The 57,671-nt window shown below is 57.0% G+C and carries 44 protein-coding genes and 1 pseudogene (2 of these 45 cut by a window edge); 22 read left to right on the plus strand and 23 right to left on the minus strand.

Annotated elements, in window-relative coordinates; translation table 11 throughout:
* The 4 genes from HY308_00895 to smc all read right to left on the minus strand — a co-directional run.
* Positions 1-2,028, minus strand: partial view of an ABC transporter ATP-binding protein gene (locus HY308_00895; protein MBI3896834.1) — the 5' portion only. It extends 204 nt beyond the left edge of the window; only the first 2,028 of its 2,232 coding nucleotides appear in the window; the start codon lies at positions 2,026-2,028; the stop codon falls past the left edge of the window.
* A 42-nt stretch (positions 2,029-2,070) separates the two neighbouring features.
* Entirely contained in the window at positions 2,071-4,086 is a 2,016-nt protein-coding gene (gene ligA / locus HY308_00900; GenBank protein MBI3896835.1) for an NAD-dependent DNA ligase LigA, read from the minus strand.
* 97 nt (positions 4,087-4,183) lie between these two features.
* Entirely contained in the window at positions 4,184-5,392 is a 1,209-nt protein-coding gene (locus HY308_00905) for a cell division protein ZipA C-terminal FtsZ-binding domain-containing protein (protein ID MBI3896836.1), read from the minus strand.
* A 322-nt stretch (positions 5,393-5,714) separates the two neighbouring features.
* Positions 5,715-9,224 carry a chromosome segregation protein SMC gene (gene smc / locus HY308_00910; protein ID MBI3896837.1) on the minus strand — a complete coding sequence of 1,170 codons (3,510 nt, stop codon included), beginning with the start codon at positions 9,222-9,224 and terminating at the stop codon, positions 5,715-5,717.
* Between the two features lie 83 nt (positions 9,225-9,307).
* Here smc and queF point away from each other — a divergent pair, with 83 nt between their 5' ends.
* Positions 9,308-11,335 carry an NADPH-dependent 7-cyano-7-deazaguanine reductase QueF gene (gene queF, locus HY308_00915; protein ID MBI3896838.1) on the plus strand — a complete coding sequence of 676 codons (2,028 nt, stop codon included), beginning with the start codon at positions 9,308-9,310 and terminating at the stop codon, positions 11,333-11,335.
* Positions 11,336-11,453: 118 nt separating this feature from the next.
* On the opposite strand, the gene HY308_00920 is transcribed toward queF, so the two are convergent.
* Entirely contained in the window at positions 11,454-12,074 is a 621-nt protein-coding gene (locus HY308_00920; protein MBI3896839.1) for a rhomboid family intramembrane serine protease, read from the minus strand.
* Positions 12,075-12,268: 194 nt separating this feature from the next.
* Complete coding sequence (locus HY308_00925; GenBank protein MBI3896840.1) at positions 12,269-12,751, minus strand: RNA pyrophosphohydrolase; 483 nt, start codon at positions 12,749-12,751, stop codon at positions 12,269-12,271.
* A gap of 94 nt (positions 12,752-12,845) precedes the next feature.
* On the opposite strand from HY308_00925, the gene HY308_00930 reads away from it, so the two are divergent.
* The 4 genes from HY308_00930 to HY308_00945 all read left to right on the plus strand — a co-directional run bounded on the left by HY308_00930 (position 12,846) and on the right by HY308_00945 (position 17,063).
* Positions 12,846-13,499, plus strand: coding sequence for an HAD family hydrolase (locus HY308_00930; GenBank protein MBI3896841.1), 654 nt, complete (start codon positions 12,846-12,848; stop codon positions 13,497-13,499).
* Positions 13,500-13,666: 167 nt separating this feature from the next.
* On the plus strand, positions 13,667-16,078 hold the full coding sequence (locus HY308_00935; GenBank protein ID MBI3896842.1) for an EAL domain-containing protein: 2,412 nt from the start codon (positions 13,667-13,669) through the stop codon (positions 16,076-16,078).
* A gap of 202 nt (positions 16,079-16,280) precedes the next feature.
* Complete coding sequence (locus tag HY308_00940; protein ID MBI3896843.1) at positions 16,281-16,475, plus strand: hypothetical protein; 195 nt, start codon at positions 16,281-16,283, stop codon at positions 16,473-16,475.
* Positions 16,476-16,601: 126 nt separating this feature from the next.
* Positions 16,602-17,063 carry a DUF1857 family protein gene (locus HY308_00945; GenBank protein MBI3896844.1) on the plus strand — a complete coding sequence of 154 codons (462 nt, stop codon included), beginning with the start codon at positions 16,602-16,604 and terminating at the stop codon, positions 17,061-17,063.
* Here the strand turns inward: HY308_00945 and HY308_00950 are convergent.
* Positions 17,060-17,251 (minus strand): DUF1289 domain-containing protein, encoded by a 192-nt coding sequence (locus HY308_00950; GenBank protein ID MBI3896845.1) that lies wholly within the window; start codon positions 17,249-17,251, stop codon positions 17,060-17,062. The genes HY308_00945 and HY308_00950 overlap by 4 nt on opposite strands.
* Before the next feature lie 51 nt (positions 17,252-17,302).
* Between HY308_00950 and HY308_00955 the strand changes: the two genes are divergently transcribed.
* Positions 17,303-18,637, plus strand: coding sequence for an aspartate aminotransferase family protein (locus HY308_00955; protein ID MBI3896846.1), 1,335 nt, complete (start codon positions 17,303-17,305; stop codon positions 18,635-18,637).
* Between the two features lie 239 nt (positions 18,638-18,876).
* Here HY308_00955 and HY308_00960 read toward each other — a convergent pair whose 3' ends face one another.
* Entirely contained in the window at positions 18,877-19,746 is an 870-nt protein-coding gene (locus HY308_00960; GenBank protein MBI3896847.1) for a pirin family protein, read from the minus strand.
* Positions 19,747-19,850: 104 nt separating this feature from the next.
* Positions 19,851-20,477, minus strand: coding sequence for an FMN-dependent NADH-azoreductase (locus tag HY308_00965; protein ID MBI3896848.1), 627 nt, complete (start codon positions 20,475-20,477; stop codon positions 19,851-19,853).
* A gap of 110 nt (positions 20,478-20,587) precedes the next feature.
* Between HY308_00965 and HY308_00970 the strand changes: the two genes are divergently transcribed.
* The 4 genes from HY308_00970 (at position 20,588) to HY308_00985 (ending at position 23,532) form a co-directional block, all read left to right on the plus strand.
* Entirely contained in the window at positions 20,588-21,505 is a 918-nt protein-coding gene (locus HY308_00970) for a LysR family transcriptional regulator (GenBank protein MBI3896849.1), read from the plus strand.
* Between the two features lie 203 nt (positions 21,506-21,708).
* Complete coding sequence (locus HY308_00975; protein ID MBI3896850.1) at positions 21,709-22,683, plus strand: DUF4935 domain-containing protein; 975 nt, start codon at positions 21,709-21,711, stop codon at positions 22,681-22,683.
* 2 nt (positions 22,684-22,685) lie between these two features.
* On the plus strand, positions 22,686-23,111 hold the full coding sequence (locus tag HY308_00980; GenBank protein MBI3896851.1) for a hypothetical protein: 426 nt from the start codon (positions 22,686-22,688) through the stop codon (positions 23,109-23,111).
* 154 nt (positions 23,112-23,265) lie between these two features.
* Positions 23,266-23,532 (plus strand): transposase, encoded by a 267-nt coding sequence (locus HY308_00985; GenBank protein ID MBI3896852.1) that lies wholly within the window; start codon positions 23,266-23,268, stop codon positions 23,530-23,532.
* Between the two features lie 18 nt (positions 23,533-23,550).
* Here the strand turns inward: HY308_00985 and HY308_00990 are convergent.
* Together HY308_00990 and HY308_00995 are read right to left on the minus strand one after the other, a co-directional pair.
* Positions 23,551-24,109 (minus strand): annotated as a pseudogene (locus HY308_00990) (transposase).
* 217 nt (positions 24,110-24,326) lie between these two features.
* Entirely contained in the window at positions 24,327-25,166 is an 840-nt protein-coding gene (locus HY308_00995; protein ID MBI3896853.1) for an aldo/keto reductase, read from the minus strand.
* A gap of 306 nt (positions 25,167-25,472) precedes the next feature.
* On the opposite strand from HY308_00995, the gene HY308_01000 reads away from it, so the two are divergent.
* A complete protein-coding gene (locus tag HY308_01000; GenBank protein MBI3896854.1) occupies positions 25,473-26,234 on the plus strand; it encodes a hypothetical protein in 762 nt (253 codons plus the stop codon).
* Between the two features lie 19 nt (positions 26,235-26,253).
* On the plus strand, positions 26,254-26,643 hold the full coding sequence (locus HY308_01005; protein MBI3896855.1) for a hypothetical protein: 390 nt from the start codon (positions 26,254-26,256) through the stop codon (positions 26,641-26,643).
* Positions 26,644-27,764: 1,121 nt separating this feature from the next.
* On the opposite strand, the gene HY308_01010 is transcribed toward HY308_01005, so the two are convergent.
* Positions 27,765-29,540, minus strand: coding sequence for a hypothetical protein (locus tag HY308_01010; GenBank protein ID MBI3896856.1), 1,776 nt, complete (start codon positions 29,538-29,540; stop codon positions 27,765-27,767).
* Positions 29,541-30,327: 787 nt separating this feature from the next.
* Here HY308_01010 and HY308_01015 point away from each other — a divergent pair.
* On the plus strand, positions 30,328-31,479 hold the full coding sequence (locus HY308_01015; protein MBI3896857.1) for a hypothetical protein: 1,152 nt from the start codon (positions 30,328-30,330) through the stop codon (positions 31,477-31,479).
* Positions 31,480-31,602: 123 nt separating this feature from the next.
* On the opposite strand, the gene HY308_01020 is transcribed toward HY308_01015, so the two are convergent.
* Positions 31,603-31,890: a putative addiction module antidote protein gene (locus HY308_01020; protein ID MBI3896858.1), complete on the minus strand. Its 288-nt coding sequence runs from the start codon at positions 31,888-31,890 to the stop codon at positions 31,603-31,605.
* Positions 31,891-31,975: 85 nt separating this feature from the next.
* Complete coding sequence (locus HY308_01025; protein MBI3896859.1) at positions 31,976-32,926, minus strand: LysR family transcriptional regulator; 951 nt, start codon at positions 32,924-32,926, stop codon at positions 31,976-31,978.
* Between the two features lie 114 nt (positions 32,927-33,040).
* On the opposite strand from HY308_01025, the gene HY308_01030 reads away from it, so the two are divergent.
* From HY308_01030 to ygiD, 3 genes are all read left to right on the plus strand, one after another.
* Complete coding sequence (locus tag HY308_01030; protein ID MBI3896860.1) at positions 33,041-33,919, plus strand: SDR family oxidoreductase; 879 nt, start codon at positions 33,041-33,043, stop codon at positions 33,917-33,919.
* Positions 33,920-33,964: 45 nt separating this feature from the next.
* The gene (locus HY308_01035; GenBank protein MBI3896861.1) at positions 33,965-34,366 is read left to right on the plus strand and encodes a DoxX family protein; all 402 of its coding nucleotides are present in this window, start codon (positions 33,965-33,967) and stop codon (positions 34,364-34,366) included.
* Between the two features lie 215 nt (positions 34,367-34,581).
* Entirely contained in the window at positions 34,582-35,352 is a 771-nt protein-coding gene (gene ygiD / locus HY308_01040; protein ID MBI3896862.1) for a 4,5-DOPA dioxygenase extradiol, read from the plus strand.
* On the opposite strand, the gene HY308_01045 is transcribed toward ygiD, so the two are convergent.
* Positions 35,349-35,645, minus strand: coding sequence for a hypothetical protein (locus HY308_01045; GenBank protein MBI3896863.1), 297 nt, complete (start codon positions 35,643-35,645; stop codon positions 35,349-35,351). The two genes, ygiD and HY308_01045, sit on opposite strands and share 4 nt — an antisense overlap.
* A gap of 252 nt (positions 35,646-35,897) precedes the next feature.
* On the opposite strand from HY308_01045, the gene HY308_01050 reads away from it, so the two are divergent.
* Positions 35,898-37,502, plus strand: coding sequence for an NAD(P)/FAD-dependent oxidoreductase (locus HY308_01050; GenBank protein MBI3896864.1), 1,605 nt, complete (start codon positions 35,898-35,900; stop codon positions 37,500-37,502).
* Positions 37,503-37,620: 118 nt separating this feature from the next.
* On the opposite strand, the gene HY308_01055 is transcribed toward HY308_01050, so the two are convergent.
* The 3 genes from HY308_01055 to HY308_01065 all read right to left on the minus strand — a co-directional run bounded on the left by HY308_01055 (position 37,621) and on the right by HY308_01065 (position 39,417).
* Complete coding sequence (locus tag HY308_01055; protein MBI3896865.1) at positions 37,621-38,103, minus strand: DUF456 domain-containing protein; 483 nt, start codon at positions 38,101-38,103, stop codon at positions 37,621-37,623.
* A 61-nt stretch (positions 38,104-38,164) separates the two neighbouring features.
* Positions 38,165-38,524: a VTT domain-containing protein gene (locus HY308_01060; GenBank protein ID MBI3896866.1), complete on the minus strand. Its 360-nt coding sequence runs from the start codon at positions 38,522-38,524 to the stop codon at positions 38,165-38,167.
* A gap of 128 nt (positions 38,525-38,652) precedes the next feature.
* Positions 38,653-39,417, minus strand: coding sequence for a phytanoyl-CoA dioxygenase family protein (locus HY308_01065; GenBank protein MBI3896867.1), 765 nt, complete (start codon positions 39,415-39,417; stop codon positions 38,653-38,655).
* Between the two features lie 90 nt (positions 39,418-39,507).
* On the opposite strand from HY308_01065, the gene HY308_01070 reads away from it, so the two are divergent.
* From HY308_01070 to HY308_01080, 3 genes are all read left to right on the plus strand, one after another.
* Positions 39,508-41,130 (plus strand): cyclic peptide export ABC transporter, encoded by a 1,623-nt coding sequence (locus HY308_01070; GenBank protein MBI3896868.1) that lies wholly within the window; start codon positions 39,508-39,510, stop codon positions 41,128-41,130.
* A complete protein-coding gene (locus HY308_01075; GenBank protein ID MBI3896869.1) occupies positions 41,127-41,726 on the plus strand; it encodes a 5-formyltetrahydrofolate cyclo-ligase in 600 nt (199 codons plus the stop codon). Before HY308_01070 ends, HY308_01075 begins: the two co-directional genes overlap by 4 nt.
* A 156-nt stretch (positions 41,727-41,882) precedes the next feature.
* Positions 41,883-42,440 carry a cob(I)yrinic acid a,c-diamide adenosyltransferase gene (locus tag HY308_01080; protein ID MBI3896870.1) on the plus strand — a complete coding sequence of 186 codons (558 nt, stop codon included), beginning with the start codon at positions 41,883-41,885 and terminating at the stop codon, positions 42,438-42,440.
* 15 nt (positions 42,441-42,455) lie between these two features.
* On the opposite strand, the gene ampE is transcribed toward HY308_01080, so the two are convergent.
* From ampE to HY308_01095, 3 genes are all read right to left on the minus strand, one after another.
* Positions 42,456-43,388: a regulatory signaling modulator protein AmpE gene (ampE, locus tag HY308_01085; GenBank protein ID MBI3896871.1), complete on the minus strand. Its 933-nt coding sequence runs from the start codon at positions 43,386-43,388 to the stop codon at positions 42,456-42,458.
* 81 nt (positions 43,389-43,469) lie between these two features.
* On the minus strand, positions 43,470-44,021 hold the full coding sequence (ampD, locus tag HY308_01090; protein ID MBI3896872.1) for a 1,6-anhydro-N-acetylmuramyl-L-alanine amidase AmpD: 552 nt from the start codon (positions 44,019-44,021) through the stop codon (positions 43,470-43,472).
* An 87-nt stretch (positions 44,022-44,108) separates the two neighbouring features.
* Positions 44,109-44,573 carry a YbaK/EbsC family protein gene (locus HY308_01095; GenBank protein ID MBI3896873.1) on the minus strand — a complete coding sequence of 155 codons (465 nt, stop codon included), beginning with the start codon at positions 44,571-44,573 and terminating at the stop codon, positions 44,109-44,111.
* Between the two features lie 588 nt (positions 44,574-45,161).
* On the opposite strand from HY308_01095, the gene HY308_01100 reads away from it, so the two are divergent.
* Complete coding sequence (locus HY308_01100; protein ID MBI3896874.1) at positions 45,162-45,452, plus strand: hypothetical protein; 291 nt, start codon at positions 45,162-45,164, stop codon at positions 45,450-45,452.
* A gap of 32 nt (positions 45,453-45,484) precedes the next feature.
* On the opposite strand, the gene HY308_01105 is transcribed toward HY308_01100, so the two are convergent.
* Complete coding sequence (locus HY308_01105; GenBank protein MBI3896875.1) at positions 45,485-45,745, minus strand: DUF2934 domain-containing protein; 261 nt, start codon at positions 45,743-45,745, stop codon at positions 45,485-45,487.
* Positions 45,746-46,240: 495 nt separating this feature from the next.
* Between HY308_01105 and HY308_01110 the strand changes: the two genes are divergently transcribed.
* A complete protein-coding gene (locus tag HY308_01110) occupies positions 46,241-47,497 on the plus strand; it encodes a TolC family outer membrane protein (GenBank protein MBI3896876.1) in 1,257 nt (418 codons plus the stop codon).
* 166 nt (positions 47,498-47,663) lie between these two features.
* On the opposite strand, the gene HY308_01115 is transcribed toward HY308_01110, so the two are convergent.
* On the minus strand, positions 47,664-57,671 hold the 3' portion of the coding sequence (locus HY308_01115; protein ID MBI3896877.1) for a putative Ig domain-containing protein. Its footprint extends 258 nt past the window's final position; the window shows 10,008 of its 10,266 coding nt (coding positions 259-10,266); the start codon falls outside the window, past its right edge; it ends in the stop codon at positions 47,664-47,666.

Here is a 57,671-nt window from a genome sequence, read left to right on the forward strand (position 1 = left end):
ATGGGCAATGACAATCGATGTCCGATTACGCAACAACCGCGCTAGCGCTGCTTGAATACGGCGCTCAGAGCGGGAATCGAGCGCCGATGTTGCTTCGTCAAGAATCAATATTTTTGGATCTTTGAGAAAGGCGCGGGCAATCGCTAACCGCTGCTTCTGACCGCCGGACAGCACCGCACCACGTTCGCCGATCTCGGTCGACAACCCTTCCGGCAGGCACTGCACGAATTCCAGCGCATTAGCGGCTTCGAGCGCAGCGACGATCTCATCGAGCCTGGCATCGGGTTTGGCCAACAACAAATTCTCCTGCACCGTGCCGGAGAACAAAATCGTTTCTTGATTGACAATACCGATGTGCCGGCGCAGCGAATCGAGCTGCAACTCGCGCAGGTCGACACCGTCGAGCAGGATGCGGCCAGCGAGCGGATCGTAGAACCGCGGCACCAGATTCGCCAACGTCGACTTGCCGGCGCCACTCGGGCCGACGAAGGCAACGGTCTGGCCCGGCGCAATCGTCAAGCTAATGTCCTGCAAAATATGCGAGTCGGTGTCGTAGCCGAACTGCACCGCGTCAAAATCGATGCGCCCGCGGCACTCGGTGACACGCGTTGCGCTCGGCCGCTCAACCACATGCGGCTGGGTGTCGAAGTATTCGAATATCCGATCGATTGCCGCCAACGCATTGCTCAGTACCACGCTCAAGTCGGACAACCGCTGCAGCGGGTAATAAAACATACCGAGGTAAAGCAGGAACTGCGTCAGTGCACCAACCGTCAACTGGTTAGCGAGGATCTGGTGTACGCCATACCAAACCACCAGCACCGGCGCGGTGTGCACGACGAAGCCGACCGCGACTTCGTTTAAGGCGGTAAAACGCGCCGAGTACAGCACCTTGCTCAGTAACTTGTTGGCATGGGTCGCGAACAGCTGTGTCTCGGCCGATTCGCGCGCAAAACCTTTGACGATAGCGACCCCGGCAACCTTCTCGTGCAGCTCGCCGGACAACATTTCCAGCCGCTGCTGGACTTCCTGCGTCGATCGGCGAATACGTGGACCCATGGCACGTAGCGAAAAGAAGTAGATCGGCATCAACACCAGCGACACCAGCGTCATCATCGGATGGATCGTTAACAAAATGCCGACCAGCGCCAGCAACAGCGCCACATCCATCCAGACGTTGGTAAGTGCCGAGCCGACGAAGTTTTGCGCCAGGCTGATGTCGTTTACCACGCGCGAGACGATGGCACCGGTCTGATGGCGCGTGAAAAATGCGTGCGACAACCGTTGTACGTGACTGAATAGCGCCACGCGCAGGTCGCGCACCATGCGGTGGCCGGCAATGGCGGCGAATACGCTGCGATAGTACGTCGATACCATCCATAGCGCGTTGACCGACAACACGCTGCCGACGAGGTACAGAATCTTGCGCTCGCGGACGGCATCGTCGAGCGCACTATTGAGCACCACATCATCGAGCAGGATCTTGAGCATCCACGGGAACGCCAGCGGCATCAAAAATTTGAGCAGACCGGCAACGGTCGCGGCGGCAACGTACCGCCAATACGGCTTGGCAAACGCTAAGAAGCGCCATACCGGCGCGCGGCCTTTACTGTCGGCGCGATAACGGTTCATCACCGAATCGCCGAAGCCGCTTTTCACATCGAGGATGCGATGCGCGCTGATATCGACTTCCGGATAACGCGAACGTGACTGCAACCGCGCCACGTCGTCCGAACGCAGACCGGGAGGTAGTTTGCGCTCAGGGATCGGCGATGCCGCCAACATGTCGTCGTCGACGTCCAGTACGAGCGCGACGTACGCATCCGGCGCGGAGCCGGCGGCACGGTGTAACGCGTTCAGCAGCAGCTGCGCGTCTTCCCAGCGATCGAAAACATAATGACGACCATCGGTACGGATTAGGCCATCGTTTAAAAGTTTGGGAATTTCGGTGCTACGACGCAGGTGATAAACAATCATGGAGTGCGAAACCTCGTGGCCACCGACGACCCAGCGCGCAGCCAGCGGCAAACGATCGCCACCGACTTTCTCGTGCGAGAAATTTGTGCGCGACTACTCGTCGATGAGCTGCAAAAACTCAGGCTCTTCGAGTATCGGCACCCCCAAACCCCGGGCCTTGTCGGCTTTCGATCCGGGATCGACGCCGACGACAACGTAGCTGGTTTTTTTGGAAACACTATCGGTAACTTTAGCACCTAGCGCTTGCAGCCTCTTTTTGGCCTGGTCGCGCGACATGGCAGCTAACGTACCGGTCAGAACCACCGTTTTTCCGGCCAATTTGCCCTCGGTCGGCAGCCGGCGCTGTACTTGCGGCCAGCGCACACCGGCAGCGAGCAACTGCTCGATAACGCGGCGGTTGTGCGACTCTTGGAAGAAGGCGTGGATGTCTTCGGCCATGCTGGCGCCGATGTTCGGCACCGCGTCGATATCCTCGACGCCGGCGGCAAGCAGCGCATCGAGCGAGCCGAAGTAATCGGCCAATTGCTGGGCGGTGGTTTCGCCCACCTGCGGAACGCCGAGGCCGTATAAGAAGCGCGCGAACGTCGTTTGCTTGCTGCGCTCGATGTGATCGAGCAGATTCTGCGCCGATTTCTCGCCCATACGCTCCAGCGCCACGAGGTCGGCCTTCTGCAAGCGATAGAGATCGGCCACATTATGGATCAACTCCTTTTGTACCAGCTGCTCCACCAACTTATCGCCCAATCCTTCGACATCCATGGCCGAGCGCGCGGCAAAGTGCAGGATCGCGCCGGTGCGCTGCGCCGAGCAAACGAGCCCACCCATGCACCGATGCGCCGCCGCTTCCGCCTCGCGCAACACGTCCGAGCCGCACACCGGGCACTGGGTCGGCATATGCCACTCGCGCGCATCCGGCGGACGCTTGTCCAGCACGACACCGACCACTTCCGGAATCACATCGCCAGCACGCCGGACGATGACGGTATCGCCGATACGCACGTCCTTGCGTCGCAACTCGTCTTCGTTGTGCAACGTCGCGTGCGTCACTGTAACCCCGCTTACCTGTACGGGATTTAACACCGCCACGGGCGTGATGACCCCCGTACGTCCGACAGAGGGCAGGATATCTTCGACGGTCGTGTTCTCTTCCTGCGCCGGTAGTTTGTGCGCGAGTGCCCAGCGCGGGGCACGTGCGGTGAAACCCAATTGTAGGCGCGCGGCGAGGTCATCGACCTTATAAACGACGCCGTCGATCTCGAACGGCAATTGCTGCCGCTGCTCCAATAACTCGCGGTAATAAGCGCGACAACCTTCAGTGCCGTGAACGACGCGGAAAAATTTGCTGACGCGGAAACCCCATGCCTGTAGCCGCTCGACCACGTCGGCATAGCGCCGCCCGATCGGTGCCGATACGTCGCCGAGGCCCCACGGGAAAAAACTGAGCGGACGGGTCGCCGTAATGCGCGGATCAAGCTGGCGCAAACTACCGGCCGCGGAGTTGCGTGGATTAGCGAAAATCTTATCGCCCCGCGCCAGTTGTTCGCGGTTCAACCGCTCGAAGTCGGCTTTGGGGATGACGACTTCGCCGCGTACTTCGAGCACCTCCGGCCAATCGTCGCCCTGCAATTTGAGCGGTACCGCTTTGATGGTGCGCACGTTAGCGCTGACGTCTTCACCGGTCTCGCCGTCGCCGCGCGTACCGGCCTGCACCAACGCGCCGCGCACATAACGCAGACTCACGGAGACGCCGTCGAACTTCGGCTCGGCGGTGTAAGTGACCTCGCTATCGGTCTCGAGACCCTTGCGCACGCGCGTGTCCCACTCGCGCAGATCGTCGTCGGTGAAAGCGTTGTCCATCGACGTCATCGGCAGCGTGTGGCGCACCGCCGCAAATGCGGCCAACGGCTGCGCGCCGACCCGCTGGGTCGGCGATTCTGGCATAATTAGGTCGGGGTGCTGCTGCTCGAGCGTCTGCAGTTCACGCAATAACCGGTCGTACTCAGCATCCGCGATCGTCGGTTGATCGAGTACGTAATAGCGATAGTTAGCCAGGTCGATCTGCTGGCGTAGATCGGCGATGCGCGTAGCGGCGGAGTCCTTGGCGGTCATGTTGTCGCTTCAAAAAAACGTAGGGTGGGCGGCGCTTTCCCGCCCACGCGTTTTTTAATCCGCGTGGGCGAAAAAACACCGCCCACCCTACATTGTTCTAGAGATCGGTGGCGAACAAACGCAGCGCCGCTTCGCTACCGGGAGCGATGCCGAAGGCGCGCATCTTGACGTCGATGCCGTGGATCTGCGCGCGGATGGCGGTAATGCCCTTATCGGTCAGCGGGCGCCGGTCTTGATCCAACAACTGGCCATCGAGAAAACGCGCCACCGACCTGGCGGTATCGACCATATGATCGAACGCCTCGGTCGGCTCGGCGACGCTGGGAACGCTCATGAACAGCGTCAGGCCCGGCGTCCGGAAACTGTCCCACATTTCCGGATCGAAGTTACCCGGCTTGTACAGGTTCGATAGACAATAGAGCAGCCGGCCGTTGTCGCGCTTATAAAAGATATTCTTAGCCTCGAGCGTCATGCCCTCGTGCTCCATCGCCGCCAACAGCGCCCGCCCTTTGAACGGCGTATGCGCCTCGGTGACGACGTTTACGCCGGCAATGACGTCATGCTCATCGCAAAACGCCGTCAACTCGCGGCCCCGTTCGATCGCCTGCTCAAACGTAATCGAAAATTTGGACGGCCGGTGTAACGCATCGGCAAGTTTGAGACCCACCTGTGCGAACGTATTGAGCTCGGTCTCACCGATCGGCCCGCGGGCATCGACCAACTGGATCGCGAGCTTAAGGTCGCTGTACTGCGTTACGTCGGAATCGTACTGCAAGGTCGACCAGAAATTAGTTTGATAGCGCTGACCGTAGAGCTGCCGTGGGTAGTCAAGCTTGTACTCGTTCTGCTTGTAAACCGACAACGCCGCCCGCCGGCGTACCGGTCCCGGACCCGGCAAATGAACCACAAAATCGATTGCCTCGATCGGCGACATTTGGCGCTCACCGGGGCGCACCGCTTCCGGCCCGGTGCCCGGCGGATCGAAGCCCGGGTTCAGATTGAGCGGCTGGTTCGCCACCTCTTCGATATCAGCCAACGCATCGCTGACCGGATCGATATCCGAGTCTGCCGGCAGATCGGCCGGTACCGTTGCTTCCGCCTTGAGAAAACGCGGATCGGCGATCGGCGACGGCGTATCGACCTGCACAACCGGCTCGCGCCGATTGAGTAGGCCGCCGGCACCGTTCGATGAGAAATGCAAACGCCGGAAAGAGCGCGTCAATCGATCACGATCGAGCGCCGATACGGCGATGATGGCAATGATAACGATGCCGATGACTAGCAGAGCGATCTGCAGATTCATCATGACAATGTCACGCGGATGCTGGGTGAAAACGGCGCGCGCTCGGACGGCTTCTTAAGCACGCAGAAAGATTCTCTAAATTCGGGCGGAAGGTCGTCTGAAAGCGCGTGCACGGCTCGCGGTCGTCTTTTATTGAGTTCGATTGGGTGTTCTGGTCGCAGGGCTGGCGTCAAGTTTTCTGCTCTAGCGCTAGGCTGCTGAATGTTAACGCGTCTCGTTAAAAAACGCGACGCACACCTTCACCGATGATCGGGGTAAAGACCGGCTAGGTCATACCCCGCACCTGATCGCAGCACCCTCTTCCTAGAAAGAGGGCGACTGCCAATTACGCCTGCGCCGCCATCTTCATAGCCTCTTCGACATCGACCGCCACCAACCGCGACACGCCCGGCTCGGACATGGTGACACCCAACAGGATGTCGGCCATCTCCATGCTGATCTTGTTGTGGGTGATGTACAGCAACTGTGTGCGCTCGGACATCGTTTTCAATGTTTCGGCGTAGCGCTGCACGTTGGCGTCGTCGAGCGGCGCATCGACCTCGTCCATCAAACAGAACGGTGCCGGATTGAGCTCGAAGATCGAGAACAGCAACGCCACCGCCGTCAACGCCTTTTCACCGCCGGACAGCAGATGAATCGTGCTGTTGCGCTTGCCCGGCGGGCGCGCCATTACCGACACGCCGGTCTCGAGCAAGTTGTTGTCGGTCAGCTCGAGGTAAGCGCTGCCGCCGCCGAACAAACGCGGGAAGAACAATTGGAAATTCTCGTTGACCTTGTCGAAGGTCTCGCGGAAACGCGTGCGGGTCTCGGCGTCCATCTTCTTCATGGCCTCGTCGAGCGTCGCCAACGCCTGCTGTAAATCGTCCGCCTGCTTGTCGAGATAGCCCTTACGCTGCGACAGCTCTTCGAACTCTTCGATCGCAACGAGGTTAATAGGACCTAGTCGTTCGATACGGTTCGCCAGCTGATCTAAACGTTCTTGCCAGTCCGGCTCATTCGCTTCCGCCGGCATCTCGGTCAACACTTGCGCCAGCTCGGCACCGGCCTCGCGTACCTGCTCGGCATGGGTATCGCGTCGCACGACCAACTCTTGACGCGTCACGCGCTCGCTCTCCAGACCTGAGCGAATCTCCTGCACCTGCTTCTCCGCCTGACCCCGCTGATGTTCTTGCTCACGCAACGCCGCATCGATCTCGCCGGTAATGCGGCGTGCGTCGTTCAGGCGCTGCTCGATTTCCAGCCGCTTCGTCAGCTGCAGATTCAATTCCTGACGCAGCTCTTCATCCGGATCGCGATTGTCGGCCAGCAACTCGGCCAACTCTTCGCGCCGCGCCGTCAAACTGCTTAGCTGCGCTTCGAGTCGAACGATACTGGCACGCGTCGACTCGAACGCCGTCTGTAAGGTGCGCTGCTCGATCTCGCTGTGATGCGCGCGGTCGCGCGCTTCGGTCTCGGCGCGGCGGCCGGCGGCCAACTGGTCTTGCACCACTTGCCGGCGCGCCTGCAGTTCGGCGCGACGCGCCTCGTGCGTGCTGCTGTCGGCTTCGGCCTGGCGTAGCAATTCGGTTGCGGCAGCAACGTCGGCCTGATCGCGCGTTAACTGCACATCGAGCTCTTGTTGCTCACGCGCGAGCTTGGCACCGCGGCCTTCCAACTGCGTCAGCCGTTCTTGCTCGAGGCCGAGACGTTCGCGGCCCTTGGCGCGCAGGCGTTGCTGTTCGTTGAGCTCGCGTGTCAGCTGCTGGCGCCGCTGTTCGAGCTCGGACAGCTCGGTGCGCGCCTGCGTCAAACTGGCCGTCAGCGTGTCGATCTCGGTACCACGCTCGGCGCAACCGCGCTCGATGGTTTCGATCTCGCGCTCACGCGCGAGCCAACCACGCTCGTTACCGGCGGCATGCGCCAAGCTCAACCAATTGCGCCCGACCCATTCGCCGGTCGGTGTGATGAACGATTCGTGTGCCGCCAGCGACTCGCGCCGGCTCAACGCATCGTTCAGATGGGTCGCGGTGTAAACGCCGGCCAACAACGGGGCGAGATCGATATCGGAGCGGACCTGCTCGAGCAATGCGCCGCTGCGGATACTATCGTTAGCACGCGGCGCCGCGAGATCGAGCACGGTGAGATGGGCCGGCTTGAGATCCGCCAGGCCGCTGGTGACATCCGGCAAACGTTCGGCGCAGACCGCCGCTAAACGCGCACCGAGCACGCGCTCGACCGCGGTTTCCCAGCCCGACTCGACATGCAAGCGACTGCCCAATCGCGGCGCCTGTTCAAGGCCGCGCTGGCGCAACCAATCGTTGATGCCGGCATCGTGCCGCGCCTCAGCGGCCGCCTGCAGCTCGCGCAAACTCGCCAGGCGCGCCTGCGCCGACTGCTGTTCGCCGCGGCGTGCAGTTACGGTGCGATTGAGCTCATCACCGCGATTGCGGGTCTCTTGGACGCGACCGGTGTTTTCGTTGAGCGATTGTTCAAGCGTGGCGCAGGTTTCATCAAGCGCGCGCGCTTCATCGCGCACGGCGTCGAGGCCGGCGGCCTTCAATTCGTTTTCGACGGCTTGCGCTTCATCGGCCAAGCGCGTGCGGCGTTCGGTCAAGCGCGTGACTTGCGATTCGAGTTGGCGAATGCGCGCACTTTGAATATCGCGCGTCTTGGCCGGCTCGGCGGCGGCAGTGTTAAACGCCTCCCACTCTTCCTGCCACGCCTGTACCGCCGCTTCGGCGTCGCGCAACGCCACGGTCGCGGCATCACGCTCGGCGGCGTAGTTACCGATTTGCGGACCGATCTCGTCCAGCTTTTGCGTGAGCTCGGTCAGTCGTGCCCGATCGGCGTTCAAATGCGCTTCGGCCTCAGCCCAAGCACGATTCAACTGATCTTGCTCGCGCTTCAACGCTTCGCGTGTTTCACGCGCGTGCTCGATCGCTTGCTCCAACCGCGACACCTCGTTGCCGACCGAGTAGTACTCGGCCTGCACCGCGTTCTGCGCGTCGAGCGCTTCGGTATGTTCCGACCGACGTTGCTCGATGCCGGCCTCGATCTCGCGCTGCGCTGCCAATGCCGCTTCGAGCGCGGTCTCGTGCTCACGGATGATGCTGTCTTGCGCGTTCAGTTTTTCGTCGAGCTCGCGGTAACGCAGCGCCAACAATTGCGCGCGCACCGTGCGCTCTTCTTGTTTCAATTCTTTGTACTTGGCGGCGGCTTTCGATTGCTTGTTCAGCTTGCCGAGCTGGCTGTCGAGCTCTTTGCGAATGTCGTCGACGCGCGCCAGGTTTTCGAGCGTATGCTTGATGCGGATCTCGGTTTCGCGCCGGCGCTCTTTATAACGCGAGATACCGGCGGCCTCTTCAATAAAGCCGCGCAGGTCTTCCGGCTTGGCTTCGATGATGCGCGTGACCATGCCTTGCTCGATGATCGAGTAAGCGCGCGGTCCAAGGCCGGTGCCGAGAAATAGATCGGTAATGTCTTTACGGCGGCAGCGCGTCTTATTCAAGAAATAATCCGACTGGCCATCGCGGCCAGCCTCGCGGCGAATCGCGATCTCGGCATAGTTCGAGTATTCGCCGCCGGCACGGCCCGCGGTATTATCGAATATCAGCTCGACGACCGCTTTACCGACGGGCTTGCGCGCGTTCGAGCCGTTAAAGATGACGTCCGCCATCGAGTCGCCGCGCAGATGCTTGGCCGATGATTCGCCCATGACCCAGCGGACGGCGTCGATAATGTTCGACTTGCCGCAACCGTTGGGACCAACGACACCAATAAGACTGCCGTTAATGGGAACTGTGGTGGGATCAACGAAGGATTTAAAGCCGGCGAGCCGGATAGTCTTAAGTCGCATGAAGGATAGCGCCTGCCTGCCTCTTTAATAGTGTTACAATTCTAACGAAGGACAACGCAGTTTCCCACGCCTATTCCGCAACGATGACCACCAGCCCAACTAGAACTTTAGAAACGTTTCCGAACCCGCAACCGGACCGCGATTATATCATCGAGATCCGTACACCCGAATTCACCTGTCTGTGTCCGAAGACCGGCCAGCCGGACTTCGCAACACTTTACCTCGAATACGTGCCCGACCAGCTATGCGTTGAGCTGAAATCGTACAAGCTCTACATCTGGTCGTTCCGTAACGAGGGCCACTTCCACGAGAAAGTCACCAACGCGATCCTGAGCGACTTGGTGGCGGCCACCCAGCCGCGCTACATGCGCCTGCGCGCCGAGTTCAACGTACGCGGCGGTGTGTACACGACCGTTACCGCCGAGCATCGGCAGCCCGGCTTCCGCCAGCCGCCGGCAATGCCGGACGACCTTCCCCGGACCGAGCAGGACGCTACCCAGGTAGCCGTTGTCACCGTTGCGCCCGTCGCCGCCGCACCGATGCCGGTAACGCCAGCGGCGCCGGAACCGGTCCTGCGCGCCACGGCCGATACACGCAAACCGTTCATGCCGCTCAATCTCGAAGTGTCCGAAGTCTCGTTTCCGGAGGCAACCGCAGCTGCCCCCGATAACTCGCCGACCTCGCCTTCGGATCGCTTGCGCATGCTGGCGCGACGCCGACCGAATTCTCCGCCGGCTGAACCGACGGTCGCGGTAACACCGCCATCCGCGAAACCGACGGCTCCCCCGGTTCCACCGAAGCCGGTCGCGCGGCCGGAACCGCCGCGCGATATCTATATAGGTATCGATCTCGGCACCAGCGGCTGCCGCGCCGTGGCGCTGAACGCTAAGCAACGGGTACTGGCCCGTACCGAAGCGACGCTGCCGGCGGCGCTGCGCCAGGGAAAACAAGTCACGCAAGATCCGAATGATTGGTGGAAAGCGGTCAGCGGCTGTCTCAAAGAATTGGTCGGTCAGGTCGACGCGAAACGCGTACACCGGATCGCCGTCGCCGGCAGCACCGGCACGATACTGTTCACCGACAAGAATGGTCAGCCGCAATCGCCCGGACTGATGGCGAACGATCGCCGCGCCGAAGACGAGGCTGAGCGTATTGCCGCTATCGCCGACGATACGTCGGCGGCTTTTGGCACCAGTGGCAGCCTGGCGAAGCTCTTATGGTTACAAGCTACCAAAGTGCACGCCCGCGCCGCGCATGTGTTGCACGCGGCCGACTGGATCAGTAACCGCCTCACCGGCAGTTACGGCCATAGCGATTACCACAATTGCCTAACACTGGGTTACGACCCACAAAAGCTAGCGTGGCCGAAGTGGCTCGACGAGCTGGATGTCAACCGGGCGCTATTGCCGAAGGTCCATGCGCCCGGCGAAACCATTGGCCGCATCAGCGCTGACACCGCCAAGGCGTTAGGCCTGCTCACCGATACCGAAGTGACTGCTGGCACGACCGACACGGTCGCCGCCTTTCTGGCAACCGGCGTATTCGAACCGGGCCACGGCGTCACTATCCTCGGCAATAATTTGACGCTGCAGATGATTTCGCCGAAGCCGATTTTCGCCAACCGCTATGGCGTCTATAGCCATCGCCTCGGACAGCGCTGGCTCACGGGCGGCACATCTAACAGCGGCGGCGCGATACTGTTGCAGTACTTCACGGTCGAGCATCTACGGGAAATGGCGACATTGCTCGAACCCGAGCACCCGACCGACCTCAATTATTACCCACTCCCTGCAACCGGCGAGCGCTTCCCGGTAAACGACCCGCGTTTGGAACCACGCCTGGAACCCCTGCCCGGCGATAGCACCGTCTTCCTACAAGGCTTACTCGAAGGCATCGCCCGCATCGAAAGCCAAGGTTATGCACGCCTGGCCGAGCTCGGCGCACCCAAGCTCAAAGCACTTTGGACTATCGGCGGCGGCAGCCAAAATTCGGCGTGGACACGGCTACGCGAACATATCGTCGGCGTTAAGCCGAAGTCGGCACGGTTTCAACATACGGCTTGCGGAGCGGCGCTGCTGGCGGCGGGCGTGGTGCAGGAAACTTTTGTTTGAGCGCAACCCTGGATATTGATTCTGACTCTCGCTCGTCATCGGCGGAGAAAATTTTGTTCACCCCGCCGTCGTTACGCTCTATTCCAACTCCACGGCATCGGTCTTCCGATCCGGCGACTCACGTGGGTCGCAACGCCGATGGACGTTTTCCCCGTTCGAGATAACCCCAAGCCACACCGATCACAAGACCGGCGGTATGCGCCCAATTAGCGATCGGACCCAGCAAACCGGTCCAACAAAGCACAAACCAACCCAGCATCATAACGACGGTTTGTTGATGCAGCCTATAACCGAAGCGCGGGTTGTATTTCCCCTGCATCCAGATATAACCGAGAAGCCCGTACACGACCCCTGACATGCCGCCGAAGTAAGGCGATCCGGTACACAAGTATTGGACGAGATTGGAGGCAATCCCAACGACCAATACAAATCCGCCGAAATACAACGGCCCGCGCTTTCCTTCAATGAGATTACCCAGATCCCACAACCACATCATGTTGAACACTAGATGCAGAATACCGAAGTGAATGAAGATCGGCGTGATCAACCGCCAAATTTCTCCCGATAAGATTTCCGATCCTGTGCCATCAACACCGGCAATGAACAGCGGTTGCAAAACATTCGCCGACGAGCCCAAGTTCGACATCAGCGAAACGATAACGCTGATGGCAATGAGAGCCACCGTGAAGGAGAAATAAAATTTTAAATTTCGTCGGGAAGTCGGTGATACTTTAATCATGTTTTACGCGTCGAATTAATTAATTTTTGCGTGACCGTAACAATCGGTACGCCAATGAATGAATACAGATATCGCAACCCCACCACCACAGGCACACTGACGACAATGCTCGTGACAAACATATCGGCGACGATATGGTAGTTCTGGTAGCGCATAAGCGCTACGTAAAACAGCAACGATCCGATCCATAAGCACTACGCGATCTTCAGTAACGGCTCGAGCTCCGCCAGCGCACGCCGATACACGTCGCGCTTGAAATCGATGATGTGATCGAGCGTGCTCCAATAGTCGACCCAGCACCAACTGTCGAATTCCGGTTTCTCGATCCCTCGGTCCAGGCAGACGTCGTTTTCCGACGCAACAAACCGCAGCAAGAACCAGATCTGCTTCTGGCCACGGAACGGACGATGCTGGCAGGTACGGCGCAAATAATCGTCGGGAATGTCGTAATACAACCAATCGCGCGTGCGGCCGAGCAGCGCGACGTGCTCTTCGCCGAGGCCGACTTCTTCATACAGTTCGCGGTACAACGCCTGTTCCGCGGTCTCGTGCGATTTGATCCCACCCTGGGGAAACTGCCAGCCATCGCGCCCGCGACGGCGTGCCCAGAATACTTGACTGGCCACGTTGCAAAGGATAATACCGACATTGGGTCGGTAACCTTGTTCGTCTATCATTGTTAGCTCATCAACAGCGCTTTTCGATACTTATAATAGCTGTGCCTGTTTTACGCTACCCTTTTCCTAACAACACTACATATTCATTACCATCGTGACTCTCGCACTCTTTGATCTCGACCACACATTGCTCGCCGGCGATAGTGACTACGCCTGGGGCGAATTCTTAATCGAACGCGGATTGGTCGACGGTGCTACCTTCCGGCCGGCGAACGACCGCTATTACAAACAATACGAAGCCGGCACACTCGACATTTACGAATTTCTGGCATTTTCATTGGCGTCGCTAGCACGGCACGACCGCGCGACGCTCGATCGATTGCATGCCGAATTCATGCAGAGTCACATCCTGCCGATGATCGCGCCAGGCGCAAAGGCGTTGCTCGAAAAACATCGCACACGCGGCGACACGCTGGTCATCATCACGGCCACCAATAGCTTCGTGACCGGGCCCATCGCCCGGGTCCTCGGCGTTACGCACCTGATCGCTACCGAACCGGAGCAACGCGACGGCCGCTACACCGGCGGCGTCGCCGGCACACCGTGCTACCGCGAGGGCAAGGTCGAGCGGCTGCACGCATGGCTCAAGGTGCATCCCGGCGAGCTGAATGGCAGCCATGGCTACAGCGATTCGCACAACGATTTGCCGTTACTGCAAACGGTAACGCACCCAGTGGCGGTCGACCCCGATCCGATTTTGCGCAAAACCGCCGAGGCGCGCGGTTGGCCGATCATCAGCCTGCGCTAGTACAACGGTAAGTCACTGGCGGACGCCGGCAGCGCCGCCAGTGATAGAGGAACCATCACAATCCGATAGACGGACCAAATCGACCTATCGTCTGGCCCAGCGCCGACGACCTCGGCTATACTGCCTGCCTCGTTAACGCCGCGGCCTTCGCCAAATTACTCCTAACGATGGCAGCATTCCTCAACCACACCCGAACGCAGCGGCTCAGCAATCTCGGCAATATGATTAGTCGGCTGCGACTACCCGGCAGCTTGCAGGCTCGACTCACCGCCGCTTTCTCCGGCCTGATTCTGTTGACCGCCGTACTGGTAACCATCGCTCTCGCTAAGTACACCGCCCACGTACAACTCGAAGCACAAGAAAATTTCGGCCACCGCCTGATCCAAACTCTGGCACCGGTGGTGCAAGGCATGATCGCCACCGACAAAGTGTTCGGACTGGACGGCTACGTCAGCCATATTGCCGACGATCCGGCGATTGCGGCGATTCGCATCACCGACGCCTCCGGAACTCGGCTTTACGAATATGTCCATGACACCGAGCCGGCTGCTTGGTATACGCGCCTACTGACGCCGGAGGCGACAACTCCGCGCCGACTGTCGACGACGCTCCAAAGCGCCAGCGGCGCCAAGCACGTCGAGTTCACGCTCGCCGTCGCCCCGCTCAACGCGGCCGTCCACCATCTCATTGTTCAAGGCGCAGCGGTAACGGCAACGCTGCTGCTGCTTACCTTCATCATTGCCTATACCCTGCTCGCCCGCTTTACCGCGCCGCTGAAACCGCTGACCGAATGGGCCCGCGAATTTTCGCGCGGCAATTGGAAGCCTGGCATCAAGCTGATGCCATCGAGTAGCCGCGAAATTCAAGAGCTCAATCAGGCATTCACCGACGGTTCGGCGGCGATGCGCCACTACATCAACAGCCTGTCGGAAGCGCGCGAGTTGCTCGAACACAGCGAAACGCAACTACGCAAACTAATCGACGGCATGCACGAGATCCTGTTCGAGATCGACTCGGACGGGCAGGTGGTGTTTCTCAATCCAGCGTGGGAACGGTTGACTGGCCATAAGATCGACGAAACGATCGGTAAGACGTTCAGCGATTTCCTGCTCGACGAAGACGCCGTGCGCGATTTCGCGCCGCAACATTTGGCCGAATTGCACGAAAAAGGCCGCGAGGTGCCGTTTCGTACGGCCTCCGGCAAAAAGCTCTGGGTCAGCGTCGATGCCGACGCGCAAATCGACAGTGGCGGCGTTTTTACCGGCGTTATCGGTACGCTCGGCGATATTACCAAGAGCGTCGAGCTCAATCGGTTGCTGAGCCGGTACCAAGACGAGCTCTATCACATGTCGGTCACCGACCCGTTAACCGGGCTCTACAACCGGCGCCACTTCGATACCCAGCTCGAAGTCATCCTGTCGGATCATCTCACTAAGAGCCGGTCAGTGTGTCTGCTGCTGATCGACCTCGATGGTTTCAAATTCATCAACGACACATACGGCCATCCGTTTGGCGACGAGGTATTGCGCACAACGGCGCAACTCTTGAAGCAACAGGTACGGCGCAATGACTATATTGCTCGCCTAGCCGGCGACGAATTCGCCATGGTGCTGAAGAACACCAACCTCGAGAACGCCACCAAGATTGCGCAGAAGCTGCACCAACAAATCAGCCTGACGCGCGTGCCGCTGCCGGTCGGCAGCATGCAACTACAGTCGTCGCTCGGCGTGGCCGAGGCGCCGACCCATGGGCGCAACGCGCAAGAGCTGGTGAGCGCGGCCGACGTCGCGCTGTACCACAGCAAACGCCGCGGCCGTAATCGCATCGAGGTGCTGTCGCCCGACGTCAGCCAGGCGATGATGTCGATCTTCAGCCAGGGCTTTCAGCTGCGCACCGCGCTCGAGGAAGGCAACATTCATCCGGCGTTCCAGCCGATCTGCGACATGCAAACCGGCTTACCAATGGCGTACGAAGTACTGGCGCGTATGCGCGTCAACGGTACCATCATCCAAGCGAAAGACTTCATTGCCGTCGCCGAGGAGCTTGGGCTGACGCGTGATGTCGACCTGCACATCATCCGCACCGCCCTCGCCATCACACCTGCCGAACAAGCGCTGTTTCTGAACGTCGATCTGTCGTCCTTCAACGATCGCGGCTACGTCAAGGAATTGGGCTCGATTCTCAAACCCAGCTGTGAGGCAGGACGCGCCATTACCATCGAAATCACCGAGCGTGAGTCGATCCCCATCAGCGATACCCTGCGGCAAGACATCCAAGAGCTACGCGCGCTCGGCTGCAAGCTGGCGCTCGACGACTTCGGCAGCGGCTACTCCACCTATAACTTCCTCAACCAGTTCCGTCCGGATTATTTGAAAATCGAGGGGTCGTTCGTGCGTGGCATGGTCGACAACGAATCCGACCGAAAAATCGTCACTCACATCCACACGCTGGCGCAATCATTCGGTATGCAAACTATCGCCGAGAGCGTCGAAAACGAGGCTACTCACCAAGCACTGCGCAAAATTGGCATCGGCAACGCCCAAGGCCTGCTTTTTGGCCTTCCGCAGCTGGGCTCATAGCAAATTAGCGCGCAAGGCACGTGCCCCGTGCGGTCGCTAAAACCCCGAGAAACTGCGCTCCCTTAAGCCTTTTTCTGGTCTCAGGTGATTGCAATATTTCTTCAGTTTAAGAACAATACGGGCTCATTGAGTAGAAATATGCTCAATAAGGTAGATGTACCACTCCCCTGTCGTTACCTAGCTATAAGGAAAACGTAAAGTCATGAAAAAGTATGCCATTCTGCTTGCGGCGCTTGCCGCGGTGGCGGCCGTCGGCGCCTGCCAGAAGAAAGACCAGGCTCCGGCCACCACCGAAGCCCCGGCTGCTGCTCCTGCCGCCCCGGCTGCTGAAGCTGCTCCGGCCGCTCCCGCTGCCCCGGCTGCTCCGGAAACCGGTAGCACCACCACCACCCAGTAGTAAGCATTTAGATTGTCGCAGTATCAACCGGCCTGTCGCCTGGCGATGGGCCGGTTTTTTTATGAGTACCGAAAAAGTCTTTAACTTTCTCGGTCTGAATTTAGGGTGTAGTAAACCGAGCGTGTAATGAACTTCAGCCACTTAATTCAGATCAACGATCCGTCGAAGCCGGAGATCCCGCCGCTATCGCGCGAGCAACTTTGGAACGGACTGGTGGCACGCGCTGAGAAGCCGAAGTATTTCGTGTTTGGACTGGATGAGTGTCAGATTCTCGAACGCGGGCCGACGACGCTGACGCGCCAACTTCGTTTCGGCAACGTGTTGGTTCGCGATCGCGTGACCTTCGAACCGCAAACGCAAGTGCAGTACGAGATTGAGTCGTCCAAAGATATGCCAGGCGGCCGCTTGTTGATGCGCATCGAGGAACCACAGCCGGAACAGTTTTTTCTGCGCTTCGATTACCAGCTCGATGTCGCCCACGCCATCGACGTGGATTACTACAACGAGTTTCGTAAATCGGCCTATGTCGAGGCCGACATCGACACCGTGCGGGCGATCCGCGAGCTCGCCGCCGAAGGTTTGCTTTAAGTCGACGGCGGTATTTTTTGCCGATTAGGCAGTTGTTGCAGCACCGTTTGCTTTTGCTCGGCGGAATACGTCGACCAGCCGGCGATCTTCGCCAAGGTGCGCCGGCAACCGCTACACAACTGCGTTGTGGGAGCGAGCTGGCAAACGCCGGTGCACGGCGCGAGTTCGGTTCTAGACTTATCATTCAATTCGACTATGGCCCACGATATTGCCGTTCGCCGACACCGAGGAGTTTAACCATGCCGACGTCGCTCAATCTTGACGCTCTATGGATGCCGTTCACCGCTAACCGTGCATTCAAAGCGGAGCCGCGACTATTGATCTCGGCCAAAGGCATGTATTACCAAAGCGCCGACGGCCGCAAAATTTTGGACGGCTCCGCCGGCTTGTGGTGCGTCGTCGCCGGTCATTCGCATCCACACATCGTCGCCGCGGTGCAGCAGCAAGTTGCCGAATTGGATTTTGCGCCGAGCTTCAACGTCGGTCACCCAAAAGCGTTCGAAGCCGCGGAACGATTGGTAGCGCTCGCACCGAAGGGTCTCAACCGTGTGTTCTACACCAACTCCGGCTCGGAAGCGGTCGATACCGCGCTCAAGATTGTTCTCGCTTATCACCACATCAGTGGTCGATCTGGCCGTACTCGGTTAATCGGTCGCGAGCGCGCTTATCACGGCGTCGGCTTCGGCGGACTCTCGGTCGGCGGCATGGCCGGCAATCGTAAACACTTCGGTTCACTGTTGCCCGGCGTCGACCATTTGCGCCACCCGCTCGACATCAAGCGCAACGCCTTCTCGCGCGGGTTGCCGGAACATGGGGCCGAACTCGCCGGCGAGTTGGAAACGCGATTGTTGGCGCTCCACGACCCGAGCACGGTAGCCGCGGTTATCGTCGAACCGCTGCAAGGATCGACCGGCGTCATTCTTCCGCCAAAGGGTTACTTGCAGGAACTACGCCGCATCTGCGACAAGCACGGCATCTTGCTGATCTTCGATGAAGTCATCACCGGTTTCGGCCGACTCGGCAAGAACTTCGCCGCCGATTATTTCGGCATCACACCAGACATCATCACCTGCGCCAAAGCATTGACCAATGGCACCGTGCCGCTCGGCGCAGTGATTGTGCGCCAAGAAATTTATGACGCGTTTACAAGCGCTGCGGCCGATGGCCAGATCGACTTCTATCATGGCTATACCTACACCGGCCATCCACTGGCCTGCGCCGCGTCGATCGCAACGTTAGATGTATTGCAACAAGACGGTTTGATCGAACGTGCTGCTTCTCTCAGTGACTACTGGCAAGACGCGGTACACAGCCTGCGTGGATTGCCGCACGTGAAAGACATCCGCAATCTCGGCATGCTCGCTGGCATCGAACTCGAACCGTTGCCGGGCAAACCGGGCGCACGAGTGCAGGAAGTGTTTCTCCGCTGCTTCTGGGAACAGAATCTTTGGATCCGCACCACCGGCGATATCATCGCCCTGTCGCCACCATTGATCATCGAAAAGTCAGAGATCGATCGCTTGATCGACGGTATCGCCAACGTTTTGAAAGCGACTAAGGATTTGGGTTCGTAGTCTCCCGAGCCTCGTCTGCCACTCCCCTCTCCCCTTGCGGGAGAGGGGCCGGGGAAGAGGGGTGATCATATAAATCATCGACTCCGAAAATTCCCCCTCTCCCTTGTTCTATTCCCGCCGGGGTGCGCGAAAATCGTGCGCACCCGTTCGACGGCGCGAACACACGTTAAGTGTGTTCGCGAAAACCCCGTCTCACCTCCCGCAAGGGGAGAAGGAGACGCATTAATTAACGTCGAGAACTAAGACGTCTCCACCGCCCGCACAAACGCACCACTCTGATAGTCCTGAATCGCCTGCTCAATCTCCTCACGCGTGTTCATCACGAACGGCCCGTACTGCACGATCGGTTCGCCCAGCGGCCGCGCCGCCAGCAGAATGAAACGCGCATCGGTGATCGCGCTGATCTCGATCTGATCACCACCCGATAACAACCCAGCGTTCTGCGCCGCGAGTCGACGCGGCGAATCCCCACCACCGACGCGCACATCGCCTTCGTACGGATAAATAAACGCGTTGTAATCGGCAGCAACGGCATGCGCAAACCTCGCCCCCGCCGGCAACACGACGTCGACATACCACGGATCGGTACTCACGTTACGAATCGGTCCCGATGTGGTCGCGCCGTTCACCGTCAGCGTACCCGCGATGACTTTCACCTGGCCACCACCCGCCAACGCCACCGCGGGAATCTCCGCCGGCTCGATATCACGATACGACGCCGGCTTCATCTTTTCGCGCGCCGGCAAATTGATCCACAACTGAAACCCACGCATGCGTCCCGCCACCTGCTGCGGCATCTCCGAATGCACGATGCCGCGGCCGGCAGTCATCCACTGCACACCACCCGGTTTGAGATCGCCGCGATTACCGAGGTGATCCTCATGACGCATGTGACCATCGAGCATGTAGGTCACGGTCTCGAAGCCACGATGCGGATGCGGCGGAAATCCAGCGACGTAATCGTCCGGATTGTCGGACGAAAATTCATCCAACATCAGAAACGGATCCCACCGCTGACCGCCAACGCCAATACTGCGCCGCAACTTAACGCCAGCGCCGTCAGACGTAGGCACCGATTCAATAACGTATTGCAACGCACGTGTCGTCATCACACTCTCCTCAATTATCCAATGCTTCAGTAGCCACTACTCTCCACCATCACGTCCCCTCCCCCTCAGGGGGAGGGACAGGGTGGGGGTGGGTTTGTGTATCGCTACGCCGCCGCCGCAACTTTCTCGGATACCGCCAACCGTTCAATCGTCGACTCCGCCCGCGCCAACGCTGAGATCTTGCTGGCATCACCCAACGCCAATCCTTCCGCGTACACAAACTCGACATCGTCAATCCCGATGAACCGAAGAAAGTCGCGCACATAGCTCGTCTCGGTGTCGAGCGACGTGCCGGCATACAACCCGCCACGGGTCGAGAACACGTAAACCTTCTTACCGGTCAATAAACCCACCGGCCCGGTCTCGGTATAGCGAAACGTAACACCAGCGCGTGCGACATGATCAAAATACGCCTTCAACACCGACGGCACGCCAAAGTTATACATCGGCAACCCGAGCACGATCACATCCGCACGTTTCAACTCATCGATCAACACATCCGACTCGTCGATCACCGCCTGCTGCACCGCCGTCCGCTCGCCCGGCTTAGCGAGAAACGCCTGGAACCGTTCGGCCGTCAAATGCGGCAGCGGTTGCCGCGTGAGGTCGCGCACTTCAACCGTCGTATCCGCATGCGCGGCGCGGTAAGCGGCGACGAAACGATCGGCGAGCTGGCTCGACTGACCGTGGCCGGCGAAAAGGCTGGAGTTGATCTGCAGTAATGTCGTCATGGTGTTTCTCCGTTAATGTTTGGACTGTGACGTCATTAAAGGATTTACTCATCCGATGAAAAAGATCAATATTTCGCGTCTACCCATCGGATTATTCGATCATGGCCGAGATGCCCCACATTAGCCTGGAACAATGGCGCGCCCTGATGGCGGTCGTCGAGGCCGGCGGTTATGCGCAAGCCGCCGAGGCGCTACACAAAAGTCAGTCGTCAGTCACCTACGCCGTGCAAAAACTGGAATCGCTGCTCGGCGTAAAAGCGTTCGAAATCCAAGGCCGCAAAGCAATCCTCACCCCCACCGGCAAACTCCTCTACCGCCGCGCCCGCACATTGCTCGGCGACGCCGTCGATCTCGAACGCGCCGCGCGCAAATTGTCCGCCGGTTGGGAGGCGGAGATTCACCTAGCCGTCGATATTATTTTTCCGACGTGGCTGCTACTGAAATGTCTCGACCGCTTCAACAGCGAAAGCCCGCACACACGCCTCAACCTGATCGAATCGGTATTGAGCGGAACCACCGAAGCGCTACTGCACGGCCAAGCCGACCTCGCGATCGCCGCGCAAGTGCCGTCCGGTTTCATGGGGCAACCGCTGATGCGCTTACGCTTCCTGCCGGTGGCGCATCCCGATCATCCGCTGCATCAATTAAACCGCGAGCTCACGGTGCAAGATCTGCACGGCCATCGTCATCTCGTGGTACGTGACTCCGGCGTCAAACGCACCGACAGGTTGACGGTACAAGTCGAACAACGCTGGACCGTCGGCCACATGACAACGTCGATCGAAGCCGCGCGCAGCGGTTATGGCTTCGCTTGGTTTCCGGAAGAAAAGATTCGCAAGGAATTGGCCGAGGGTTCGTTGAAGCCGTTGCCGCTACGCGATGGCGGCGATCGTTACGCCGAGCTGTATTTAATCTACGCCGACCGCGACGCCGCCGGACCGGGAACGCAGCGGCTGGCGCAGATCATTGTCGAGTCAGTGGCGAGTGAGTGTATGCGGCATTCGCAGACGACGAAGGCTGGGACATAAGTGCATTCGCTACTACGCTAATTCAGGCAGGATCTGACAGAAACCGTCGGATAGTAACGCCCTGAGGGTCGATCCGAAACTGACACTCAATTGTAGTAGGTAGGAAATTCGACTCTAATGGTTCCGAAGTTCGACGCTGTCAGTCTCCATTCCAGCCTTGGCCAGATTGTGTTACACCTACGCGCGCCACCGGACAGTTAAACATGCCGCAGACTATCGTTTTCGATACGAACTACCTGAGATCTTTTGGCGATTCAGACTATCGAATCGAAAAACTGCCGCAGAAATTGCACGATCAGATCAAGTTGGCATTTTCGCGCGAGGACTTGGTTGCTCTCCCTAATACCGTAAGACTCGAAACAAATGCGTGGCTCGCTTTACAAGCTGAAACTGCGCAGAAAAGTCTTTTAGATGCACATAAACTGCTGCGAAATGCAGGGTACGAGGTGTCCCCTGAGATTACGGAAAAGAAACACAATATAGACATCGCCACAGTCCTACGGAAATATTTCTCAACCGTTTATTTGCTTGAGCCGACCATAGAAGACTATAGGGAGGCCGAACGACGTACGTCCTATCGATTGTCTCCGTTGCCAAAGAAAAATCCTACCGGAGAAGAATACAGAGATAGATTAATTTGGTGTCAACTGGTCAGCTATGCTCGAGCTAGCAAGACGCCGATCTTATTGGTATCAGGTGATGGATTGTTTCACAATGGAGCTGCTTCTGACGAAGGAAAAACAGCTTCCATCGAAGTAGTCGAGAGCGAATCGGACCTCGACCAGAGATTGAATCAAAGGCCGCATCACATTCAAGCCGTCGTTGACCAGTTGCTTATGTTTTCGATGAATTTGCAGAGACAAGGTGTCGATTTAAAACCGGAATCAATTGTCGGCATCGAGGAACTTCGAAAGGTAAATGAGGCAAACGGTTCGCTTGTTCTGAAGTTCATGCTTCGAACAATCGGAATCAAGGAAGTCTCGTCGCCAGTATCTGCGAGAATGGTATCCCTTGGTGGAGTTCCGATTTTGCTTAGCCTGTCATTGGGCGAAAGAGCAATAGAGTGTGCCAGACAGATAGGCCCTCAGGAAAAAGAGAAGTTGGCACTGGATCGTTTTCGTGACACAACAAACATTGAGCAGGTAGCGGATGAGCTAAGAAGTTTGCTGAGGAGTTGAGCATGAATATTCGTTTTGGGACGCAAGTATTTAGAGACGTAAAGATCCCGGTGCTTTGGGGTAAACGGGCTATCATCGGACACCCTTCCGGCGAACTTTCGGTAGTGGACCTTAGTGAATCTATTGCACGGCCGGAAATCGTGACAAACAAGCCTTGGACCAACATCGAGTTTTCGGACAAAGAAGACGGACTTGTAATCTTCAAAAATGGCGCGCCCGTGCTTTTCTACTCTCCACCGCGCAAATTATTCCGTGATTTAAGCGGTAGCCTTCCGGAATGCGAAATTTCATCTCAAGAGATTCGAATTGGAACCAATAGAATTCAGAATGCTATGGTTTCTGGATTTCAAGTAGGCATAGGAATTTCTGAAGATGGATTCTTCATTGGTGGTCCGTTGCCAGCAGGGCTCGCCACTCTCGCGTTTTAGCAACGTGCGGATTCTGACACAAGCATGCGATGCGGGCGTTTAGATTGCCTAACGTCGATTCGAACTTAGCCTGGGGCTATCCGTGGAAACGGGTCTGAAATAGCAAGCAAGCGTAGGGTGGGCGCAGCCCACGCGGATTCGATAACATGCCACGATGTCCCGCTATCGACGCACCATCGCACCGGGAGGCACGTTTTTGTTCACGGTCAATTTAGCCGATCGGCGATCGTCGTTGTTGACCGACCACATCGATTTACTCCGTGTGGCTTACAGCAAGGTAGCGCGGGAACTGCCCTTCGACACCGTGGCGATTTGCATTCTTCCGGATCATTTGCACGCGCTGTGGCGATTGCCGTCCGCGGATGGAGATTTCTCGACGCGTTGGCAACGGATCAAGGGCTATTTTTCACAGCAAGTGTAGCGTGCGCCATGCGCACGATTAATCCATCTCTCCGAAACCGCCATCATCATGTTCTATGGCGTCTACTCGAGGCGATGCCCAATCCACGGAGTACACACCGCGCTCGACGAATCGATGAAAGCTTGAATAGCGCCATTCGCTCGGCTGTTTCACGTAGCCGTGTTTAACCGGATTCCAATCAATATAGTCCGCGTGTTTCTCGAAATCACGCTCATCACGAATTTGATGTTCCCAGAATCGGCGTTGCCATAATCCCAACTCGCCGCGTTGTTGGCGCGATCGAGTTAGCGGGGGGCGAGATGATGTCACGTGTTTTTTGGCTGACGGTGCGTTTGATGATATTCCAACGGGTGGCGTAGTCGGCGTCGTTTTTCGGCGGAGTCCAAATGCAGTGCAGATGATCGGGTAGCAAAACAAACGCCTCGATGGTGAAGGGATGCGTTGTTTGAACGGATCGGATACTTTGTTTTAAGGCGTCGTAAAACGGGGTTTCGGTAAGCAGTGGTTGGCGCTGATAGGTATTGACCGTAAAAAAATAGGTTGCGCCGGGGACGGTGAATCGGCGGAAGGTGGCCATGGTGCGATTGTAAGGGACGTGCGCATGGCGCACGCTACATTTGCTACATTCATTACAATCCGGTAAAGCACGGCCTGGTGCATCGTGCCTCCGATTGGCCGCATTCGGGTTTTCATCGGTATGTGCGCGAGAGACAACTTCCATGTTGGCGAATGAACGCGTGGGCTTCGCCCACCCTGCGCTCGCTATTATTTTCCTATCGTTCGAAAAGCATGATTCAGAACAATGCAGTAATCTTATCGATCTCCGTCAGCGTCAACACGAAATCGAAGATCTCGATGTCTTCGCGCATATGCACTTCGGTTTTGGTTCCGGTCAACGGTACGACGTCGAGCTGAGTCAGGTAACGGAATAAAATTTGCGCTGGGGTGCGCTGGTAGCTGGATGCCAATGCTGTCAGGTTGGCGTGCGCGAGGATATGGGGGTTAGCCGTCAGCGTCCAAAAACTTTGGTAAATGATCCGGTGTTGTCGACAGAAGGCGCGGATCTCGTGGTCGTAGTGGGTGTCGGCGTAGAAACGATTCTGTACCACAGCTGGCTTTATCCTCGCCGAGCGATACAGTGCCTCGAGGTAATCGAGGTTGTAGCAATTACTAATCCCTAATTGTCTCGCTCCGCCGTCGTCGACGATCCGTTCCAGCGCCTGCCACACTTGCGTCAATTGTGTTTCGGCGACGGGGGAATGCAGGATGAGGCAGTCGACATACTCGGTCTGCAGATTGCGTAGCGACGTCGTAAACGACTGTGCGACCTGCTCGGCGGGCCGTGCTTGGGGATCGTACGGAATCCGATTCGGGTCGTGGCCGGATGGCGGCGTGAATTTGGTCTGCAGGTAGAAATCAGCGCGCGTCAGTTTGTCGTTCAGACATGCGGCCAGTCCCGCGCCGACACCGGCTTCGTCATAGTGCTTGGGCTGACATGCGGTATCGATGCCGCGAAATCCTCGCTGAATCGCGCTTTGCACCAGGCTTGCGGTTTGGGTTTTCTTCCACGCGGTTCCGTAGATGATCCGGGGACTGCGCACGCCGCTGGTAGAAACGATGAAGTTATTTTCCATTCCGTTGCCCTCGCGAGTGAAAGGACGCTTGTTAACAATTACTTAACTGGGTGTAGTCCAATCTGTTCCCCGACTTGCTCTCAGCCAACCTAAAACTATATCTAACCGCGCGCAAACCAACGTACTATGTCTATGGTTCGTGCGTACACGGAGCATCGCTCGTTCCGCGACTCATCAGGTGCACAACACACTTCATTTGAGGATGATGAATATCTGACGGGTGCGCAATGTACACCCTACTTTATAGAAAAAGTCGGTCGGAGTTTGGCTACGCTGCTTCATTTTTTTCACTCCAAGGAGGGACAAATGATCCGCATTGATGTGTCGGTCGTCGCACTCTGTACTCTAGGATGCTTGTTGCAGGTACCACTGGCGCAGGCACAACCCCCGATCCTTACGTTTACCCCCAAGTACGAATCCAAACTATTCATCAACACCATCCCTGCCGCCGACTGCCCAGCGAGCGCTACGCGTGTGGTCGGCGCCGGCCCGGGTTTAATCGCCGCGGCCAATCGGGCGGCGTTCCGCGCGTTCTGTCGTGCAACCAGTCTCGGCGAGAATCCGCCTAACGGCGCCGTCGTCAATCCGTTGGATGCGCGTATACGCGGGCAAGTCGATCTGAGTTTTCGTTGTCAGGCGGGGAATCCGTTACCGCTGGCACCGACCGCGGTCACGCCGGGTCCAACAGCGGCTGGACCGGAAGCGCCTTTGATAAACGGCATCGTCAATGCGCCGGTGGCACGGGACAACTTAGCGGCGACTGGCGGTTGGGGATTTGTGCTGTCGGGACATCCAAACCCGATCGTCGAGCCAGCGTTTCAGGCGCTGGCGGCACGTGCTCGTTCGGATATCTGGCATAAGTTCGACGCGACCGTGACCTGTGGTGTCGATGCACGCGGACTGCCGACCTACACCATTGCGCGAACGACCCTCTATACGTTCTTTCCGTCGCATAAGGTGTGGTTCTACGCCGGACCGGCAACGCCAGCGCCGGGTAACTTGAACCCGAACATTGGCCAACGCTCGTTTGGAGATCTGTGGTTCTTGCCGGCGATACCCGCGCCATAATCCAGCACGAGGAGCACTCATGATGAACGCCAAAACGGTAACTGCCCTGAGCGTCTTGTTCGCATTGGCCTGCGCGAGTTGCACTTCCACGTCGCCGCCCACAGCGCCGACCGCCTGTAACTTCAGCGTCCCGCTTCCGCCCGACCCGCTACCAGCAGGGTTCAGCTGGCAGCCGCTGGCACAACAATGGTGTTCCCAACTCGCTGCCTGTGGCTATGCGACACAAGGTTGCGTCCAGGAATATCTCGCCGAAATCAACAGCGGCCCAACAACCGCCGCCGCCACGACACCGGGTACGGGTACACAATTATCGATCGACCGTGGCCAATGCGAGGACTCGGTCGAGGCGCAAACGAATCCGGCGATCTGCAATGCGAAGAGGATCCAAACGCAGCAAGGTCTTCAATGAGTCAACGACCGGAAAAGGTGACAGATGAAAGTTGAGAAGCGCAGAACTATAACTATAGAGATCGGAGTGAATTAATAAATGAGCAACGGGATCATTGTTCAAATTTTAATCACTCTGATCCTTATCGCTCAGCAATCTATTTAGGGAACCGATCATGCCTCCGAAGAAGAGACCGAGAGCCGAACCGAGCACCGCGTCGAAGAGAACCTTTGTTAGTGATACAAGTCCCTTCTCGACCGGGTCCGAATTTTCACGCGGTACTACCTGGCCACATCACGACGAGTCGGATGACTCCGATGCCTACGAATCGCCGGCGATTGCCCGCGCCCCAAAGGACTCGGTCCGCGTGTATCGCGCATTGAGCGAGCGGGACAGCAGCCCGATGAGAGCAGGCATTAAAGGAGCCGATCCAAGGAAACGCGCGAGAACTCTGGCGGAACATGTTCAAGGCGGTGGCGGATCAAGATTTATTTCTATGACAACCAGTAAAAGAAAAGCGCTTAAGTGGGCCGTCAAAGGCGACAACCCTCCGCGAATCGCGACGATAGATCTGCCGCAGACAACACCCGCGGCAGATTTCAGTTTTGGTGATACCGCGAAACGAGCGGGGCTGGGGAACACCGGTACTAATTTTGCGCGATCGTCCTCTGAAGTCGTCGTTGAAGGACCCATTCCCAGCAAGTATGTAAAGAGGGTCGAAGCAATAAGGGCGCATAAAAGTTCAGCAACCGCCGGGAAGCACATCGTAAGGACACGAGCGAAAACTGGCTTAAAAGACTCGCGAGCAAAACCACGATCCTTTGAGCTATTGGAAGTAGCCGGCGTTAAATCAGTGAGAGCAGCAAGGGCGACGAAGAAGAGGTGATCGGGAAAAAGTGACGGAAAGGGACTGAACATCAGCCGCTGAACAACAGCGCCCGGGTTTTTATGTGCAGCTTCGTTACCGCGGTGCTGCCGAGAGCAGAATTCGTTGCATCAAGAACGCCCGCAGCGAACCGGCACTCGTTTGTGAAATGCGGGGAAATCTCAGAGACAGACCACGGTTGTATAACTGTCCGTGAGAACGGGGCCGGTCCATAGCGTCCCCTTTATTTTCCCTACTACCGCGATCAAGTCACAAACTAAAAACAAATATCAGAGAACAAGACCTCTTCTGGTCGCAACGAAAAACTTATTTCGTTTGAATTAATGGTCAACGGTTTATCTTGAATAAAGACGCCGTCCCGGCCAACGGATTTACCGTTGGCTGAAGCAACGACAGCAAAATCAGAAAACGTCAGGCGGTAGCCGTATTCCTTATTTTTTCCTAGATCATCAACGGCGAAATAAACCGCGTTTGCATTCTGAAAGGCAGATCGCCACTTTTCCGCGAACGGCTCCCCGGCCTTAATCGCTGCCACCAAATTGTTCATAAACGTAGCGGGGTCGGCACCGTAGGCAGACGTTAATTCGGCAACCGTGATGCCTTCGCCAAGCAAGAAAGCAATGGACGCTTGCTCCGGGGACCCGAGACGGTTCCAAGAGCCGAACCGGTAACAACGATCCGACGCCGTCATGGAAAAGAGGAACTTTCTTTCGCCGATCTTGAATTTTGGTTGCAACGTTGAGCTTGGAATATCCAACTCGATGGTTTCCGTCCAGTAGTTGATTCCACGGCTGGCACGACTAATTTCATCGAAAAACTTATAAACATAGAAGATCGGTTTTGGTGTCGCATCGGCATTCGAACCCATACCGCCAGGATTGTTCGTAATCAAGCCCCACTCATCCGTAGGTTTAGGTCCGTAGTCCTGCCACGGCACACCACCCTGCCCCCATAACTTGGCCTCGTGCATTGCCAAGAAAAGATTTCCCGCATCCGCCGCAAGAAATGGATTGAAGCCGCTCGGGCTTTCAGATTGCGGCAACCATTCACTGAGAATGATCGGCATCTGCGACTCGAGAATGCCGAGATTCCGCTGAAACGATCGATATTGAGCGATGCCATCTAGGAATTCGTCTTTGTAGCTGGTGGAAAAGTAATGAAAGCTCACGAACTCCAGCGGCAGACTGTTCGCTCTCGCATATTGAATGAGATCAAAATTCAAGTTCTGAGTTTTTGTCTGCCTGTCTTTTGCAACCACGCCTGCCCATGCTTCAATTCCAGCACCACCAACTTTTGCACTTGGATGGGCGGTTTTTAAATAGGGCATCGTTTGCGAATAGAGCTCCAATAACTCGTTCGTGCCTTCCTGCCAATTGCAATCAAGATCGGGTTCGTTCCAGAATTGGTAATAGATTTGCGTTCCATTGGGAACGATTTCGAAATCTTTGAAGAAAGTCGCGGTCACCTGCAGAAGCTGCTGCCACACCGCGTAATTTTTTGGTCTATAGCTTTGTCCGAGTTTACCTCCGCCACAAGCAGGGGTTGCATCAGGGTGACTGCTTAACCAGGTGGGCGTGCGAAAAATATCGACCATCAGTATTTTCGTCGTATTGAATCGGACAAGTTGATTCAAATAGGTTCTTGATGTTTCTAACCCATTCCTGAATTGGGTGATGCAATTCGAATAGTCGGAATTCGGCACGCAAGCGTCTGATAGCACGACGGCCCAATCAAATGCATTGACCCGAACTATGTTGTGAGTGGGAAACTGCTGAAGATACAGCTGATGGCCATTGGTCGTCCTGATTCCAGGGTAATAATTCGAAGACTGAAATACGCCGAGATTATTATTATCGAACGCCATCGATTTAAGATTTAAGGAGCGAGTCACCGGAATCGAATCACTTTGATGCTCCGTGTTATCGGTGCCGTCAGTACCGCCGGAGCCCGAGCCGCAACCGGAAAAAAGCAAAATACTCAGCCCGAAGATGGTCCCAAAAAGAAATGAAATAAATTTGCTGGACGATCGCATGTTCCCCTCCCCTGCCTACAAATTCTGACTAAATATTATTTAGATTCGCTAACTGAAATTAACGGGATCGGAGTGATTTAAATTGAGCAACTTCTCTCCGCCGAAGCGGGCGACCTCGCTTGCTCTCGCCAATCCGTCTACCCAGCGCTAACTCTATTTCTTCTCGAAAGCGATTATTACCAAGTGGGTCGTTATATGCCAATGACTACAGCGATAAATTAAAGGAACCGGGTTGAATGGCACTTACTTAAGCCGCGGCACGCTCTAGCTCCCTCCCCCTCAGGGGGAGGGCTGGGGTGGGGGTGGGTTTTTTACTCGGTTATCGCTGCCATAAAACCCACCCCCCTCCCAACCTCCCCCCTGAAGGGGGAGGAGTCAATCATGGCACTTACTTAAAGCAAAAACCGAAACGCATCCGCCGAACGGACGCACGTGATTTTCGTGCGCACCGGGCGAGAACAGCCGGGGTGGGGGTGGGTTTTTTGCAGTAGCGACTACAACCCACCCCCATCCTGTCCTTCCCCCTGAAGGGGCAGGAACCTACTAATAAGTTCGGGGGTGGGTGAATTTAGGAACATAGTTTAAGTAACAGCCGTTCGTCCCCGATCCTTTTTTTAGCTGTTTTTAGCAGAAACGTCATTCTCTGAGTAACCCCCTCTGATCTCAGCCCGTAGCATCACGGCCGCTGTAGCTGACGGACGATGTAGTCCATAACTGGCGTACAGGTATAGGATGGTGTGGTTGTTATTCCCCGTTACTCAACAATAGTTATCGGAGGAGCAACGTCATGGACCCGACTCACGCCTTCTGCAAAAAAATCATTTCACGCAAGACCGCACTCACCCTTCTATTCGCTAGCATCATCGCCACCCAAGCGGTTTGGGGAGGGCCGCCGAACGCGTACGCCGTCACCGTATCACCCCCGCAAATGATTCAAGCGCCGAATGGCGAACGCACCAAAGCCGTCAGCATTAACAACCATTCGCTCGTGGTCGGCACTTATGGCGGACCGAATGGCATGACGCGCTCGTTCACATGGACCCGTCGAGGCGGATTTCAAGATATCGGCGAGTTTACCGCGACTGGGCTCAACAACTGCGGCGACATTGTCGGTGCGGTGAATCTTTACGCTCCCGCTGTCCCAGCCGACCCAAACCTGCCGACCCGCGCGCTGCTCATTCGTGATGGTCAAACGCTGGATCTCGGAACGCTGGATCCGTCGACGTCGAGTTCCTGGGCGTATCCCACCGGCATTAACGATCTTGGACATGTCTCGGGCATGGCCGGCGATTTCATTGAAAACAGCCTAAGACCGTTTCTCTGGACACCCGAGACCGGCATGCAAGCGCTGGATGAACCGCAATTTCACAGCGGCGCGGCCGCGTTGAACAATCACGATCAATTGGTTGGCACCAAGCAGATCGAGGAGTTCAATGGTCTACAGGCCGGCGCGCTTTGGGCACCCGGACAACCCGTACAAATTTTGGGTAGCCTCGGTGGTCGCTTCGGGATCGCCGAGTCGATCAACGATAACGCCGAAGTGATCGGCAACAGCGCAACCGATCTGCTGCTTTTGCCGCAACGTTCCGGATTCTATTGGTCCGCGACCACCGGCGTCGTTCCATTGCAACCGTACGAGAGTCAATCGACGTTCGACGTCGCCAATATCGCCCATGACATCAATGCATGGGGCGACATTGTCGGCGCGATTTACGCGCAACGGGAAAATTTTATCGAGCCGCGGGCGACGTTGTGGACTTCGTATAGTGATTTCTTCACGTTCAGCGATGTCTCGAGCGAGGCCATGTCCATCAACGATCGCGGGCAAATCGTCGGCATCCTTTCGCCCGGGGAACCCACCGAGCGTGCGGCGCTATGGCAGATCGAGCCCAGGCTATACCTACACGGACAAGACAAAAGGTTGTGCCACCGACGCTGACAAATAAAAACCGGCGCACGGAGGTTCCCTGCGCCGGTAGCGTTAACGTGCTCTAGAGAGAGCTAACGAATATTTGTAAGGCCGCGGGAATAAACACGATGCGACTTGACCGGCTGTCATTCATCACGCTGCCTTGCGCGGCTCGACCGTGAATTTGAGACCGAGAGCACGCATCAACTCCATGACCGTTTCGATCTTGGGATTGCCACGGCGTGAAAGCGTGCGATAGAGAGATTCACGGCTCACACCTGCGGCTTTTGCAAGCGCGCCCATGCCGCCCTGGGTTTGGGCAACGTTACGCAGCGCTTCGAGCAACACCCCAGGTTCGCCATCTTCCAACGCGGCATTCAGGTAAGCGACCACATCCTTCTTGGTCTTCAGATAATCCGCAGATAATCCGCGGTTTTGAATTTGACGCTTTTTTTCATAACGACCTCCTGTACTCCTGCCAATTGTAGCCTGTAGGCTACATCTGTTCTAGTAGCGGATGTTTTTACTACAAGCGCTTTTTGGCTTTCGCCTTTACCGAAGGCGTAGATGTGTTTGCACCGCTCCAAAACGGCCGCGCAAATTTCTCCGCCAGAAAATCGACGAACGTCCGAACCTTCGCCGACAGATGACGCCGGCTGGGATACACCGCGTAAATACCAAACTCCTGGCCTTTCAATTCCGGAAACAACGGCAGCAACCGCCCGGCCTCTAGATCGTCGCCAATGATGTCGGTCGGTAAGTTGACAATGCCGCTCCCCGCCACCGCCGCCGTGCGCAGCGCGTCGCCGTTGTTGCTGACGAAATTTCCCGACACCGTTACCGCCTGGCGTTCGCCGCTGTCATTGACGACCCACTCTTCCCGGTCCGGCGAATAGGCGAAGATAAGACAGTTGTGGTTCTTGAGATCGGCCAGCGCCTTTGGGTGACCGTAGCGCTTGAGATAAATCGGTGCGGCGCAGATGACGAATTGCGCGAGGGCGATCTGGCGTGCGACCAAGGTTGACGATTTGAACTCGGCGGCGGCTCGGATCGCGAGGTCATAACCCTCCTCGACGATATCGACGATGCGATCGTTCAACTGAAGATCAACCGTCACCTGCGGGTGCTTGGCGGTGTATTCGGAAATCATCGGCGCTAAGCGCGCGGCACCGATCGATATCAGCGACGTCACACGTAACGCGCCGCGCGGGGTGACGCTCGCCGCGCCGATGGCCTGTTCGGCCTCTTCCAAATCGTTAAGCACACGCACGCACTGGTCGTAGTAGGCACGGCCGCTTTCGGTGAGGCTGAGCTTGCGGGTCGTGCGATTGAGCAGGCGCGCGTGCAGGTAATTTTCCAGATGCACGACGTGCTTGCTGACCATTGCCGGCGACAGCTGCAGGCGTGTGGCGGCGGTGACAAAGCTGCCGGCGTCAACGACCTGGCGGAAAACTTTCATGCTGAGCAGCGTATCCATAAGGCACCTATTATCAACTAATAGTAAATAATGTATTTCATATAGGCATGTTTATCAAACACTGGTGTTGTATCAAGCTTTGCTCCAGTCATTCATTAACTGGAGGGTAAGAACATGATCGTAATCACCGGCGGTAACGGCAGTCTGGGTAAAGCAGTGGTCGCAGAGCTGAAAAAAACTCTGCCAGCGAAGTCGTTCGCCGTCAGCGTGCGCGACCGCAGCAAAGCGGCGGCGTATGTGGGCGATGGTATCGACGTGCGGCAAGCGGACTTCAGCGACAAGGGCTCGATGGTGCGCGCGTTCAGCGACGCCGAGCGCGTGCTCATCATCTCTGGCGAGGCGCCGAACGAGATTCGGATTCCGCAACAGCGCAATGCGATCGACGCCGCGAAAGAAGCCGGTGTCGGCCATATCGTCTACACCAGCTTCGTCGATCACGATCCAACGTCGCCGTTTACCTTCGCGGCGATCCATCACGACACCGAGGCGTACCTCGCGCGCGCCGGCGTCGGCTATACGATCCTGCGTAACGGCAGTTACGCCGATCTCTTGCCGATGTTTATCGGCAACGCCGCCGACAGCGGCCGCTTCGAAGTACCGGCGGGCGATGGCAAGGCGTCGTTCATTACCCGCGCCGATCTCGCTCGCGCGACGGCGGTGGTGTTGTCGTCGGATAAATACGTCGGCAAGACGCTCGAGCTTGACGGTGAGACCGCGGTGTCGTTTCACGAAATCGCGGCGACGCTGTCGCGCCAGCTCGGTAAGAAAATTACTTACGTCTCGTCCGACCGAGCGGCCTATCTCGCCGGTCTCAAGGGCGCCGGGCTGCCGGAGTTCCTCGCGGTCGCGATCACCGGCATTCATCTGGCGATCGCCGAAGGCCGATTCGCACCGACGTCGACGACCGTACGCGAGATCACCGGCAAGTCGCCGGAAGACGTGACGAGCTTTCTCAAGCGGACGTTCGCTGCGGAAGCGGTGACGGCGGCCTAACAACCCTTATCGACAACAACACTAATGCAATCACAGGAGATTCCCATGATCGATTCACGCACCGCCAACTATGGCACCTTAGTCCTGCGCGTCAGCCTCGGCGTCATGTTCATCGCTCACGCGTTGCTCAAGTATCTGGTGTTCACGCTGCCAGGGACCGCGCAGTTCTTCGCCTCGGTCGGCCTACCGGGTGCGCTCGCGTATATCGTGTTCCCGGCCGAGTTGATCGGCGGCGCGCTGTTGATTCTCGGCGTTTACAGTCGCTGGGTGGCGCTGGCACTGTTGCCGGTATTGATCGGCGCGGTGACGGTGCATTGGGGCAATGGCTGGTTGTTCACCAACGCCAACGGCGGCTGGGAGTATCCGGTGTTCTTGGCGATTGCCGCGGCTACGCTGGCGTTGCTAGGCGATGGCAAGTGGTCGTTGGTGCCGAGCGCTGCCAAGTAGAGCGAGGAATGAAGATACAATCTTATCGAAGGGTTCCTCTCTCCCCTTGCGGGAGAGAGGACAGGAGAGAGGGGGCTATAATTTCCCCTCTCCCTTGTTCCCTCTCCCGCAAGGGGAGAGGGAGACGCCGGAATAGGCGGCTGATGAATCTTTCAGTAAGTTAACCACTCAGAATACCAGCGGAACGAGCGGCGACGATGATACAAGCCCAACGAATGCCGGCGGTGTTTTTCGGTCATGGTAGCCCGATGAATACGCTCGACGACAATCGCTACACGCAAGCGTGGCGTCGCCTCGGTCAGTCGTTGCCACGGCCGCAGGCGGTTGTCGTCGTCTCCGCGCATTGGTACACGCGCAGTACCGCTGTCACGGCGATGCAGACGCCGCGTACGATTCACGACTTTTACGGATTCCCCCAAGCGTTATTTGACTTTCAGTACCCCGCACCCGGTAGTCCAGCGATAGCGACGCGCATGCGCGAGCTGCTGCAACCGTTAAACGTGCCGGCAGATCAATCGTGGGGGCTGGATCACGGAAGCTGGAGCGTGCTGACGCACCTCTTTCCCGCGGCCGACGTGCCGATCGTGCAGCTCAGTATCGTCCGCACGCAACCGCCGGCATTTCACTACGAGCTCGGCCAACGATTAGCGCCGTTACGCGACGAAGGTATCTTGATCGTCGGCAGCGGTGACGTCGTGCATAACTTGTCGATGATGCAGTTCGACGGCGGCGTGGACTACGACTGGGCAATTCGCTTCAACGATGCCGTCAAAGACCGGCTTTTACAGCGCGACCATGCGCCACTGGTGGACTACACACAACTGGATCGCGAGGCGCTATTGGCCGTGCCGACGCCGGAGCATTACCTGCCCCTGCTCTACGTGATCGGTACGCAACAGCCGGACGACGCGGTATCGTTTCCGGTCGACGGTATCGATTTGGCCTCGATCAGTATGTTGACCGTGGCCGTTGGCGACCTTAGTTAAGTAAACCGGCGTTTGTGTATCCGTAACACGTACCAAACCGGCCACATCATGCCAATGCCGAATACAAACAGCCCCTTGGCAAACGGCCGGTACCGCAGCAGCGGGTAGACGTCGTAGAAATACAGCAGATAGTGACCGCACGACAGCCACAGGAAAAACAACCAGGCCCAGCGCAACAACCCCAGATTATCGAGCACCGACAGCGCCCCGAGCAGCGGGCAAATCACACCGAAGGCGTATTCAACCGATTCGTATTGCTGGCGCAAATCGCGCGGCTTTCTGTACATTTTCACGTTGCACTCACAAGTCATTATTCGGAGGGTCGGTGTCTAGTCCTTCAGGAACGACTAAACGCCTCTAAGCATAGTCACGCGGGTGCGTGTTTCCATGGCGGCGGTCGTGGCGCCGACCGCGGTCGTCTACTGCCCTGCCATAAAATACCGAGTGGGCAACGGGTTGCCGAGGCATTTAGAATAGCGAGCTCTCGCCACCGGCCACTCCTGGAGCGGCGAGTCGACAACGACAAGCCTTCTTATGACGAGCGCATGCTGCGATTAACCGAAGTCAAACTCCCGCTCGACCACTCCGATAGCGCGCTGAAAGCGGCGATCGTGAACCGCTTGGGGATCGATGCTGACGATCTGCTCGGCTATTCGATATTCCGCCGCGGCGTCGATGCGCGTAAGCCATCGGCCATTCTTTTTATTTATACGCTCGACGTCGACGTTAAAAATGAAGCGGTGCTGCGCCAGCGTTTACAAGGCGACCGGCATGTCGTGCCGGCACCAGATGTCAGCTACAAGTTCGTCACCCACGCACCGACCGCGCTACGTACCCGGCCGGTCGTCATTGGCCTTGGCCCGTGCGGATTGTTTGCCGGACTGCTGTTAGCGCAGATGGGGTTCCGGCCGATCATCCTCGAGCGCGGCAAGGCGGTACGCGAGCGCACCCAGGACACCTGGGGACTGTGGCGCAAGTCGGTGCTCGATCCTGAATCGAATGTGCAGTTCGGCGAAGGCGGTGCCGGCACGTTTTCCGACGGCAAGCTGCACAGCCAGATCAAAGATCCGCGGCACTACGGTCGCAAAGTCATCACCGAGTTCGTCAAAGCCGGTGCACCTCCGGAAATTCTCTACGTCAGCAAACCGCACATCGGCACCTTCCGGTTGGTATCGATGGTGGAGAACATGCGGGCGACGATCGAAGCGCTCGGCGGAGAAATCCGCTTTCAAAGCCGTGTGACCGACATCGAGGTCGAAAACCAGCAAGTGCGCGGTGTGGTGCTCGCGAGCGGCGAGCGCATTGTCACCGACCACGTGGTGCTCGCCGTCGGTCATAGCGCGCGCGACACTTTTCAAATGTTGTACGATCGCGGCATCTATGTCGAAGCCAAACCGTTCTCCATCGGCTTTCGCATCGAGCATCCGCAGTCGCTGATCGATCGCGCGCGACTCGGCAAGAACGTCGGTCACCCGCTGCTCGGCGCCGCCGATTACAAGCTGGTACATCACTGCCGTAACGACCGCTCGGTCTACAGCTTCTGTATGTGTCCGGGTGGCACCGTGGTCGCCGCGACCTCGGAACCGGGGCGCGTCGTCACCAACGGCATGAGCCAATATTCGCGCAACGAGCGCAATGCCAACGCCGGTATCGTCGTTGGTATCACCCCGGCGGATTACCCGGGCCATCCATTGGCCGGCATTCCGTTTCAACGACACTGGGAAGCGCGCGCGTTCGTTGCCGGCGGCGAAACTTATGCCGCACCGGCCCAGCTCGTCGGTGATTTCCTTAGCGGCAAGCCATCGACCGCGCTCGGCTCGGTGTCGCCGTCCTACAAACCCGGCGTACACATGACCGACCTCAGCACGTGCATCCCCGACTATGCGGTGGCGGCGATCCGCGAGGCGCTGCCGGCATTCGACAAGCAGATCAAAGGATTCGCCATGCACGACGCCGTTCTGACCGGCGTCGAGACGCGCACGTCATCGCCGATTCGCATCAAACGCAATGAAACTTATCAGAGCTTGAACACGCGCGGACTTTATCCGGCCGGCGAAGGCGCCGGTTATGCCGGCGGAATTTTGTCGGCGGCGGTGGATGGCATTGAAGTGGCGGAAGCCGTGGCGTTGAGCATTACCGCCGGCGATTAACGATAGGAACGTTCTGAATAATAAATGTAAGGTGGGCAGCGTTTTTCTGCCCACGCGGAATCAGAAAGATTAAGAAACACGCGGGCGGAAAAACACTGCCCACCCTATTGAATTCTTCTTAGACGAAGCGAACGATCAGGAAAACGCCGATCATGGCAAAGCCGAGCGCCAACTTGGTCGCCGCCGCCAAAGCCAGACCGATCGTGGCGCCCCAACCGGCGCGGGTCGCGGTGTGAAGATCGCGCCCGCCCGAAAGCTCGCCGACGACGGCGCCGATGAAGGGCCCGAGTAAAATTCCGAACAGGCCGAAGAAGATACCGATGAAGGCACCGATAGAGGCGCCGAGGATGGCGCGGCGCGAGGCGCCGTAGCGTTGAGCGCCGAGCGCCGTACCGGCGATATCGCACACGAACGTTAATACCGCCATGATGCCGAGCACGACCAAGGTGCCGACATCGACGTACACGAAGTCTTCGATCCAGGCACCGAGGAGCAAGCCGCCGAACAGCAACGGCGCGCCGGGAATTCCGGGCAATACCAATCCGACCAAGCCGGCGCCGACCAGAACGACTACGAGTATCCAAAGCAGAATCGGTTCCATCGCCGTAGGCTACCGCAAATTCGATAACGAACGAAATGCAGGTCCGGCCGACGCCAACAAGTTAAGCGCTTTTGCGTTTGGCCTGATTACCGAACATAAAATTTTTGCCGAGAATTGCCGCCAAACCGACCAAGCCGAGCACCGTCAATGCGATCAGCGTACCGCCTGATAAGGCATCGCCCGGTGAATCGATGTGCGCCAACGATTCTCCCAAGTGCGCCCACACGAAACTGATCGGCACCATGCCGACCACCGTCGCCGTTACATAAGTGCCGGTCGATATACTGGTAAAGGCGGATACCAAATTGATTAGCCAAAACGGAAACACCGGCACAACGCGCAGGAAGACGACATAGAGAAAAGCGTTACGGCGGAAGCCTTCGTCGAATTTTTTGAGATGCTTGCCAACACGTTGCTTCAGAAAATCGGTGAAAACATAGCGCGCCGCCTACCGCGGCAAATAGCCCATAACTGCTGTGCCAAGTAGTAACCCTTGTTCTACGATGAGGGACCCTTCTCGCGGCGTAGAGGCTTAACGCCGCAACCGGATTAACGTCCGAGTAAAATATCGTCGGACGCCGCCGACTTTGTCCCGGCGACCGGTTTATTACCGACGCCGTGGTAAACGAACACGACCGATGTCTTGATCGCGTTCGTTGAGTTTCTGCCGGCTGCATGAAACAGCCCGCTGTGGAAAAAAATCACATCGCCTTTTTGCAGCTCTAGTGCCCTACCCTGAGCGAATAACGATTGATTGCTCGGCACGTCCGGCCGCAAAAAATCCAGCTCATCGAGTTGCTCGCGCTGAATCGCCATGCGATGCGAGCCGGGAATGAACTGCAATCCGCCGTTCGTGACCGTCTCGGCACCTAATGCTAACCACACCGAAATAAGATCGGGTCGAGTAAACGACCAGTAGCGGATATCACGGTGCCAACCGGTAGCAGTGCCGTAATCGGGATGTTTGGTCATGATGCAGTTGTGATGCGCCAACGACAGGCAAACATCTTCATTAAACAACTGCGCCAGCTGACTAACCAATGTCTGTTCGCGCGCCCACGCGCGGAAGCAAGTATGCCGATAATAAGCATCGCGCAAGCGCCGCACGGTTTTGCCGCCCAGAGCATCGAGCGACGCCGGCGCACCGGCATAGCCGACGTCGGCTTCGTATTCCAGCGGTGCAACGCCGGCCCGCAACTGCTCGTACGTAACGGCCAGCATCTCAGCGCACGCCGCCGGCGCCACCCGCCCGCGGAACACCAAATAACCGTCGGAATTAAACTTTTCGAGTTGTAATGGGGAAAGCATCGTCATTGCCAACAGATCCACGCCTCATGCACAGTAGCGTCATTATTCATGTTTTTGCCCAGTAACTGTAGGGCATAAATACAAAAGGACAACCGTGTGTCGCTGGTAAGAGAGATTTATCGCAATAACCGCTGGATCGTGCTGCCGGGTACTGCCCTGGTCATGGGCAGCGCCCTGGCGAATATCGCCACTATCAACTTCATCAACGAAAGCATTGCCAGCCACGGGCAATATTTCATGGATTATGGCCCGTGGTTAATACTGCTGTTGTGCACGTCGTTCGGTTTCGGCGTCGCTTCGCAGTGGATGATGACGGGATTGAGCTACCGCATTATTTACCAGCTGCGCGGCCGCCTGCTGACGCAGGTATTGCAGACCGAGCTGGAACACATCAACCAACTCGGCAAGGGCAAGATTTACGCGGCACTGACGAAAGACGTCTTGAGCCTGCAAGAAGGGTTCGTACTACTGCCGTTCTTTATGTACAGCATGACGCTGGTGCTTGGCGGCTTCGGCTACATGCTGTGGTTATCTTGGCACTTGGCATTGCTGTGCTTCCTCGCGTTGGCGCTGACGATCGCCGTCGGACGTGTGCTGACATTCCGTTTCCAACACCTGCTGCGCCAAGACCGGGAGCTCGAAGACAACCTGCTGCAACAATACGGACAGATACTCGACGGCCACAAAGAGTTGCTGTTGAACGAGCGCCGCGGCGATTGGGTGCGACGCTCGGTCATGGACGGCCCGGCGCAACGCTCGCGGGTGCTACGAACGCTGGCCGACCGTTATATGGTCGTGCATCTGCACATGATGACGGTGATCACGCTCGGTTTGATCGGCCTGGTATTTTGGGCGATTTATCACTGGCACTGGGGCGACGCCGCCCTCGGCGCCGCGTTTGCGTTGGTTTTATTGTTTATCCGTCAGCCGATCAATATGGCGATGAACCACCTACCGCATATCATCAGCGCCCGTATCTCCTTGCAAAAACTCGCGTCGCTCGGCTTGCCGGAACCGAATCAACAAGATTTTGCCGAGCCGCTTAGCACCCACTGGCAAGCGCTGACACTGCGCGGTGCGAGCTATCGATATCCCGGCAACGACGATTTCGCGCTCGGCCCGCTGGATCTGACGATACGACGCGGCGAGCTTATCTTTCTAGTCGGTCATAACGGCGCCGGTAAATCGACGCTAACGCGTCTGTTGATTGGGCTACTGGCACCCACTTCCGGCCGCGTCAACGTCGACGGTATCACGATCGACGACACTAGCCGCCGACAATACCGAGCGATGTTCTCAGCGGTGCTGACCGATTTCTTTTTGTTCGATCAAGTCATGGCGCAGGAAAGTGGGCCCGATAGCGATGCGCAAGCTCGGCGACTACTGGGTCGATTGCAGCTCGACGACACCGTATCGGTACAAAACGGAAAATTCAGCCAGACAGCGTTGTCCACCGGCCAACGCAAACGATTGGCGATGGTCGTTGCTTGTATGGAACAGCGTTCGGTCATGGTACTCGACGAGTGGGCCGCCGATCAGGATCCCTACTTCCGAAAAATTTTTTACGAGGCGATTTTGCCGGAGCTTAAAACGCAAGGCATGACAACCATCGTCGTTAGCCATGACGATCGTTATTTTCACGTGGCCGACCGAGTGCTGAAGTTGGAGCACGGTATATTGGTGGAATTGCCGCGGCTTGCGGTTGGAGCGGTGTCGTGATGTCGTTGCCGGAACAAAAACAACGTCTGCGCAAACAACTCTTGGCGGCGCGTGCCTTCATGGGCACCAATGCGCGCGCCGAAGCGGCGCGCATCATTCTCGAACTAATCGAACAAGACCCCGACTATCGACGAGCGCAAACGGTGCTCGCCTATTCCGGCTTCGGCACAGAAATTAATACACGGCCGTTTCTCGAACACACTCTGCAACTGGGTAAGACGCTAGTACTGCCGCGCGTCGACAAAGCGGAACGCGCACTGAAACTCTATCGCGTTGCTGATTTGGCGGCGCTCCAACCCGACCCCTGGGGCATCCTCGAGCCCACGCCCGTTTTGAACCTTTCCATCGGCATCGATGCCATCGATTGGGCACTGGTCCCCGGCCTCGGTTTCGATACGCAATGCAATCGCTTAGGTTATGGCGCGCGCTACTACGATGGCTTGTTCGGCAACGCCCAACGTCGCGGAGCGGCGTTACCAAAGCGCGTGAGCGGTGCTTTTGCCTGCCAGATCGTCGAACGAATCCCAATGGCCGAGTACGACTTGCCGGTCGACAGTATCGTCACCGAGCTAGCGCGTTATCACAGAGCGCGCTAAACAAGAAACATCCATGCCAATCTGCACGACCTCAAAACCGTGGTCGACAGCGATCTTGCGTCGTTAATTGACCCTCAGACGCACCGCCGTTTATATTGGCCGTGTTCGCTAACGCTTCTACCTCTCCATCCATAACCACCGCACAGACAACAGACGATGGGATACCGCCTCTCCAAAATTTATACCCGCACCGGCGACGACGGCAGTACCGGACTGGGCGACGGCGCGCGCGTATCGAAAGATCATGCGCGCGTCGAAGCGTACGGCACTGTCGATGAGCTCAACAGCGCCATCGGTGTCGTTCTGACCGAGACCTTACCGAAAGAAGTATGCGACTCGTTAACCGTCGTCCAGCACGAGCTTTTCGATCTCGGCGGCGAACTGTGCATTCCGGGGAGAACGGTAATTAATGAAGAACAGATTACGCGCATCGAACAAACGCTCGACGGATTGAACGACTCGCTGCCGCCGCTAAAAGAGTTCGTACTTCCTGGCGGCAACCGGGCGGCGGCGCTCACGCACTTGGCACGCACAATCTGCCGCCGCGCCGAGCGACGCGTCATGACCTTAGCGCGCGCCGAGGCGGTAAATCCGCTGGCGCTGCAATACCTCAATCGGCTATCGGACTTACTGTTTGTGATCGCGCGTTATTTAAATGCGGCCGCCAAAACGCCGGAGACGCTTTGGCGGCCGTTAAAGAAAGAAGACAGCTAGAACGGACGAAGGATACTAGCGGGTGAACAGGCCGACGAGATGCGCGCCGGTCATCAATAAGCCGATCGCCAACCAAAAAAGCAACACACGCCAAACGAGCGCGACCACGCCGCGAATATGGCTCGAATTCGGCACCACGCTCAAATTTACGATCCGCTCTTCGTACTCATCCACTTCGCTCAGAGCCTCGCAGTTCTGCATGTGCATCGCGCCGAAACCGGACGCCAATAGTGGGCCGCTATTGATATCGGACCAGATACCCATGCGTCGGCGCCAGCAATGCAACGCATCTTCGAAACTGCCCATGATGGCGTAGGACAACGCGGTAATACGTGCCGGTATCCATTGCAGCAAATCGTCTAGCCGCGCCGCCGCCCAACCGAATTCGACGAAACGTTCGTAGCGATGACCCCAAAGCTTGTCGAGGATGTGCGCTAAGCGCTGCGCTACCGCACCTGCCGGTCCGAACACGAGAAACCAAAAGAGCGGCGAAATTACGAGCGAGTTACCGTGCTTCAGTACCGACTCGACCGTCGCCTGCGCAATCCCCGCCTCCGATAAATCGGGCACCGTCTTGCCGGAAAGCCGCTTGTAATGCACCTCGGCTTCGCGATAGTCGTTGGCATCCAAAGCCTCGGCGACACCGCGCGCATCGTTGCCGAGGCGGAAAATGTCGAGGCAGAGGTAAAGGATAAGCACATCGAACAAGAAACCGAGAACGGCGCCCATCTGGCTCAGCACATAACGCGCGAGCACGACGGCGGCAAGAATCGGTAGAATCGCCAGCAACACGGCACCGATGCCATGAACCCGGCTGCCGCCGTTGAAACGTTGCTCGATAGACTCGGCCCAGTCGCGGTACCAGGCAAACGGCTTGAAGCCGTGCCGGTCCGGCAGGTACCGATCGAGTGCCACGGCCAGCAGAATGGCAAGTAATAGTTCACTCATAAGCTAAATAGCGTGGTCTTGTTGTGATTTATAACGAAACGATCGGCCAAATTTACCCATGCTGTGAGCGGACAGCAAGCTTCAGCCGTCGCACGACGCGCGGTAGCGCCGCCAATTGAAATGCGGACCGGGATCGGTTTTGCGACCGGGCGAAATATCGCTGTGGCCGTAAATGCGCGTCGGCGTGATAACCGGATACGCACGCCGTAGCGCCTGTGTGAGTTCAGTCAACGACCGATACTGCGCATCCTCGAACGGCATATCGTCGCTTCCCTCAAGTTCGACACCGATGGAAAAATCGTTCACGCGCGTGCGGCTTTCGCACTGCGATTGACCCGCGTGCCATGCACGCAGGTGCAACGGCACAAACTGCACGACGCTACCGTCCCGACATATCAGTAGATGCGCTGACACCTGCAAATCTTTGATCTGGGCGTAATAAGGATGCTCGGTGGGATCCAATCGGTTACAAAAGAGCTGCTCGATGCCCGGCCCGCCAAATTGGCTCGGCGGCAGGCTGATGGCATGAATGACCAGCACTTCGGGAATACAACCGTTCGGGCGAGCATCGCAGTTCGGCGAGGGCACGAAGCGCACGCCCTCAACCAAACCTGCGGTGATATCGATCTTCATAAGCGCGCCACCTCCCTATTTCGGAAGGTAGCATATTCACATTACAGTTACCGCGCCTTGACGGTTTTCGAAAGCAGCGGACCGCGATTAATGACTGAACTGCCCGTAGCGCGCTTGCCGTAACAGCGCCACAAACTGCTCGCCATTCACGCGGATCAACTCTTCGTGATCGCCGGCTTCGAAATAAATTTCCGGCTGGCCAACTAGGCTGTCATCGACCACGGTTTCGATCCCGTAGGCGGGTCCGAGCGGCGGAATCGCGCCACGCTCACAATCCTTGAACACCGGCGCTAAACCTTCCTCACCGACGAGGGCCAGCTCGCGCCGCAACTTGCGCGACAACCGCTTGAGGCTGACATGCCGACTACCCGGAATGACGGCCATGACATAACCGCCGCCATCCGCCAGCACCACGGCTTTGGCCATGCGATCGGCCGGAATATGGGTGCAGTCGGCGGTGTTACGGGTGCAAGTGGTGCGGGGGTGGGCAACAACAGCATAGGCAATACGATTTTGCTGCAGGCAATCGACAACGGTCTTGGCAATACTCATAGACTTTCTCCTCATGCCTGCCGTCGAACCTATCCCTCGAACCAGCACAGGTCAAGCCAACGAGCCCACTTCCCGACGAGAAGTCGTCGACCAATGCCCTTCATTTCTCAACCGGAACAGCAAGAATTAAACCGAGCAGCAGCGGTTGAACAAAAAGAAGCAGCCGACTAACAGGTACCAGGAAGAATGGCACTTACTTAACTCGACTATGTTACTAAACTGACCGACCCCGAACTTATTAGCAGGTCCCTTCCCCTTCAGGGGGGCGAGACGGAGTTGTCGCCGATGCATTTAACATGCATCGGCGCCGTCGAGCGGGCGCACTGGTTTTCGTGCGCCCTGGGCAGGAAACAGGATGGGGGTGGGTTGTGATCGTTACTGAAAAAAAACCCACCCCCACCCCGGCTGTTCCCGCCCAGTGCGCACGAAAATCTCGTGCGCCCGTTCGGCGGCGTGAGTGTCCACTGGACACTCACGAAAGCTCCGCCTCACCCCCCTGAGGAGGAGGGAGTGGCGGCTGATGCACTTCGGCTTTTGCTTAAGTTAAGTGCCATTCGTACCAGGAACTATCTACGAAAGGAGAACGCCATGGTGAACCTCACAACCCTTAACCTGGCGCAGGCTAAAGAAGCGACAGGGATGCTGCTAGATCAGCTTGGCTTACCCGCTTACCTATTCGAGGTAGAACCTTGCGAGGGAGCACACTGGCAGGTACGCGTCGATTGCGCCGCTGACGACGGCTGGCAATCGTTGACGATTCCAGTCGATGTGAAACGGCTGCTCGACAGTGCGACTAACCCGAGAGCGCGAGCACAAATGCTAGCCGATTGGGCTCGCACCCTCGGCGTTTACCGTCGACCGTCGCCGAACGTCAGTTAGTCGTTAGGCTTGCCGGCAGACGGACATAACCCTCAGCTCGACGGTCGTGGCAACGTCCGATTGATTTCTGCCTCTGCGGCCAACCAGTCGTCGATCGGATCACCACCCTGAAAACCGCGGGCAACCGCACGAAAATAGGCGGCCTCTTGGATCATTTTTTGCCGTGTTTCGGTAGCGATAGAGGTGACTGAGGACTCTAAATCCGGTCGAACACCCGGCGACAAACCGGCGGTCGGTCGAATTGTCGGCGCTGGCGCCGATTTACTGCGGTTATTGCCCTTCACTTTTGCCATACGTTAACTCCCTGTGGATAAAACTCCGATGCTTAATTTACACCAATAATTGTTCCGCGACGAAATCCCACGCTAACTTGCTCCGCGGCTCAACCCGCAAACTAACCCCCGGAAACACGGATTACGATGTAGCGATCAGCGCCTCAAAAAATGTGGTAGCGAATCCGTCTGGACCGATTCGATGTTACCGGTGTCGGATCCGGGTTAGGGTCATCGGCAAGACGAAAAGTGCTTCCTATTCCTTAAATAAGGCGCAACCGACGAGCGTAACGCCCATAAGTAATACTTTTACTAGACGCACCGCTTACCCTCCCCTAAATTGCGGTTTCTTTGTACGACATAAGAAATACAGCTTCTATGCGATTCATAACCAGACGTCCAAAAACGCTAGCGCCATCCCAAGCGATCCACTCAAGCAGATTTTTCTGGCGCAGCGCTCTCACCGGCATATTGCTAAACGCGGTCGCTTTATCTGTTGCACACGCGGAAGATTTATTGTCGCTATATCAAGCCGCACTCACCAGTGACCCACGCTTTCGTGCCGCCGAGGCTAATTACCAGGCGTTGCAGCAACGATTGCCGGAAGCACGTGCCGCGCTGTTGCCGCAGCTGGATGCGCGCGCATCCAGCAGTCGAAATTCGGAAGACACTACCACCGATCAAACCATCTTCACGCAGCCGGCTGGAAGCATCGGCTATCGCAGCGGCCAATACTCTCTGAATCTGACACAACCGTTACTCAACACGGCTGCACTCGCCGGCATACGCCAAGCCAACGCAGAAATCCGCCAGGCTGAGGCAGAGCACACAGCCGCCCGCCATGAATTGATGCTACGCCTGGCCGAGGCTTACCTACAGATACTGCTGGCACACGATACGTTGTCACTGGCCGCCGCGGAAAAAGAAACACTGACCAAAAGCCTAGATGCCGCGCGCGCCAAACATCAGGAGGGCGTTGCCAGCCTCACCGAGGTGGAAGATGCACGTGCACGGATGCAGGTCGCTATCGCTCAAGAGATAGAAACCGCCAACCAGTTGGAGGATCGACAGCAAGCGTTGCGGGAAATTATCGGGCGCATTCCCGACCGGCTTGCCTCGCTCGGCGACGACATTCCGCTACTCACGCCTGACCCACCGGAAGTCGACCGTTGGGCCGAAGCGGCGCTCACGCAGAATCTGACGGTACGTGCCGCTGCCGAAGCAGTAACCGTGGCACGCGAAGATATTGCCCGCAACGAAGCCGCTCACGCACCGACGATCGATATCGTCGGCAGCACCAGCCGCATCGACGACTCCGAATCGATCTCCGGTCCCGGCGTTCGCACCGATCGTAAATCTATCGGCCTGCAACTGAATCTGCCGCTATTCCAAGGCGGGATCGTCCTCGCCCGCACCCGTGAAGCCGAGTTCCGCCACGATGCTGCCCTGCAAGAGCTCGAAGCCCGTCGCCGCAACGCCGAACGCTCTGCCCGTACCGCCTTCCGCGAAGTTCGGGGCGCGCAAGCCCGGTCCGAAGCGCTGAAACAAGCCGTCGGTGCCGGCGAAACCGTCCTTAACGCCAAGACCGAAGGCCAGCGCGCCGGTCTGTATCACACGATCGATGTACTCGATGCCACACGCGATTTATACCGTGCCAAACGCGACTACGCGGAGGCGCGCTATGGCTACCTACTCGCTTTCCTGCGGTTGAAACAGAGCGCTGGCACACTCAATGAAGACGACTTAAGCGCGATCAATAAGTGGCTGCGATAACACACTAAGGACGCTCTAAATAATTCAATGTAGAGTGGGCAGCGCTGTTCTGCCCACGTGGTTTTCCGCATATCCGCGTGGGCAAGAATACGTTGCCCACCCTACACTTTCCTAACTGCTTCCCCTCGCGCCGCTGCATGAAGAGAAGGCCAGGCGAGGGCAATATCTACGCGTGCCAATACGCCGCTATCACGCTTTCCACTTCCTGCGGCCGCTGATCGATAGCCTGGTCCCAAGTGATACCACCATGGCTAGCGCTGAAGCTTGCCATCGCCTGGATGAGGCTCTCGACTTGGCTATCGGCAATCTGACGATTGTCGGCCGCCTTCAGCGTTTCCGTATGATAGGAATTGCCGAGATACCATGAATTGACAGTGAGGGTGTCGCTACCCCCGTGCAGACGCATTTGCAAGTTGTTGCCGTTATGAATGAAGACAATATCGAGCGGATTGACGCCAAAGAGAACCGCGTCTTGATTGCCGCTAGTAGCGTCGTTTTCGTTAACAACATCCTGGCCGTCACCCCGATTGAAGCGATACGTGTCGTTGCCGATGCCGCCAGCGAGCGTATCGTTGCCGGCACCACCACCGAGGATGTCATTGCCGCCTTCGCCGGTGAGATCGTCATCGGCGATACCGCCCTGGATGGTGTCGTTGCCTTGACTACCGTAAATTAACGCGCCGTCGTTCCCCGCTTCGATGCCTTGAATGTTCTTAAGCGTGGTGTTGCGCAGATCGAGAACACTCCAATAGACGTCGCTGGAAATAAGATTGGTCCCACCCCTGCCATCGATAAGCTCGACGGTGTTGTCGTTCTGGTAGTCGTAAAGACGAATGCGATCATCGCCTTCGCTGCCAAGGATACGGTCGAAACCTAGACCGCCGTTGACCTGATCGGCGTTGGCGTTGTTGCCGACGATCAAGAAAGTGTCGTCGCCGGCTTCGCCGTTGAGCGACTCGCCGTTCACGCCGCCTTCGATTAAGTCATTACCCGCACCGCCGTACGCATCGCCACCGTCGTTGGGCATGAGGATATGGTCAACGTTGGCGGTGCCGACAACGACAGCCCAATACGAGCCGCCATTGATGCGGTTGGCGATGTTCAGAGTGAGTGGAGTGCTGGCAGTCAAGCCGCCGGTATCGGTAGCGGTCACCTGCAGCGCCAGGGTACCGATTTGCGAAGCCGTGGGATTGCCGCTGAAAGTGCGCGTCGCCGGATTGAAACTGAGCCAGGCCGGTAGCGCGCTGCCGTTAGCCAATTTCGCACTGTAGGCCAGCGTGTCACCGACGTCCGTGAAAGTGGCAGCGGACACGGTATAGGTCAACGCCGCACCGGCATCCGCGAATTGATCGGACAACGGCGCACTGACAACCGGAGCCGTGTTGGGACCGCCCGACGGCACGTCGGCGATGGTTAACGCAAAGACATCATTGACGCTCGCGCCGGCGCTATCGGTGGCGGTGACACGAATGTCATACGTCCCAGAATCGGCGCTTCCCGGCGTACCGGAGAAGGTGCGAGTCGTCGCATTGAAGCTGAGCCATGAGGGTAACGATGAACCGTTACTGCGAGTGGCGCTGTAGGTCAACACGTCACCAACGTCCACATCGCTGAAGGTGTTGGCCGGAACGACGTAGCTGAAGGCGCTACCTTCGGCGCCGGCTTTGTCGGGGATCGCGTTCGACAGTACCGGTGCGTCGTTAACGTTCGTTACGTTCAGCGTGAAGACATCGGAAACAGTAGCGCCGGCGGTGTCAGTGGCCGTGACTCGAACATCGACGGCGCCGACATTGCCATTGGCCGGCGTCCCACTGAAGATCCGCGTCGTACTATTAAAGCTGAGCCATGTGGGCAACGCCGAGCCGTCGGCGCGGATTGCGCTGTAAGTCAACGTGTCGCCTGGATCCGAGAATGTGTTGGCCGGAACCACGAAGCTGAAACTCGCGTCTTCGGGGGCAACCTGGTCGGAAATAGCATTCGCCAAGGTCGGCGATGGATTGCTGACCGGGACATCGGCGATGGTGAGCACGAAGATGTCATTGACGTTGGCACCCGCGCTATCAGTCGCCGTTACGCGAATGCTATAAGCGCCAGCGTCGTTGCTCCCGGGCGTACCCGAGAATGTGCGGGTCGTCCCATTGAAGCTGAGCCACGATGGCAACGCGCTACCGTCGCTGCGATTAGCGCTGTAACTCAACGTATCACCCACATCGACATCAGCAAAAGTGGTAGAGGGAACCGTATAGGTAAATACGCTGCCCTCGCTACCGGTGCCATCGGGGATGGCGTTTGCTAGCGTTGGGGCGTCATTGGTATTAGTGACGTTGAGCGTGAAGATGTCGGTCGCTGCAGCCCCACTCGGGTCGGTGGCCGTAACACGCACATCCATACTACCGACGTTGCTGTTGCCGGGGGTTCCACTAAATGTACGTGTGGCGGTATTGAAGCTGAGCCATGACGGTAACGCGCTACCGTCGCTGCGGCTGGCAGTGTAAGTCAATGTATTGCCGACATCGACATCGGCAAAGCTGTTGCTCGGCATCTGGAAGCTGAACGCTGCGTCTTCGCTCGCGGTTTGATCCAGGATGGGATTCGCTACCGTTGGCGCGTCGTTGACGTTGGCTACGGTGATGGCGAACACGTCCGACACCGTTAGTCCACCCGTGTCGGTGGCGGTAACGCGCACGTTCGTGCTGCCGACGTTGCCGTTTAATGGCGTGCCGCTGAAAGTACCCGTCGTCGAATTGAAGCTGAGCCAACTCGGCAGTGGGCTGCCGTCCGTCAATGTGGCACTGTAGGCCAGCGTGTCGTTCGGGTCTGCGAAGGTGTTGACTGGAACTTGGAACGAGAAGGCGTTGTCTTCCGTGGCCGCCTGATCGGCGATAGCGTTAGTCAAGACCGGCGCCGTATTCGGCGGCGCACCACCGATGCGCGCTTCCATCTGGGCGGCAGTCAAGTTGCTACCGTCGACGAAAGTGAACAACTCGATCCGACTGCCCGTAAACCAGTTCGACACAGTGATTCGGTCGGAAGCGTTGAGCGCGACAACCAAATCATCGACCGCACGCGACACCGTCAAATCGCTCGCGACAACGCCGTTACCAAAGCGAACCGAATCGTTACCGGCGCTGTCGATGACAACGTCTTGCCCGGAACCGAGGTTGACGAGGTAAATGTCGTCGCCGCCGAGACCGGTAAGCGTGTTGTTACCGCTGTTACCGGTAAGCGTGTTGTTCAATGTGTTGCCGGTCGCGTTAAGGTTGGCAGCCGTGCTCAACGTCAGATTTTCGACGTTGGCGCCGAGCGTGTAAGTAATAGCGCTAACGACCGTATCGGTACCCTCATTCGCCAATTCGGTGACGATATCGCCGGTGCTATCGACGATATAGGTGTCATCGCCCGTGCCGCCCTTCAAGGTATCGCTGCCCGTTTTACCATCGAGCGTATCGTTACCGGCGTTACCGGTGAGTGTGTTGTTGGCAGTATTGCCGGTCAAAATGTTATCGAGTGCATTGCCGGTGCCGTTGACGGCAGTAGCACCGGTGAGGGTTAGGTTTTCGAGGTTGGTCCCGAGCGTATAGGTGATGGAACTTTGGACAGTATCGATGCCTTCGTTTGCATTTTCGGTGACGATGTCGCCGGTGCTGGTGACGACATAGGTATCGTTGCCGGTACCGCCAGTCATAGTGTCGGACCCGTTGCCGCCATCGAGGGTGTCGTTTCCAGCGTTGCCGGTGAGTGTGTTGTTGGCGCTATTGCCGGTCAGAATGTTGTCGAGCGCATTGCCAGTGCCGTTGATGGCAGTGCTACCGGTTAACGTAAGATTCTCAACGTCGTTGGTGAGCGTGTACGTAACCGAGCTATTAACCTTGTCGGTGCCCTCACCAGCATTTTCGGTAACGATGTCGCTGGTGCTGTCGACGGTATAGGTATCGTTGCCGATTCCGCCGATCATCGTATCGTTACCAGTGCCACCATTGAGCGAATCGTCGCCGCCCATTCCATACAGCGTGTCGTTGCCCGAGCTGCCGCTAAGACTGTTATTTGCCGAGTTACCGGTAATGACGTTGGCGAGGGTGTTGCCGGTGCCGTTGATGGCGTTCGTGCCGGTCAACGTGAGGTTCTCGACGTTGGTCGTGAGCGTGTAGGTGACACTGGCTTGCACCGTATCGGTCCCGCCGCTCGAACCTTCAGTGACGATGTCACCGGCGTCGTCGACGATGTAAGTATCGTTGCCGCTGCCGCCGGTCATACTGTCCACACCGGTGCCGCCGTCTAAGAGATCGTCGCCGGCATTGCCGGTTAGCGTGTCGTTGCCCGCCAGCCCCCGCAGTTCGTCATTCCCGGAAGTGCCGGTCAATGCATCATCGCCACTGGTGCCGAGGATGGGGCCGCTCGGAACGTCGGCGATAGTAACGACAAAGATGTCGGAAACACTCGCGCTTGCCGTGTCGGTAGCAGTGACTCGGAGACTGTACGTACCGGCATCGGCACTGCCTGGAGTACCGGAGAAGGTACGAGTCGCACTGTTGAATGCGAGCCAAGACGGAAGCGCCGAACCATCACTTCGGCTAGCGCTGAACGTTAACGTATCGCCGATGTCAACGTCGCTGAATGAATTGACTGGAACGGTATAAGTGAACGAAGTCCCTTCCTGACCGATCTGATCCGCAACGGGGTTAGTCAATGTAGGCGCATCGTTGACATTGTTCACCGTCAGGTGAAATACATCTGCGACTGAAGCACCACCGCTATCGGTAGCAACAACCCGGATATCGAACGAACCAACATTACTGTTGCCAGGCGTTCCGCTAAACGTCCGCGTCGCCGCATTAAATATAAGCCAGACAGGAAGCACACTACCGTCGCTGAGAGTTGCAGCAAAAGTCAGCGTGTCACCTATATCGATATCGCCAAAAGTATTGATTGGCACCTGATAGGTAAATGTGCTGTCTTCGGTTGCCGTTTGATCCGAAATTGAATTGACAACAGTAGGAGCGTCATTGGTGTTGTTGACGTTGAGTACAAAAACATCCGAGACGGAAAGACCGCCGATGTCGGTAGCGGTCACTCGTACGTCAAACGTACCAACATTGCCATTGGCCGGCGTACCACTGAAAGTGCGAGTCGTGGCGTTAAAGTTGAGCCATGCTGGCAATGCGGTGCCATCTGGGCGACTTGCGCTGTAGGTAAGGTTTCCGCCTTCTGGATCAGCAAAAGAACCCGCGGGAACTGTATACGTGAACGTCGCGTCTTCGGCCGCTACTTGGTCGATTAAAAATGCGGCGACCGTTGGTGGATTATTGATCGGGGCTTGCCCGATAAGCGCCTGCATTTCGGCATCGGTGAGAACCGTCCCATCGGCGAAAGAGAAACGTTCGATCCGATTGCCCACGAACCAGTCAGCGATTCTGAACGTACTCGACATTCCATAGTCAATCCGCAGATTATTCCCATCCTGATTAACAGATAAGTTGTTAGTAGAGATTCCATTGCCAAAACTGATTCGATCGAATCCACTAATATCCGTTACTAAATCGGTCCCATCACCAGTACGAAATCCGTAGACATCGTCCCCCACCCCTCCCTCCAACGTATCGTCACCGGCACCTCCAACTAATGTGTCATTTCCGGCCCCGCCGTATAGAACATCTGCTGCTGCATCGCCGTAAAGTAAATCATCGCCACCTTGACCTTGCACCGTATCACTGCCATCGCCGCCCGCGAGGATGCTCGCATTATCAGTACCGACGAGGCTGTCGTTTCCTGAGGTGCCAACTCTTAAATCCCCCATGCTGATGGTTAATTCGTTACCGAAACTGATTTGTCTCAGGCGATCTCTCGTAGTGGCCCACGACTCGAACCACGCCTGAACGATAAGCTGATCACCAGAACCGAGCGAGATACCTAGGTCATCAGGCGCGGTACCGTCGAAACTCGCCAACACAAACTCCACGTCCCAAGGCGAGACATTTCCCGTCAAACGCAATTGGTCTTCATTGTTACGGTAGTCGGTGTAAATCAGATCGTTCCCGTACCCTCGGCCATATAAATAGGTATCAGCACCCGCACCGCCAGCTAACTGATCACTGCCAGTTCCTCCATCAAGGATATCGTCGCCACCCGACCCCGCTAGATAGTCGTCACCATCTTCGCCATACAAAACGTCATTTCCAAACGAACCCGAGACCCACTCTGGCACGTCTCCCGACAGCGAATCGTTTCCGCTTCCGCCACGTAACACGTCATCGCCTGCACCTCCGTTCAAACTATCGACACCGTTGCCACCATTAAGCGTGTCGTTCCCCTCTAATCCCCAAATCGAGTCGTTTCCATCGAGTCCCGACAAACTATCGGAAAATGCACCGCCCATTAAATAGTCACTAGCTGCAGTGCCCGCTGTTCTGAATAGCGAATTACCGTCTTGAAACAAATAGTCCTCTACCCGACGGTTAAGAGCGCTGAAAAAATCTACAACCGTCAATAAATCCGACGTGCCAAGAAGCGAGAGAACGAGATTGTTGCCGTTAGCAGTTACATCGACCTGAGAAACTGTTATTGACGCTCCGAAGACAACTCGATCCCTATCCGTATCGGTACCAAACTCTCGTATTTCATCTCGGCCAGATCCCACATCAAAAACATAAGTGTCGTTACCATAACCTCCATACAGGAAATCGTTACCGGTCCCACCGTCTAACGTATCGTTTCCACCTTCGCCATATATATTGTCCCTCCCGGCTCCGCCGGTTAAAACGTCATTGCCGCCAGTAGAACCGAGCCAACCATCTTCGCCGACAAGCATGTCGTCTCCGTCACCACCGTCGATAACATCATCTCCATTAAATCCGAAAATTTGATCGCTGCCTCCGCCTCCCGAAAGAGCATCGTTACCGTCGGTACCTAAAATAAGATCATTACCAGCGGTGGAGGCAAATAACCGTGAACCGTCGGAGAATATAAAGTTGCCTAAGTGAGATTGACCGGCAACGGAAAAGTCGCGGAGTGTCAAACTTTCACTGGTTCCACTAATTGCCAGAACTAGATCCGATCCACTAAACGACACCGCAATATTGGCGGCAGTTAGATCTGCATCGAATACCACTCGACTTAACGAAGATGTGCCAGCAATTACATCCTGTCCATCACCGCGACCAAACAGGTAGGTGTCCGCGCCTAAACCACCGGATAACGTATCGTTGCCGGCTCCGCCGTCTAAGACATCACTCTCATTTCCACCATACAGAATGTCACTACCTTCGCCACCGCGAAGAACATTGTTACCCGCTTGTCCTTTCAATAGATCGTTACCAGCACCCCCTTCTAGGACATCATCACCCGCACCACCTTCGATAATATCGTCACCACCTTGGCCATACAGAACATCGCCGCCATCTTCTCCGAGGGCTACGTACCCATACAACACGTCGTTCTGATTGCTGCCGTAAATCGTGTCGCCACCAACGGTGCCGATAAGATTCATTGCTGGAGCATAGGTCATTAACTGTTGTTGGTTAAGCGCTTCACCATCGATAGTGAATGTCTGATTCGCAGACAGGAAACCACCCTGAATGGAAATACTATCGGTGCCACTAGTGAGCGTTAGGTATTGCCAGCCGTCTGCACCCTGCGCTTGGCCGATTTGGAATTGGCTGATGCCATAACCATCGATCTCGATCGCACCAGCCCCTGTGCCGAACATGACGGTATCGACTCCATCGCCAACGTGATAAACGACAATGTCATCTTGATCACGCCAGAGGGTGTCGTTGCCTTGGCCGCCTTCCAAAATATCGCGGCCGGCACCACCGACGAGGGTGTCGTTACCCCCACCACCCTGCAACAGATCGTCGCCGTCCATGCCGTACAAAATATCGTTGCCATCGCCACCCGATAGATTGTCGTTGCCGGCTTCGGCGACGAGCTGATCATTACCACTGCCGCCGTCTAATAAGTCATTGCCGCCGAAACCGCGGAGATAATCGTCACCCGCTTCACCATACAGACTGTCGTTGCCCTGCTGATCAGCAGCAAGATCGCTGGCATCGCCGAAGAGATTGTCGTTGTCGGCGCCACCGTAAAGGATGTCGTTGCCCTGACCGCCGACGAGTTCATCGGCACCGGCGTCGCCATTCAGAAGGTCATCGTTGCCTTGACCATAGAGGCTATCGTCGCCACTTCCGCCGTAAAGAATGTCTCTACCGTGACGATCGAGCGTTAAGTTGGGATTACTGAAATCGCCTTCGATGATGTCATTGCCGGCGCCACCGAAGATTAGGTCGTCACCCTCTTCGCCATAAAGCGCATCGTTGTCGGTCTCCCCGACATTTAGCGTATCGGGGCCACCAATAATAATGTCGTTCCCCAAAGAGCCGGCGATAAAATCATTACCGGTACCACCTAATAAGGTGTCATTGCCTTCATCGCCCAAGAGATAGTCGTTACCGATTTCTCCATCGAGCAGGTCGTCGCCCAGATAGCCCCAAAGAACGTCGTCCCCGTTGCCACCAAAGAGGCTATCGCCCTGAGTATCGATCGAGGCAAGATCGTAGGAAACGTATTCGACATAACGTACGGCATTGGGATTGGTGACGTTCGGACCGTCGAAGGTAAAATTGCGATTAACCTCAATCCGGCCACTCGATTGGCCTAATAGAAATGCCACACTCCATTCCCAGTTTTGATAAGCGGCACGCCAGAGATCTTGCGTGACGGCCGAAGGACCGACGCCACCGACACCGTCAGGATCGTAATAAGGAACGGCTTCGGCCGCTCCGCTTGAGGCATAGACGACGAGGAAGTCGTTGCCATCTCCGCCTTTAAGAATGTCGTGGCCGGGGCCACCGGCTAAAAAGTCATTGCCGTCGCCGCCTTCTAACCAGTCATTGCCCTCGTTGCCGTTGAGCCAGTCGTTGCCGGTGCCGCCGATGATGCCGGGGCTGCCTTGGTTGTCGGTGGCGCCACCGCGCACGAGATCATTGCCGGCGGCAGCGGTGAGGATGCCGTCGCCACTGATGAGATCGGCGTCGTCGGTGCCGTTCGTGGTTGTACTGACGCGGTTTTGGACAAGGTCGGTGAGACGGAGACCAAGCTGTCCGGGCTGGTAATTATTAATGGTCAGGATGGTGGTGCCGTCGGCAACGACGGTAAGGACAGTGCCGGTTAAGGTGTAGGTAAAGTGGCCATCGTCGCTTTGGTAGCTGCCGGATTGGCCTTGGGGGCGATAGCCACCGGCAAGGGTGGAGTAATGGTTGGTGGCGTCAATGTAAATGATACGGCCGATGCCATCGGAATCGACAAGAGTGTCATGGCCGTCGCCGACTTTGTAGAAATAGGTGTCATTGCCATTGCCACCGTCGATATAGTCGTTACCTTGTTGGCCGTTTAGGGCGTCACTACCGGTACCGCCGTAGATAACATCGTCGCCGGCTTGGCCATAGATATAGTCTTCTCCGGATTCGCCGAAGATGAGGTCGTTCAGCGCAGTGCCGATAAGGCCGTAGTCGTCATCGGTCTTGCCGTAATAAATCGTGGTTTGGTCTTCGCCGACGAGAATGTCGCCGGTCAGTCCGATATTCACACCGAGCTGCGTAATATACGTGTCGCGCAAGTAGTTGCGGGCGCCGTCGAGTTTAATCGTGATGGGATCACTACCGGTAGTAATTGGGCTATACCGCTGCTCGTAATCCAGGATGGTCTGGCGATGACGGGTGTACATGCGATACGCCGCTTTGGCGTCCGTGTCGGTAGCGGCGATTACGCCTTCGTTGTGCAAACCAAATTGGTCGGATTCACGGTAGCGGCGGTTAGCGATACCGGACGATTGGCTATTACCGCCATTGCTGTCATATCGAATCTCGAACCATGCCTCCGCACGGTCACCATTCGATAGTGCGAGCGTGAGTCGTTGGCCAATAAGCGCTGGTGAGTTGTACGCCATCGAAGCTAACGCGACCATCTCCTCGGTATCCTGAAGAGATACAAATAATGCGTTTCCGGCCACAATGCCTAAAAAACTGTTGAAACGATCACGAACTGCATTGAGAGCGCGATTGAGTTCTAAGTCAAAAAGTGTGCGGCCTTCCTGCTGAGAAATAGTACGAATGTCGCCGGCACCGATTTGATCACCGAGACCATCAGACAAATTCCGCGCTTGCTGCGTATTGCCAGCGTT

Source organism: Gammaproteobacteria bacterium (genome assembly GCA_016199745.1).
In the GTDB taxonomy this organism is placed as follows: domain Bacteria; phylum Pseudomonadota; class Gammaproteobacteria; order Acidiferrobacterales; family Sulfurifustaceae; genus JACQFZ01.

Bases quoted from the DNA above. Each gene is read 5' to 3' on its own strand.
- ampE (MBI3896871.1), bottom strand. From the start codon at position 43,388: ATGAGTGAACTATTACTTGCCATTCTGCTGGCCGTGGCACTCGATCGG.
- HY308_00905 (MBI3896836.1), bottom strand. From the start codon at position 5,392: ATGATGAATCTGCAGATCGCTCTGCTAGTCATCGGCATCGTTATCATT.
- HY308_01035 (MBI3896861.1), top strand. From the start codon at position 33,965: ATGATCGATTCACGCACCGCCAACTATGGCACCTTAGTCCTGCGCGTC.
- HY308_01005 (MBI3896855.1), top strand. From the start codon at position 26,254: ATGATGAACGCCAAAACGGTAACTGCCCTGAGCGTCTTGTTCGCATTG.
- HY308_00980 (MBI3896851.1), top strand. From the start codon at position 22,686: ATGAATATTCGTTTTGGGACGCAAGTATTTAGAGACGTAAAGATCCCG.
- smc (MBI3896837.1), bottom strand. From the start codon at position 9,224: ATGCGACTTAAGACTATCCGGCTCGCCGGCTTTAAATCCTTCGTTGAT.
- HY308_00945 (MBI3896844.1), top strand. From the start codon at position 16,602: ATGAACTTCAGCCACTTAATTCAGATCAACGATCCGTCGAAGCCGGAG.
- HY308_01015 (MBI3896857.1), top strand. From the start codon at position 30,328: ATGGACCCGACTCACGCCTTCTGCAAAAAAATCATTTCACGCAAGACC.
- HY308_00925 (MBI3896840.1), bottom strand. From the start codon at position 12,751: ATGATAGACGAACAAGGTTACCGACCCAATGTCGGTATTATCCTTTGC.
- HY308_01065 (MBI3896867.1), bottom strand. From the start codon at position 39,417: ATGACGATGCTTTCCCCATTACAACTCGAAAAGTTTAATTCCGACGGT.
- queF (MBI3896838.1), top strand. From the start codon at position 9,308: ATGACCACCAGCCCAACTAGAACTTTAGAAACGTTTCCGAACCCGCAA.
- HY308_00975 (MBI3896850.1), top strand. From the start codon at position 21,709: ATGCCGCAGACTATCGTTTTCGATACGAACTACCTGAGATCTTTTGGC.
- HY308_00955 (MBI3896846.1), top strand. From the start codon at position 17,303: ATGCCGACGTCGCTCAATCTTGACGCTCTATGGATGCCGTTCACCGCT.
- HY308_01000 (MBI3896854.1), top strand. From the start codon at position 25,473: ATGATCCGCATTGATGTGTCGGTCGTCGCACTCTGTACTCTAGGATGC.
- ygiD (MBI3896862.1), top strand. From the start codon at position 34,582: ATGCCGGCGGTGTTTTTCGGTCATGGTAGCCCGATGAATACGCTCGAC.
- HY308_01025 (MBI3896859.1), bottom strand. From the start codon at position 32,926: ATGGATACGCTGCTCAGCATGAAAGTTTTCCGCCAGGTCGTTGACGCC.
- HY308_01050 (MBI3896864.1), top strand. From the start codon at position 35,898: ATGCTGCGATTAACCGAAGTCAAACTCCCGCTCGACCACTCCGATAGC.
- HY308_00935 (MBI3896842.1), top strand. From the start codon at position 13,667: ATGGCAGCATTCCTCAACCACACCCGAACGCAGCGGCTCAGCAATCTC.
- HY308_00965 (MBI3896848.1), bottom strand. From the start codon at position 20,477: ATGACGACATTACTGCAGATCAACTCCAGCCTTTTCGCCGGCCACGGT.
- ampD (MBI3896872.1), bottom strand. From the start codon at position 44,021: ATGAAGATCGATATCACCGCAGGTTTGGTTGAGGGCGTGCGCTTCGTG.
- ligA (MBI3896835.1), bottom strand. From the start codon at position 4,086: ATGACCGCCAAGGACTCCGCCGCTACGCGCATCGCCGATCTACGCCAG.
- HY308_00940 (MBI3896843.1), top strand. From the start codon at position 16,281: ATGAAAAAGTATGCCATTCTGCTTGCGGCGCTTGCCGCGGTGGCGGCC.
- HY308_01095 (MBI3896873.1), bottom strand. From the start codon at position 44,573: ATGAGTATTGCCAAGACCGTTGTCGATTGCCTGCAGCAAAATCGTATT.
- HY308_01030 (MBI3896860.1), top strand. From the start codon at position 33,041: ATGATCGTAATCACCGGCGGTAACGGCAGTCTGGGTAAAGCAGTGGTC.
- HY308_00920 (MBI3896839.1), bottom strand. From the start codon at position 12,074: ATGATTAAAGTATCACCGACTTCCCGACGAAATTTAAAATTTTATTTC.
- HY308_00995 (MBI3896853.1), bottom strand. From the start codon at position 25,166: ATGGAAAATAACTTCATCGTTTCTACCAGCGGCGTGCGCAGTCCCCGG.
- HY308_01010 (MBI3896856.1), bottom strand. From the start codon at position 29,540: ATGCGATCGTCCAGCAAATTTATTTCATTTCTTTTTGGGACCATCTTC.
- HY308_01055 (MBI3896865.1), bottom strand. From the start codon at position 38,103: ATGGAACCGATTCTGCTTTGGATACTCGTAGTCGTTCTGGTCGGCGCC.
- HY308_01105 (MBI3896875.1), bottom strand. From the start codon at position 45,745: ATGGCAAAAGTGAAGGGCAATAACCGCAGTAAATCGGCGCCAGCGCCG.
- HY308_01100 (MBI3896874.1), top strand. From the start codon at position 45,162: ATGGTGAACCTCACAACCCTTAACCTGGCGCAGGCTAAAGAAGCGACA.
- HY308_01080 (MBI3896870.1), top strand. From the start codon at position 41,883: ATGGGATACCGCCTCTCCAAAATTTATACCCGCACCGGCGACGACGGC.
- HY308_00970 (MBI3896849.1), top strand. From the start codon at position 20,588: ATGCCCCACATTAGCCTGGAACAATGGCGCGCCCTGATGGCGGTCGTC.
- HY308_00985 (MBI3896852.1), top strand. From the start codon at position 23,266: ATGTCCCGCTATCGACGCACCATCGCACCGGGAGGCACGTTTTTGTTC.
- HY308_00960 (MBI3896847.1), bottom strand. From the start codon at position 19,746: ATGACGACACGTGCGTTGCAATACGTTATTGAATCGGTGCCTACGTCT.